The 57,671-nt window shown below is 40.7% G+C and carries 56 protein-coding genes and 1 pseudogene (1 of these 57 only partly in view); 29 read left to right on the top strand and 28 right to left on the bottom strand.

Going from position 1 to position 57,671, the window contains the following annotated elements; all coding sequences use genetic code 11:
• The first annotated feature begins 30 nt into the window (after positions 1 to 30).
• From H6G28_RS02170 to H6G28_RS02155, 4 genes are all read left to right on the top strand, one after another.
• Positions 31 to 282 carry a type II toxin-antitoxin system Phd/YefM family antitoxin gene (locus tag H6G28_RS02170; RefSeq protein WP_190668659.1) on the top strand — a complete coding sequence of 84 codons (252 nt, stop codon included), beginning with the start codon at positions 31 to 33 and terminating at the stop codon, positions 280 to 282.
• A 109-nt stretch (positions 283 to 391) separates the two neighbouring features.
• Positions 392 to 1,840, top strand: a complete 1,449-nt coding sequence (locus H6G28_RS02165) for a pentapeptide repeat-containing protein (RefSeq protein ID WP_190668657.1) — start codon at positions 392 to 394, stop codon at positions 1,838 to 1,840.
• Between the two features lie 155 nt (positions 1,841 to 1,995).
• Positions 1,996 to 2,247, top strand: a complete 252-nt coding sequence (locus H6G28_RS02160; protein WP_190668653.1) for a type II toxin-antitoxin system Phd/YefM family antitoxin — start codon at positions 1,996 to 1,998, stop codon at positions 2,245 to 2,247.
• A 151-nt stretch (positions 2,248 to 2,398) separates the two neighbouring features.
• Entirely contained in the window at positions 2,399 to 2,662 is a 264-nt protein-coding gene (locus H6G28_RS02155; protein ID WP_190668650.1) for a hypothetical protein, read from the top strand.
• Positions 2,663 to 2,702: 40 nt separating this feature from the next.
• Here H6G28_RS02155 and H6G28_RS02150 read toward each other — a convergent pair whose 3' ends face one another.
• Together H6G28_RS02150 and H6G28_RS02145 are read right to left on the bottom strand one after the other, a co-directional pair.
• The gene (locus H6G28_RS02150; RefSeq protein WP_190668647.1) at positions 2,703 to 2,927 is read right to left on the bottom strand and encodes a type II toxin-antitoxin system VapB family antitoxin; all 225 of its coding nucleotides are present in this window, start codon (positions 2,925 to 2,927) and stop codon (positions 2,703 to 2,705) included.
• Positions 2,928 to 2,964: 37 nt separating this feature from the next.
• Positions 2,965 to 3,948: an RsmB/NOP family class I SAM-dependent RNA methyltransferase gene (locus H6G28_RS02145; RefSeq protein ID WP_190668645.1), complete on the bottom strand. Its 984-nt coding sequence runs from the start codon at positions 3,946 to 3,948 to the stop codon at positions 2,965 to 2,967.
• Between the two features lie 347 nt (positions 3,949 to 4,295).
• Here H6G28_RS02145 and H6G28_RS02140 point away from each other — a divergent pair, with 347 nt between their 5' ends.
• On the top strand, positions 4,296 to 5,741 hold the full coding sequence (locus H6G28_RS02140; RefSeq protein ID WP_190668641.1) for a DUF2157 domain-containing protein: 1,446 nt from the start codon (positions 4,296 to 4,298) through the stop codon (positions 5,739 to 5,741).
• Between the two features lie 223 nt (positions 5,742 to 5,964).
• Complete coding sequence (locus H6G28_RS02135; protein WP_190588058.1) at positions 5,965 to 6,717, top strand: GDYXXLXY domain-containing protein; 753 nt, start codon at positions 5,965 to 5,967, stop codon at positions 6,715 to 6,717.
• Here the strand turns inward: H6G28_RS02135 and H6G28_RS02130 are convergent.
• Positions 6,714 to 6,953: a hypothetical protein gene (locus H6G28_RS02130; RefSeq protein WP_190588059.1), complete on the bottom strand. Its 240-nt coding sequence runs from the start codon at positions 6,951 to 6,953 to the stop codon at positions 6,714 to 6,716. The two genes, H6G28_RS02135 and H6G28_RS02130, sit on opposite strands and share 4 nt — an antisense overlap.
• A 164-nt stretch (positions 6,954 to 7,117) precedes the next feature.
• A complete protein-coding gene (locus tag H6G28_RS37740; RefSeq protein ID WP_199332756.1) occupies positions 7,118 to 7,336 on the bottom strand; it encodes a DUF4351 domain-containing protein in 219 nt (72 codons plus the stop codon).
• Between the two features lie 271 nt (positions 7,337 to 7,607).
• Between H6G28_RS37740 and H6G28_RS02120 the strand changes: the two genes are divergently transcribed.
• On the top strand, positions 7,608 to 8,378 hold the full coding sequence (locus H6G28_RS02120; protein WP_190668638.1) for an Rpn family recombination-promoting nuclease/putative transposase: 771 nt from the start codon (positions 7,608 to 7,610) through the stop codon (positions 8,376 to 8,378).
• Between the two features lie 63 nt (positions 8,379 to 8,441).
• On the opposite strand, the gene namA is transcribed toward H6G28_RS02120, so the two are convergent.
• A complete protein-coding gene (gene namA / locus H6G28_RS02115; protein WP_190668635.1) occupies positions 8,442 to 9,509 on the bottom strand; it encodes an NADPH dehydrogenase NamA in 1,068 nt (355 codons plus the stop codon).
• A gap of 390 nt (positions 9,510 to 9,899) precedes the next feature.
• Here namA and H6G28_RS02110 point away from each other — a divergent pair, with 390 nt between their 5' ends.
• The 9 genes from H6G28_RS02110 to H6G28_RS37250 all read left to right on the top strand — a co-directional run bounded on the left by H6G28_RS02110 (position 9,900) and on the right by H6G28_RS37250 (position 16,342).
• Positions 9,900 to 10,313, top strand: a complete 414-nt coding sequence (locus tag H6G28_RS02110; protein ID WP_190668884.1) for a secondary thiamine-phosphate synthase enzyme YjbQ — start codon at positions 9,900 to 9,902, stop codon at positions 10,311 to 10,313.
• 275 nt (positions 10,314 to 10,588) lie between these two features.
• Positions 10,589 to 11,338 (top strand): hypothetical protein, encoded by a 750-nt coding sequence (locus tag H6G28_RS02105; RefSeq protein WP_190668631.1) that lies wholly within the window; start codon positions 10,589 to 10,591, stop codon positions 11,336 to 11,338.
• Positions 11,339 to 11,433: 95 nt separating this feature from the next.
• Complete coding sequence (locus H6G28_RS02100) at positions 11,434 to 12,234, top strand: Nif3-like dinuclear metal center hexameric protein (RefSeq protein ID WP_190588063.1); 801 nt, start codon at positions 11,434 to 11,436, stop codon at positions 12,232 to 12,234.
• Between the two features lie 434 nt (positions 12,235 to 12,668).
• Positions 12,669 to 14,033 carry a tRNA (N6-isopentenyl adenosine(37)-C2)-methylthiotransferase MiaB gene (gene miaB / locus H6G28_RS02095; RefSeq protein ID WP_190668628.1) on the top strand — a complete coding sequence of 455 codons (1,365 nt, stop codon included), beginning with the start codon at positions 12,669 to 12,671 and terminating at the stop codon, positions 14,031 to 14,033.
• A 328-nt stretch (positions 14,034 to 14,361) separates the two neighbouring features.
• A complete protein-coding gene (locus H6G28_RS02090; RefSeq protein WP_199331340.1) occupies positions 14,362 to 15,201 on the top strand; it encodes a restriction endonuclease in 840 nt (279 codons plus the stop codon).
• A gap of 39 nt (positions 15,202 to 15,240) precedes the next feature.
• Complete coding sequence (locus H6G28_RS02085; protein ID WP_190668622.1) at positions 15,241 to 15,417, top strand: hypothetical protein; 177 nt, start codon at positions 15,241 to 15,243, stop codon at positions 15,415 to 15,417.
• Between the two features lie 15 nt (positions 15,418 to 15,432).
• Positions 15,433 to 15,780 carry a hypothetical protein gene (locus H6G28_RS02080; RefSeq protein ID WP_190668619.1) on the top strand — a complete coding sequence of 116 codons (348 nt, stop codon included), beginning with the start codon at positions 15,433 to 15,435 and terminating at the stop codon, positions 15,778 to 15,780.
• Positions 15,777 to 16,172, top strand: coding sequence for an HNH endonuclease (locus tag H6G28_RS02075; protein ID WP_190668616.1), 396 nt, complete (start codon positions 15,777 to 15,779; stop codon positions 16,170 to 16,172). The genes H6G28_RS02080 and H6G28_RS02075 overlap by 4 nt, the downstream gene beginning before the upstream one ends.
• Before the next feature lie 41 nt (positions 16,173 to 16,213).
• Entirely contained in the window at positions 16,214 to 16,342 is a 129-nt protein-coding gene (locus H6G28_RS37250; protein WP_277883215.1) for a hypothetical protein, read from the top strand.
• Between the two features lie 65 nt (positions 16,343 to 16,407).
• Here the strand turns inward: H6G28_RS37250 and H6G28_RS02070 are convergent, their stop codons facing one another.
• The 3 genes from H6G28_RS02070 to hbs form a co-directional block, all read right to left on the bottom strand.
• Positions 16,408 to 17,901, bottom strand: a complete 1,494-nt coding sequence (locus H6G28_RS02070) for a dihydrolipoyl dehydrogenase family protein (RefSeq protein ID WP_190668613.1) — start codon at positions 17,899 to 17,901, stop codon at positions 16,408 to 16,410.
• 237 nt (positions 17,902 to 18,138) lie between these two features.
• Positions 18,139 to 19,245, bottom strand: coding sequence for a threonine-phosphate decarboxylase CobD (gene cobD / locus H6G28_RS02065; protein WP_190588068.1), 1,107 nt, complete (start codon positions 19,243 to 19,245; stop codon positions 18,139 to 18,141).
• Between the two features lie 26 nt (positions 19,246 to 19,271).
• The gene (gene hbs, locus H6G28_RS02060; protein ID WP_015111786.1) at positions 19,272 to 19,556 is read right to left on the bottom strand and encodes a non-specific DNA-binding protein Hbs; all 285 of its coding nucleotides are present in this window, start codon (positions 19,554 to 19,556) and stop codon (positions 19,272 to 19,274) included.
• A 295-nt stretch (positions 19,557 to 19,851) separates the two neighbouring features.
• Between hbs and H6G28_RS02055 the strand changes: the two genes are divergently transcribed.
• Positions 19,852 to 20,082, top strand: coding sequence for a hypothetical protein (locus H6G28_RS02055; protein WP_190588069.1), 231 nt, complete (start codon positions 19,852 to 19,854; stop codon positions 20,080 to 20,082).
• Positions 20,083 to 20,102: 20 nt separating this feature from the next.
• On the opposite strand, the gene H6G28_RS02050 is transcribed toward H6G28_RS02055, so the two are convergent.
• A complete protein-coding gene (locus tag H6G28_RS02050) occupies positions 20,103 to 21,494 on the bottom strand; it encodes an amidase (RefSeq protein WP_190668610.1) in 1,392 nt (463 codons plus the stop codon).
• A gap of 351 nt (positions 21,495 to 21,845) precedes the next feature.
• Here H6G28_RS02050 and H6G28_RS02045 point away from each other — a divergent pair, with 351 nt between their 5' ends.
• Positions 21,846 to 23,318 carry a hypothetical protein gene (locus H6G28_RS02045; RefSeq protein ID WP_190668607.1) on the top strand — a complete coding sequence of 491 codons (1,473 nt, stop codon included), beginning with the start codon at positions 21,846 to 21,848 and terminating at the stop codon, positions 23,316 to 23,318.
• A gap of 156 nt (positions 23,319 to 23,474) precedes the next feature.
• On the opposite strand, the gene H6G28_RS02040 is transcribed toward H6G28_RS02045, so the two are convergent.
• Complete coding sequence (locus tag H6G28_RS02040) at positions 23,475 to 24,329, bottom strand: alpha/beta hydrolase (RefSeq protein ID WP_190588073.1); 855 nt, start codon at positions 24,327 to 24,329, stop codon at positions 23,475 to 23,477.
• Between the two features lie 408 nt (positions 24,330 to 24,737).
• On the opposite strand from H6G28_RS02040, the gene H6G28_RS02035 reads away from it, so the two are divergent.
• The gene (locus H6G28_RS02035) at positions 24,738 to 26,606 is read left to right on the top strand and encodes an iron uptake porin (RefSeq protein ID WP_190668604.1); all 1,869 of its coding nucleotides are present in this window, start codon (positions 24,738 to 24,740) and stop codon (positions 26,604 to 26,606) included.
• A gap of 209 nt (positions 26,607 to 26,815) precedes the next feature.
• On the opposite strand, the gene H6G28_RS02030 is transcribed toward H6G28_RS02035, so the two are convergent.
• On the bottom strand, positions 26,816 to 27,700 hold the full coding sequence (locus H6G28_RS02030; protein ID WP_190668601.1) for a pirin family protein: 885 nt from the start codon (positions 27,698 to 27,700) through the stop codon (positions 26,816 to 26,818).
• A gap of 329 nt (positions 27,701 to 28,029) precedes the next feature.
• On the opposite strand from H6G28_RS02030, the gene H6G28_RS02025 reads away from it, so the two are divergent.
• The 4 genes from H6G28_RS02025 to H6G28_RS02010 all read left to right on the top strand — a co-directional run bounded on the left by H6G28_RS02025 (position 28,030) and on the right by H6G28_RS02010 (position 33,362).
• A complete protein-coding gene (locus H6G28_RS02025; RefSeq protein ID WP_190668598.1) occupies positions 28,030 to 28,317 on the top strand; it encodes a Mo-dependent nitrogenase C-terminal domain-containing protein in 288 nt (95 codons plus the stop codon).
• A 231-nt stretch (positions 28,318 to 28,548) separates the two neighbouring features.
• Positions 28,549 to 29,115, top strand: coding sequence for a 3'-5' exonuclease (locus tag H6G28_RS02020; RefSeq protein WP_190668595.1), 567 nt, complete (start codon positions 28,549 to 28,551; stop codon positions 29,113 to 29,115).
• 857 nt (positions 29,116 to 29,972) lie between these two features.
• On the top strand, positions 29,973 to 31,685 hold the full coding sequence (locus H6G28_RS02015) for a putative bifunctional diguanylate cyclase/phosphodiesterase (RefSeq protein ID WP_190588078.1): 1,713 nt from the start codon (positions 29,973 to 29,975) through the stop codon (positions 31,683 to 31,685).
• A 138-nt stretch (positions 31,686 to 31,823) separates the two neighbouring features.
• Entirely contained in the window at positions 31,824 to 33,362 is a 1,539-nt protein-coding gene (locus H6G28_RS02010; protein WP_190668592.1) for a hypothetical protein, read from the top strand.
• A gap of 104 nt (positions 33,363 to 33,466) precedes the next feature.
• On the opposite strand, the gene H6G28_RS02005 is transcribed toward H6G28_RS02010, so the two are convergent.
• The 3 genes from H6G28_RS02005 to H6G28_RS01995 all read right to left on the bottom strand — a co-directional run bounded on the left by H6G28_RS02005 (position 33,467) and on the right by H6G28_RS01995 (position 36,087).
• Entirely contained in the window at positions 33,467 to 33,937 is a 471-nt protein-coding gene (locus H6G28_RS02005) for a CRR6 family NdhI maturation factor (protein ID WP_190588080.1), read from the bottom strand.
• 52 nt (positions 33,938 to 33,989) lie between these two features.
• Positions 33,990 to 34,574 (bottom strand): RdgB/HAM1 family non-canonical purine NTP pyrophosphatase, encoded by a 585-nt coding sequence (rdgB, locus tag H6G28_RS02000; RefSeq protein ID WP_190668589.1) that lies wholly within the window; start codon positions 34,572 to 34,574, stop codon positions 33,990 to 33,992.
• 76 nt (positions 34,575 to 34,650) lie between these two features.
• Entirely contained in the window at positions 34,651 to 36,087 is a 1,437-nt protein-coding gene (locus H6G28_RS01995) for a phosphoglucomutase/phosphomannomutase family protein (RefSeq protein ID WP_190588082.1), read from the bottom strand.
• Between the two features lie 179 nt (positions 36,088 to 36,266).
• Between H6G28_RS01995 and H6G28_RS01990 the strand changes: the two genes are divergently transcribed.
• Positions 36,267 to 37,370 (top strand): nucleotidyltransferase domain-containing protein, encoded by a 1,104-nt coding sequence (locus H6G28_RS01990; protein WP_190668586.1) that lies wholly within the window; start codon positions 36,267 to 36,269, stop codon positions 37,368 to 37,370.
• Positions 37,371 to 37,511: 141 nt separating this feature from the next.
• Here H6G28_RS01990 and H6G28_RS37245 read toward each other — a convergent pair whose 3' ends face one another.
• The 7 genes from H6G28_RS37245 to H6G28_RS01960 form a co-directional block, all read right to left on the bottom strand.
• A complete protein-coding gene (locus H6G28_RS37245; protein WP_277883214.1) occupies positions 37,512 to 37,640 on the bottom strand; it encodes a hypothetical protein in 129 nt (42 codons plus the stop codon).
• A 5-nt stretch (positions 37,641 to 37,645) separates the two neighbouring features.
• Positions 37,646 to 39,019: an AtzE family amidohydrolase gene (locus H6G28_RS01985; RefSeq protein ID WP_190668583.1), complete on the bottom strand. Its 1,374-nt coding sequence runs from the start codon at positions 39,017 to 39,019 to the stop codon at positions 37,646 to 37,648.
• A 3-nt stretch (positions 39,020 to 39,022) separates the two neighbouring features.
• Positions 39,023 to 39,646 (bottom strand): DUF4328 domain-containing protein, encoded by a 624-nt coding sequence (locus H6G28_RS01980; protein WP_190588085.1) that lies wholly within the window; start codon positions 39,644 to 39,646, stop codon positions 39,023 to 39,025.
• Positions 39,647 to 39,745: 99 nt separating this feature from the next.
• Positions 39,746 to 39,934 carry a DUF4089 domain-containing protein gene (locus tag H6G28_RS01975; protein ID WP_190588086.1) on the bottom strand — a complete coding sequence of 63 codons (189 nt, stop codon included), beginning with the start codon at positions 39,932 to 39,934 and terminating at the stop codon, positions 39,746 to 39,748.
• Between the two features lie 60 nt (positions 39,935 to 39,994).
• Complete coding sequence (locus H6G28_RS01970; RefSeq protein WP_190588087.1) at positions 39,995 to 41,137, bottom strand: RNA-guided endonuclease InsQ/TnpB family protein; 1,143 nt, start codon at positions 41,135 to 41,137, stop codon at positions 39,995 to 39,997.
• Positions 41,134 to 41,418, bottom strand: coding sequence for a hypothetical protein (locus tag H6G28_RS01965; RefSeq protein WP_190588088.1), 285 nt, complete (start codon positions 41,416 to 41,418; stop codon positions 41,134 to 41,136). The genes H6G28_RS01970 and H6G28_RS01965 overlap by 4 nt, the downstream gene beginning before the upstream one ends.
• A 1-nt stretch (position 41,419) precedes the next feature.
• A complete protein-coding gene (locus H6G28_RS01960) occupies positions 41,420 to 41,641 on the bottom strand; it encodes a hypothetical protein (RefSeq protein ID WP_190668581.1) in 222 nt (73 codons plus the stop codon).
• Positions 41,642 to 41,667: 26 nt separating this feature from the next.
• Here H6G28_RS01960 and H6G28_RS01955 point away from each other — a divergent pair, with 26 nt between their 5' ends.
• Positions 41,668 to 41,922, top strand: coding sequence for a hypothetical protein (locus H6G28_RS01955; protein WP_190668896.1), 255 nt, complete (start codon positions 41,668 to 41,670; stop codon positions 41,920 to 41,922).
• 130 nt (positions 41,923 to 42,052) lie between these two features.
• On the opposite strand, the pseudogene H6G28_RS01950 reads toward H6G28_RS01955, so the two are convergent.
• Positions 42,053 to 42,334 (bottom strand): annotated as a pseudogene (locus H6G28_RS01950) (metallophosphoesterase); the annotation flags it as partial.
• A 203-nt stretch (positions 42,335 to 42,537) separates the two neighbouring features.
• Entirely contained in the window at positions 42,538 to 43,527 is a 990-nt protein-coding gene (locus H6G28_RS01945; protein ID WP_190668578.1) for a YegS/Rv2252/BmrU family lipid kinase, read from the bottom strand.
• 375 nt (positions 43,528 to 43,902) lie between these two features.
• Here H6G28_RS01945 and H6G28_RS01940 point away from each other — a divergent pair, with 375 nt between their 5' ends.
• Positions 43,903 to 44,565, top strand: a complete 663-nt coding sequence (locus H6G28_RS01940) for a phytochelatin synthase family protein (RefSeq protein WP_190588091.1) — start codon at positions 43,903 to 43,905, stop codon at positions 44,563 to 44,565.
• A gap of 374 nt (positions 44,566 to 44,939) precedes the next feature.
• Here H6G28_RS01940 and H6G28_RS01935 read toward each other — a convergent pair whose 3' ends face one another.
• Complete coding sequence (locus H6G28_RS01935) at positions 44,940 to 48,467, bottom strand: WD40 domain-containing protein (RefSeq protein ID WP_190668574.1); 3,528 nt, start codon at positions 48,465 to 48,467, stop codon at positions 44,940 to 44,942.
• 922 nt (positions 48,468 to 49,389) lie between these two features.
• The gene (locus tag H6G28_RS01930; RefSeq protein WP_190588093.1) at positions 49,390 to 49,818 is read right to left on the bottom strand and encodes a hypothetical protein; all 429 of its coding nucleotides are present in this window, start codon (positions 49,816 to 49,818) and stop codon (positions 49,390 to 49,392) included.
• 792 nt (positions 49,819 to 50,610) lie between these two features.
• On the opposite strand from H6G28_RS01930, the gene H6G28_RS01925 reads away from it, so the two are divergent.
• On the top strand, positions 50,611 to 51,891 hold the full coding sequence (locus H6G28_RS01925; protein WP_190668571.1) for an RNA-guided endonuclease InsQ/TnpB family protein: 1,281 nt from the start codon (positions 50,611 to 50,613) through the stop codon (positions 51,889 to 51,891).
• 49 nt (positions 51,892 to 51,940) lie between these two features.
• Here H6G28_RS01925 and H6G28_RS01920 read toward each other — a convergent pair whose 3' ends face one another.
• From H6G28_RS01920 to H6G28_RS01910, 3 genes are all read right to left on the bottom strand, one after another.
• Positions 51,941 to 52,210 (bottom strand): YciI family protein, encoded by a 270-nt coding sequence (locus tag H6G28_RS01920; protein ID WP_190668568.1) that lies wholly within the window; start codon positions 52,208 to 52,210, stop codon positions 51,941 to 51,943.
• Positions 52,211 to 52,688: 478 nt separating this feature from the next.
• Complete coding sequence (gene pheT, locus H6G28_RS01915) at positions 52,689 to 55,124, bottom strand: phenylalanine--tRNA ligase subunit beta (protein WP_190668567.1); 2,436 nt, start codon at positions 55,122 to 55,124, stop codon at positions 52,689 to 52,691.
• 142 nt (positions 55,125 to 55,266) lie between these two features.
• On the bottom strand, positions 55,267 to 55,458 hold the full coding sequence (locus H6G28_RS01910; protein ID WP_190588096.1) for a hypothetical protein: 192 nt from the start codon (positions 55,456 to 55,458) through the stop codon (positions 55,267 to 55,269).
• 70 nt (positions 55,459 to 55,528) lie between these two features.
• Between H6G28_RS01910 and H6G28_RS01905 the strand changes: the two genes are divergently transcribed.
• Complete coding sequence (locus tag H6G28_RS01905) at positions 55,529 to 55,972, top strand: hypothetical protein (RefSeq protein ID WP_242048161.1); 444 nt, start codon at positions 55,529 to 55,531, stop codon at positions 55,970 to 55,972.
• A gap of 204 nt (positions 55,973 to 56,176) precedes the next feature.
• On the top strand, positions 56,177 to 57,671 hold the 5' portion of the coding sequence (gene fusA, locus H6G28_RS01900) for an elongation factor G (RefSeq protein WP_190668565.1). The gene runs 509 nt beyond the window's last position; 1,495 of the gene's 2,004 nt are visible here — the first part of the coding sequence; its start codon is at positions 56,177 to 56,179; its stop codon lies off the right edge, out of view.

The raw sequence follows: 57,671 nt of genomic DNA, 5'->3' as shown, positions 1-57,671 counted from the left end.
ATAAGATTTTCAGAGGGTTCTTTTTTAAAGATGCAAAAAGTTTCAATTGATGAATTCCGACAATATCCCTTAAAATACCTCAATCAAGTTGAGGCAGGTGAAAGTTTTATTATTATTCAGGCAGATAAAGAAATTGCTGAACTCAAACCTATTCAAAGTCATAACAAGCAGCTACGACCTTTTGGTTTGTGTGCAGGAGAGTTTACTGTACCTAATGATTTTGATGAACCTTTGCTAGATGAGCTTCTGAACACATTTGAAGACAGATTTAAACTTTATTAAATATTCATAGATTTTATAGTTTGTTAGTATTTTTTTGTAAATTCAACACCTATGATTAGCTTGTACCCATCTTTTAAAAAAGTATTGTCCTTAGCCTTATTTTGCTAATATGGCCAATAAAATTCATCTTGATAAACTTGCAGAAGGAGTTATAGCTTGGAATCAATGGCGAGCAGCAAATCCAAATATAAGTGTGGATCTTAGTAAAGTTTATCTCGTTCATGAAATATCTACAAGAAATAAAAAAATGGCTTTGAGATTTCTTGGAGCTTTAATATCTTTGTTAGTTACTCTTTTTTTACAACAAACCAAGCTGACAGAATATATTATATATTTTCTTGAGCATAATCAATTATTTATAATTGCTTTCTCTCCAATCGCAAATCTAATTTTATATACGATAATTCGCATATTCCTTATTTTTATTATTGTGTATATTGTGTTTTCAGGATTAGTATTAATGCTAAACAACTCTCCGGGAAAAATAAATTTAATTAATATTAATATGAAAGATGTAAATTTATATGGTACAGATTTAGAAGGAGTTGACTTAAGATATGGTGATTTAAGCTATGCAGATTTAAGGAATGCTAATTTGAGCTATCTAGAAGCAATTGGTACAGATTTTAGTAACGCTGATTTGACAGGAGCATGTATAGCAAATTGGAACATTGATAGCTCTACTAATTTAAATTATGTAAAGTGTGATTATATTTATTACCAGTTTAATTATGAAACAGGCAAGTTTGATCAACGTCGTCCTATAGACATAAATAGTATTTTTGCACCTAATGAATTTACAGAACGTGTTAAAATTGCAGAAAAAGCATTAGAAACTATAGATTTAACTTTTACTGAAGGTATAGATTGGAAAGCATTCTTTCAGTCATTTAATGAATTACGCCAACAATACCCTGAGCAGAGTATTGATATTCAAGGGCTTGAGCGTAAAAATAATACTTTCATTGTTCGACTAGAAGTAAATATTGAATCAAAGGTTAACTCAGATTTAATTAAAGGTACTATTGAAACTGGCTTTAAAGAATTTTATGAGACTAATGTCAAATTATTAGAAGCTCAATATCGCAAAGAACTTCAAGCAAAAGCTGAGGAAATTATATTTTATCGCCACCAAAGTACAAACTTATTAGAGATTATTAAGCAACAAGTAACAAGACCTATTAATGTGGAGCATATTATGTCAGAAATTTATAATAACGACTTTAAAGGAGCAAATATTGGTAATTTTGCTAATAAAAATGAAGATAATGCACGTCAGCAAGCGAATCAACACATTTATGTATCTGAGCAAAGGCAAACTCTTGCTGAAGCTGCTACCGAAATTCAAAGTCTTCTCAAACAGCTAGAAAAAAATAACCCTACTGCAACTGAAGCTGAAATAATTGCTTATGTAAATGATGAAACTACTCAGAGCTTTAAGCGTCGTGTTATTAGTGCTTTACAAGCAGGTAGTGAAACTGCAATAGAAGAGTTTTTGGATAACTCTTATGTCAACATTTTTAAAGCAATTATTAAAGCCTGGATTAAACCAGACTAAAGAGTGATTGATAGGTAGAGTGACAGCACAAAGCAGAAATAACATAATTAAATGTTTGTTTTTTCATATTTCGACCAACAATCAGCAGTCCATACTCACATTGCAATTGAGTCAGGATATTCTCTATCCCTATACAACTAAGCCGAAATACTTAGATGCAGAAAATCACAGTTGATGAAATCCAACAAAACTCCTTAAAATATCTCAATCAAGTTGAGACCGGTGAAAGTTTTATTATTATCCAAGCAGGTAAAGAAATTGCTGAATTAAAGCCTATTCAAAATACTAACAAGCAGCGACGACCATTTGATTTGTGTACAGGAGAGTTTACTGTACCTGATGATTTTGACGCACCTTTACCAGAAGATATATTAAACGCATTTGAGGGCGGACAGCACCCAATCTAGGTCTTGAGAATGTTGGGTTACGTTCCTCCACCCAACCTACACCAGCCTGAGTTTTTAGCCTTAACTGAACTGTATTGTCATATAATGTTAGTTAATAATCAGCAAAAAATGGTAATCAACAGCTAGTCTTAGTAATATAGTACAGAAATTTATGAACATTCAGCTTGTTGAATCTTTAGCTAATGCCATCAAAGCTTTATCTACGGAAGAACGAGAATTATTAAACCAGAAATTAACCTATCAATCTCATTGGCAAAATCTCCGCCCAAAAATTTTAGCTAATGCTCAAGCTATCCAACAAAGGCATAATGGTCAACATTTTGACCCAGATATTGACCAAATTATTTATCAAGTACGAGAAGAAAGGGATCAACAATTGCTCCCAGATTTTTTTTCCAGCAAAGAACATTTATGATCGGACAATTTAGCGGAATATGCTGATCCAAACAGATGTATCAATTAGCAGCATAACGAGTTTCTCGCAGGGCTTTGTAGTCGAAGTCTGGAGCAAACTGAATTTGTCCAGCAAGGTCTAGTAGGTTCTTTTTGCGGTGTGATTCACTGCGCGATCGCACGAGTTCTTGCAAAGCAAAATTCACCAGTTCTTCTTGAGTGGTAAGGTTAGTCAATTGCAAGGCTTCATTGAGCAGTGATTCATCTAAGTTCAGGGTAATTTTCATAAACACTAAGTCTGGTTTAAATTATTATCCTCACATTTTAACTCGATGCAAGCGTGCTATTTTCTAATCTATTTTGACTATTCATCCACACCGCAGATAAAGCACTTACATCTAACTCTTGACTTTCACCATCGGCTGTATTTTGAAACAACACAGCAAATGCACCAGCACCTAATCTACTCTGTGGAAAGATGCGGTAACAAGGAATATTTGTGAGGTGCGATTGATACACTTGTAAATGGTTCACCTTGACTGGTTGAAACTGGGGAAAGCGGGATAAAAACCATTCACAAACCTGCTCATTTTCTTCTGGAGAATAGGTGCAGGTCATATAAGCAAGATATCCTTGAGGCGCGACTATTTGAGCAGAGTTTGCAATAATTCTTTTTTGGCGATTGGCACTTTTATTAATTGCTGTGGGGTGAAAACATCCAGGGGCTTTTTCACCTTTGGCTAGTAATGATTGTCCTGTACAAGGTGCATCAACAACTACTAAATTACTAGATGCGGGGATACTTTCAGCAAAAATACTTGAATCTCGATTCACTACAATTGCGGGTTGAATTTGGCAACGTTTTAAGTTAGAAATTAACATACCTAAACGTTTACCAATGACTTCGTTACTAATCAATAATTTTGGTTGCAAAGCTTTCCACGCAAACACGCTTTTACCGCCGGGAGCAGCACACATATCAAAAACTGTAGGGATTGGCTGCGTAATTGCTAACAAAATTGAAGCTGAAAATACAGAAGAAAAATCTAAGCAATAGAAATATCCTTGATTATGTAGGGGATGTTGACCGGGTTTTTCTCCTAAAGCTAACCTGTCTATAAATTGTGGTTGCCAAGTTAAAGGTGTTTCTACTGCAAAGGGCGATGTTTCTGGTTTTGGCTGACACCAAAGAATAGACGGTGCAAAAGCGTGGGGATTAACTAAGGCTGCGATAAATTTTTCCTGTTCTTCTAGACTTTCAAATAAACGCCGTGCGAGTTTGAGTAATAAGTTGGAAGGCTTTTCCATTATTTATGTGAATGATTATACGTATTTTTAATCCTAGTAAAACTGTTACACAAGAACAATGCTATGCAATGCCTTGGCTGCATACTGAAAATACAATAACCGCTATGCTGACCCATTAACCTTTGTTGGTCGGGAGTTAGGCAAAAATCGCTCTTTAGCTTAATTTATCGTAGACGCAAAGTGGCTGGCTTTCCGAAGAGGACTGGGCTTCGGGTAAGAATGCTAATACATCACAGAATCTGCGTAAATCCTGATACTATCTGCCCTCTGCTGTCTTTTTGGGGTGAATAGAACATCCAAAATCTAGAGTTTGACCGTGAAACTACCTCGTTGCTTTGGAGATGGTCATGATATTGGATAATTTTCAGAGGAAGTTACGCCGAGAATCGCAATTATGGCGAGATGAAGGACTGATTAGTGCTTCGCAATACCAACAACTAGCAGACCGTTATCAATTTAATAATTTAGAAGCTGCGGCACGCGATCGCTCGATGATGACTGCGGTCATGACTGGTAGTATCCTACTAACATTGGGGATTATCACTTTTGTGGCGGCTAACTGGCTGGGATGGTCGCGGGATGTCAAATTCATCATCATGATGAGTTTGTTTATGGCTACTACCATCACTGGTTTTTACACTTGGCGACAAGCCGCTATTGGTATCCCGGAAGGCAAAAAACCAAAACGTAGTCAACGCCTCTTGGGTGAAGGGTTGCTGATTTTAGCAGCGATGGTGTTTGGTGCAACTATCGCCTTGATGGCTGATGTGTTCAATATTAACGGTTCAACGCCTGAACTATTCTTCGCCTGGGGTTTTGGCGTTTTGGTGATGGCTTACAGCCTGTCGTTAAATTCCCTGGGAATTTTGGGAATTGTCCTCATCCAAATTGGGTATTGGACGGGTATTGGAGACTTGCGTTATTCGGCAAATGATTGGAATTGGGCAACACTGGTTATCAGACACATGCCTTTGCTGTCGTGGGTGTTGTTTGTCCCCTTAGCTTATTTTTGCCGTTCGCGGTGGATTTTTGCGATCGCTGCTTTTATTTTTGCCAGTTCTTTACAATTGAATCTCGACCCCTTACCACTGTCAAATCTGTCGGATGCTGCGCCTTGGGTCGCCTCTTTTGCGTTTACACTACCACCGGCATTATTCTGGAGCTATGATGACCTGCTATTCCCCACAATTAATTACAGACTATTTCAATCTTTAGCCCGTGATTTAGCGTTAATTGCTTTTGGTCTAGCTTTTTATATCCTGTCGTTTCGTTGGCTGTGGCAAACTTCCGGCTACAATTTCTCTTCGTCAACGAATAACATGAATATATTCATGAATCGCCCAATCATTGACTTGGGAATCCTCAGTGGCTTGGCGGTACTGCAATGGTTGTTTTTAGTCCGCCAGCGCAACAACCCCATTCGTCGGGAAGCAGTCTTCAATCTACCTTTGATTGTGACTTTTTTAGGCTTCACCGCTATTGTACCTTTCTGGCATCAAGCGATTAACCCTATCGATGATTTGGGGGTTTTTGCTTTTAATGTGTTGTTCACAGTTTTGGCTTGGGGACTAATTCGGGAAGGCTTGAAGTTTAACGACAGGCGATCGTTTTGGGGCGGTATGCTGTTGTTAACTCTGCTAGTGATTAGTCGTGTGCTGGAGTATGACACGGAACTACTACTCAAGTCACTGGTGTTTGTCATGTGTGGTTCAGCGTTGATTAGTGCTGGACTGTGGTTTGAACGCCGTGTAGGTTCTAACTCTAAGTCTTCCGGTAATGCCAAATCTTCCTAATTTTTTCTCTGCGTGAACAAAAATTAACCGCAGATGGACGCAGCGAAAGTAGGTTGGGTGTAGCGATAGCGTAACCCAACAAAGTATGCGTGAATGTTGGGTTCCGTTACTCCACCCAACCTACACCTAGCTTTTGCCTTTTTCCTTTTGCCTTGTTGTACCAACCCCTTGTTTCTCTGCGTAACTCCTAATATTCTCTCTCCCTAATAGTAGGACTACGCCAATGAAAAATGAATCTTCGGAATCTACTAAAAAGTCAGAATCTAGTAAGTCGGAATCTACTAAGAATAAATCATGGTCGCCCGAAGCGGAATTTTCTGAGAAACTGACGTTTCGTGATTATTTGTTAGCTACAGACCAAAAAGCCAATAAGCCTTTACCTGTAGGAAGGTTGGTGCTTCCTTTGGCTATTCAAGCTGCAATTATTTTCGCAGTGCCTTTTTTATCGATGTACACTACTCTCACAGGTAGAGAGGTAATTTTACAAACTGTACCTGTGAATTCACGAAATGTCTTACAAGGTAATTCTTTAGAGCTAGACTACAATATCTCGCGGATTTCTACACTCAGAAGGCTATCTGGTTGGCAAGAATTACTGCGACGAAATCGCGGCCGGGATGGAGAATTACTAGAAGGAACTAACTTGTATGTCATTTTACAGGAACAGCCTTTCTTTAGTCAGGGTGTACCGAGGGCTTGGCGACCAGTGCGGGTAACAACTAATCCACCTAGATCCTTACCTAGTAATCAAGCAGCCCTCAAGGGTGTGTATCAAGATGGTTATGTGCAGTATGGTGTGGAAAACTATAATGTGCAGGATGAAGAACGACAACAGCTAAATCGGGATGTTACCCAAGCTGTACGGCAAACCAGAGATGGACAATCACGTTCTATCGTTGTGAAAGTCAAAGTAGACCCACAGGGTAACGCTGTACCTGTGAGTCTTTGGGTACGCGATCGCAACTATCAATTTTAGTCTTCGTGCTTGATATTCCATGCTACACCGAAAGCTGCCCCAGCCCCGGCGATTAGACCTGTACTCATTCCTTGTATAGTTCTTTCAACGGGGTTTTGGGTCAAGCATTCACTCGTAACTTGACTAGCGCGTAAACAAAAATGACTCTCTGCCCAGCTGCTAGTACCACCTAAAATGACACCAGCAATACTACAGGAAGCTACAAGCAGCAGCAGACGTTTTGTTTTTCTATCCATAGATGGATGCTTGAAAGTTGGGAAAGTAAATAGTCCTCAACTACTTTACACATCCATGTTGTTATTGTCAGCTCCTTTTTAAAGTGCTGAGTGCTGAGTTATGAGTGCTGAGTATTGAATATTCTCCAATTATCAGCAGCAGGCACACTTTTTCCTCGTTCAAGTCAATTTTGGGCTAACCAATTGTTTAAATCAAGCAGACTGGAAAAGTCTAACAAAGCTTCTCCTAAAGATTCCAGTTGAGTTAGGGATAAAACATCGATTTGCGATCGCACTTCCTGGGGCAATTCTCCCAGTACGATCGCCTGATCTTGTAGGTTGGGTGGAACGAAGTGGAACCCAACAATTGCTGTGAAGAAAACTGCCAAATTTTCAACTACCAAAATATTTCAATTCCAACAGTAAAATTCACACTGTGATTATTAGACCTGTTAAAATATTCTCTGATCATTGCGTTGGGTTACGGCGCGATCTAGATTTACCGTTTTGTTGCCAATATCTCTTGTGCGCCTGCACCCAACCTACAAGGAATTGCGATTCCACTGTCAGTTGGGCGATAGCGAAGCGCCGATCGCACCGTAACAGTCAGTTATCAAAATTTATATCCTCTCAGCACTAAACCGATCGTCCAGGACGTAGAATCTTACTATTTTTATGTATGACGATACCTGTCGATTCCTGGCTGAACACTTCTCCACTGACTTCGCCAGTTGGCTCTTGGGAGAACCTGTGGAAATGACAGAACTCAAACCCTCGGAACTCTCTCTTGACCCAATTCGCACTGATGCTCTAATTCTGCTGCAATCTACTGGTTATTTTTTACACTTAGAGTTCCAAACATTGCCCAAGGATAACGTTCCATTCCGAATGTTGGACTACCGTGTGCGTGGGTATCGTAAAGACCCGACCAAACCGATGCGACAAGTTGTGATTTACTTGAAACAAACTGCTTCAGAGCGGGTATATCAGACCTGTTTTGAGATGGAAAACACGCGCCACGAGTTTGAAGTCGTGAGAATTTGGGAGCAACCTGCATCTGTGTTTCTACAATATCCAGGACTGATCCCCTTTGCGGCTCTCAGTCGAAGTGCTGATGCAGAGGAAACATTGCGTCAAGCAGCACAACAGATCGATCAGATCGCAGACTCCGAAGCGCAAGCGAATCTGATAGCAGCGTCAGGAATTTTAGCTGGGTTAAGATTAGAAAATGAGGTAATTTATCGCATTCTACGGAGAGACATTATGCAGGAATCCACCGTTTATCGCTCAATCTGGAAAGAGGCTGAAGACGAAAAGACACGAGCGATCGCACTCAATCTTCTGCGAGAAGGTGTATCGATTGAAACTATCGTTCGTAGCACCGGTTTATCGGTGGAGGAAGTGCAACAACTTCAGCAACAACTCAACGGCTCCGCACAAAGCTGAAGAACGCTAATGGCTTTCATCAAATTGTCTCGAAATAGGCGATCATGTTCCGGAATTGTAATATTATGTCCAGGCGCGATCGTATTGTACTGGCCAGAGTTTCTCATATCCTAGTTTTTTGGCTGCTAGATGTGGCCAGTAAGGATTGCGGAGTAATTCGCGCCCCAATAAAACTAAGTCTGCTACTTCGGTGCGAATAATTTGGTCGGCTTGTTCGGGAGAGGTAATCAAGCCGACTGCGCCTGTCGGGATTTTGGCTTCCTGGCGGATGCGTTCAGCAAATTGAGTTTGATAACCAGGTTTGACGGGAATATTGATGCCAGGGATAATTCCCCCAGAGGAACAGTCTATTAAATCTACGCCCAAAGATTTGAGTTTATCGCTTAAGGTAACGCTTTGTTCTATGTTCCATCCTTTATCTATCCAATCGGTGGCGGAGATTCGCACCAATAAAGGATAGGTTTCTGGTAAGATTTGGCGCACAGATGTGACTACTTCTAATAATAAGCGTGTGCGATTTTCAAAACTGCCGCCATATTCATCTTGACGCTGATTTGCTAAGGGTGAGAGAAATTGATGGAGTAGGTAGCCGTGGGCTGCGTGAATTTCGATGACTTTGAAGCCGGCTTGTAGGGAACGTTGAGTTGCGGTGACAAAGGCTTGAATAATTTGTTGAATCCCTTCAATACTCAAGGCTTCGGGAACTGGACTATCTTTACTAAAGGCGATCGCACTACTGGAAACTACAGGCCGCCAACCTTCTTGGGATTCATCTAAGGCTTTACCGCCGCGACTGGGTTTGGCTGTGCTGGCTTTTCTCCCTGCATGGGCGAGTTGAATTCCTGCTATGGAACCAAAGTTATGAATTAATTCGACAACTTTGGCTAAACCTTCTATGTGTTCATCTGACCATATACCCAAGTCTTGTGGACTAATTCGCCCACGGGGTTCGATTGCTGCTGCTTCTGTGAATACTAAACCTGCACCACCAACGGCGCGAGAGGCTAAATGTACTAAGTGCCAATCATTTGCAAACCCATCTGTACTAGAGTATTGACACATGGGTGAAACGACAATACGGTTACGAAAGGTGATTTCCCGAATCTTAAAGGCCTCAAACAAATGTGCCATTGGAATGATTTCCTTTACTTGCTAAGGTAGAAAAACTGCTGCTGTCAATTCCAAAAAGTTCAGTCTCTAGATAATGCCCGAAAGCACCAAGGCGGCTATAATTCTTGTGTAAGTTTCACCAAAAATATTGTAAATTTATATAAATGAAATATTGATAATTTATCATAATAGACATTGAAAATTTACTCACATTCTTGATTTTGAACTGCCTACTCGATAAAACTCAACTCTCTAAATTTTGGGTGAGCGATCGCCCCCAAGCACTCACTAACAAAATATGCTTATTGCTCATGAGCATTCATTCAATAATATAGCTAAATTGTGGCTGAACTTAGCAGCTAATTGCCTAAGAAAGTCTATATTATTAATGAATAGTCAATGAATTTACAAATGGTTCACTACCAAAAGCTACTGAGAGTTTCTACTACTGGTAAATCTTTTCACAATATTACCACCAAAATCGAATCTATAGTTGCTGAGTCGGGCGTGGAAACTGGACTCTGCACTTTATTTTTACGCCACACTTCCGCTAGTTTAGTCATCCAAGAAAACGCTGATCCTGATGTGTTGGTAGATTTAGCTAACTTTATGTCCAAGCTAGTCCCAGAATCGGGGGGATACATTCACGATGCGGAAGGGCCTGATGATATGCCAGCACATATCCGTTCTGCATTGACTCACACTTCGGAACATATACCTATTAATCGTGGTCATTTAGTATTAGGGACTTGGCAGGGAATTTATGTTTGGGAACACCGTCATCGTAGTCATACACGCGAGTTAGTAGTACACATTTCTGGCTAATTAAAGTACTGCTGATGAGTGTTTATTCCTATTTTTAAACTGGGTTGAGAGTCGCAGCACATATAGTCATCTTATTTGATTGATAAACTACTCTTAACCGCAGAGAGTATATGTGTTTTCTCAAAAAACATCTTAAAATAGTCCGCTAAAATGCGGCTTTTTTTGTATTAATACAAATGTTAACGTTTGTTTATATTTGATTAATGATTATAGGTATTTTGATACAGAAGCTCATAAAATTAAATATATCACTTGCTGAGGCTAGTTAAATCTGTATGAAGCAAGACTTACCTTTTACTTATGACTTTCAAATTATTGATGAATTTCTGCGGCAAAATTCGGTTAATCTTTTATCACTCAATCCCCAAAAACAGCTTATTACTTGCTTTACGGAATTAGAAAGTTTAATTGAGGAAGAAACTACAGATATTAGACTGATATCGAATTTGCAAAATACCTTGGAATGTATTTTAGAAGCTCAATTAGAAAACTTTCCCGGTAATATTTTTTGGGATTGTGATTTTATGGTAAGTAGTATTTTGCGGCAAGCTTTAGCAGTGGCAGATGAGGCTATTGGTTTTTTAAAGATGTTTACTGATAAAATGGTTGCTCTTAGCAAGTTATTTGGTATTCATCAAGAAATTCGCTTTTGTTATGTTCACGATTTTATGTATGGTTTTGACTGGGCAAGATGGGTACAAAAAGACCCGCAAAATCGCGCCCATATAGAACCTTTTAGTTTATTTTTTTTAGATTATTTGCTGACTAAAGGTCAAGAATTAATTCATCGGATTAATCACGATCAACCGACATATTATCAGTTGTGTGCTACTGGTTTTCGGAATCCTTTTCCGTTTTCTCGCACGCCAGAAGATGAATATCGATTGTTAACTTATCTTGCTAGTGAAGGCTTTATCCCTGTTACAGCTTGGAATTGGCATAGTCAGCCTGTTTGGAATCAACCTTTTCAGGAAATACGTCAGCAGTTAGCATTACAGTTGAATATTCAACCACAAAGGCGATGAGTGGAAAAGTGCTGAGTGCTGTACACTGAGCGCACTTGTACTGAGCGCAGCCGAAGTAGTCGAAGTGTGAGTGCTGAGGAAACTAAAAGTAAGTTATGAAAATTGTTGATTTAATTAGTTGGTTTGAAGAATGGGCGAATCCGGCTTGGTGTGAAAGTTGGGATAATTGTGGTTGGCAAGTTGAGCCTGGGGTTTTGCAAGAGTCGGCGCGGGTGTTAGTGTGTTTAACTCCGACTTTGGCAGTGATGGAGGAAGCGATCGCCCATCGTGCTAATCTGATTTTTGCCCATCATCCGTTAATTTTCACCCCTCCCAAATCTTTTCGGCGTGGTGAGGCAATATCCGAAATGGTACGATTAGCCTTCATTCACAATATTGGGATATATACTGCCCATACGAATTTTGACCAAGTACCAGACGGAACGGCCGATGTCTTGGCTCAAATTTTAGAACTTCAGCAAGTCTCGCCTATAGTACCGGCTGTCTCTGGGTTCGGTTACGGAAGAGTTGGTGAACTGGAAAAATCACTCACATTCCAAGAGTTACTCGCCATTATTCAACAGCGTCTTTCTCCCCCTGATTTAATTTTTTCCCCCACGGCTGATTTACAACAAAAAATTTCACGGGTGGCTGTTTTGGGTGGTTCCGGCGCGAGTTTCATTTCGGCGGTGGTAAAAACTGGGGCGCAGGTTTATTTAACTTCTGACTGCAAATTTCATCAGTTTCAAGAAAGCCGCGATCGCGGTTTAATCTTAGTTGATGCAGGTCATTACGCCACAGAACGTCCAGCTTGCGATCGCTTGTCACAAAAATTTATCTCTTTAAACCTTGACTGGGTGCAGTTAAGTCAACAAGATGAGGATTTCCGAGAGTTTTTTACTAGAGCATCAATTTAGCAGACATCTGGGACTAAGGGCGGTAAACCGATACTATAGAAAACTCCCACATTAGCAGCTACAATAAATCTTTTGGAACTTATGGGATGATACCAACAAGTGTATAAAACTTTCCTGATCCCAGGGAAAGTTATCCACAGGGGTGTTGTCTTCAATAACAATGTGGCTGATGTCCGATGCTTCTTGAACCATATAAAGCGATCGCCTCCTCCATCAGTTAGTCTTTTCTATACTTTAATAGAATAGAGATAACGCCGTGTGCAACTTTCTCTCAAACCTAACCCCCAACCCCTTCCCTACAAGGGAAGGGGAGCAATATTCAAAGCCTCTCTCCTTGCAGGGGAGAGGTTTGGAGAGGGGTTTCAAGAATAAGTTGTACATCGCGTGAGATACAAACCAAGCATATTTAATCACGCTAATTAAGCACAATTCCCATGACCACTTCTAAACGCCACTATCACATTACTACCTTCGGTTGCCAAATGAATAAAGCCGACTCAGAGCGCATGGCTGGCATTTTAGAAGACATGGGCTTTGAGTTTTCCGAAGATCCCAATAATGCAGATGTAATTCTCTACAACACCTGCACCATTCGAGACAACGCTGAACAGAAAGTATACTCTTACCTCGGCAGACAAGCCAAGCGTAAGCACGAACAACCAGATTTAACCTTAGTCGTTGCTGGTTGCGTCGCTCAACAAGAAGGCGAAGCACTGCTACGCCGCGTCCCAGAATTAGATTTAGTGATGGGGCCACAACACGCCAACCGCCTGAAAGATTTGCTGGAATCAGTGTTTGGCGGTAATCAAGTTGTCGCCACTGAACCAGTGCATATTATGGAAGATATCACCCAGCCGCGCCGGGACAGCAAAGTTACCGCCTGGGTGAATGTGATTTACGGTTGTAATGAACGCTGTACTTATTGCGTAGTTCCCAACGTGCGTGGTGTAGAACAGTCCCGCACCCCCGAAGCCATCCGCGCCGAAATGGAAGAATTAGGCAGACAAGGTTACAAGGAAGTAACTTTGCTTGGTCAAAATATTGACGCTTACGGTCGAGATTTACCCGGCTCAACATCAGAAGGACGACATCTGCACACCTTCACAGATTTACTTTATTACGTCCATGATGTGCCGGGAGTAGAACGGTTAAGATTTGCTACCAGTCACCCCCGTTATTTTACGGAAAGATTAATCAAAGCTTGTGCAGAGTTACCCAAGGTGTGCGAACACTTCCATATTCCGTTTCAGTCTGGGGATAACGATGTCTTAAAAGCGATGTCACGGGGTTACACTCACGAAAAATATCGCCGCATCATTGATACAATTCGCAAGTATATGCCGGATGCGTCAATTAGTGCGGATGCAATTGTTGGTTTCCCTGGTGAGACAGAGGCACAGTTTGAGAATACTTTGAAATTGGTGGAAGATATTGGGTTTGACCAATTAAATACAGCCGCCTATTCACCGCGCCCCGGAACACCTGCGGCATTGTGGGAAAATCAACTGAGTGAAGAAGTAAAAAGCGATCGCCTACAAAGATTAAATCATTTAGTGGCAATTAAAGCAGCCGAGCGATCGCAGCGTTATTTTGGTCGCATCGAAGAAGTATTAGTCGAAGACCAAAACCCCAAAGATAAAACTCAAGTCATGGGACGCACAGGTGGTAATCGTCTGACATTTTTTACAGGCGATATTAATGAGCTAAAAGGGCAATTAGTGAAAGTTAAAATCACCGAAGTTCGTGCTTTTAGCTTGACTGGTGAACCAATAGAAGTGCGGCAAGCTTTGACAGTTTAAGTGAATGTACACCACACTGAAAATAATTGTTTGTGGAGTCTTAATTAATTGCCAGATTTATTGCAAAGAATCACAATTAATCCCAAACAGTGTGGTGTCCTTATGTGTATACGTGGTATGAGAATTAGCTATATAAATTTAACCGCCGATTGAAGAGGATGAACGCAGATGAACGCAGATAAATTTGTGCTTAACATGATAAGGAAACGCTATATTTTTACTTATTTGATTTCATATTTCATAGTAATTAGTTGATTTTTGCATAACTACACAAAAGTAAATTTTAGAGTAACTCAGTACTTCCTAAATGAAGCGTTCCTCCTCATCAATGCCTACATTTGATATAATGCTTTTGCCTGCTATTAAAGCTCTAAAAATTCTAGGTGGCTCTGGTACAACTGAAGAGATATACGACCAAGTTGTTCAAATTTTGAACTTGCCTGATAAAGTTCTTGAAATACCTCATGGCAGTACTTCACAAAGTGAAGTTGAGTATAGACTAGCTTGGAGCCGTACTTACTTAAAGAAATATGGACTCATAGAAAACTCAGCACGGGGAATATGGTCATTAGTATCAACGTCTATAAATATAGATGAGTTGGATGCTAAAGAAATTGTAAAAGCTGTTCGTGAAGCCGAAAAAATCAAGCAGACACCAACAGAATCCACCGATGAATCACTTGTGCCTACAACACCCTTAGAAGAAGTTGCATGGCATGAACAACTTCATAAAACATTGTTGTCTTTGTCTCCTAATGCGTTTGAACGCTTAGTACAGCGATTATTACGTGAATCAGGATTTATACAAGTGCAAGTTACGGGTAAATCTGGTGACGGTGGTATTGATGGTGTAGGTATTGCCCGTCTTAGTGGTTTTTTGAGCTTTCATGTTCTCTTCCAGTGTAAGCGTTATCAAGGCTCAGTTACAGCAAGTCAAATTAGAGATTTTCGAGGAGCAATGCAAGGCCGTACTGATAAAGGATTATTTATTACAACTGGAACATTTACTAGAGATGCTATTAAAGAAGCTACGCGAGATGGCGCACCCCCAATTGATTTGATAGATGGTGAACAATTAGTTCAAAGATTGAAAGAATTAGGGCTTGGTGTAAAGATAATAATGATTGAGTCTGTTGAAGTTGATACAGATTGGTTTGCGAATATTTGAAGTTCAAGCCACGATACAGTATGTCAAATTCGACAAATTATGAGTAAAAAAACTGTTGGAGAATCAGGAAACTATAATGATGAACTTTTGGCTGAGTACAAATTTGATTACCAAAAAGCCAAACCAAATCGTTTTGTAAAAGAAACTACTTCATCTCAAGCATGGGTTAGTAATTTGATTGCTAACATTAATTTTAAAGATTCTAGTCCAAACTAATCAGCCAACTGCTATATGCCAAAAATTACCCTAGAAGTATCAGAAGAATTATCTCAACAGCTAGCACAAGTTGGCGATCGCTTACCGGAGCTACTGGCTTTAAGTTTGCAACAACCAGTAATCCCCGCAGAAATTTATCGATATATTCTGGACTTTCTAGCCAGCAATCCCACACCCGAACAAATTGCCCAATTTCAACCGACACCACAAATGCGAGAGCGATTACGTACTTTGGTAACACGTTCTAAGGCTGGGGAACTCACACCTGTGGAATTAAAAGAACTAGATGAGTACGAGAAGATTGAGCATTTGATGATCATGATTAAAACGGGTAATTTAGCTTATTTAGACAGTCAATCGTGAGTTTAAGTTATATTCCAGTTGCGCTGCGTCGTTTAGTCGAAGAACGAGCTAATCACAAGTGTGAGTATTGCTTGCTACCGACTAAAGTAGTGTTCTTCCCCCATGAAATCGATCATATTATTGCTGAAAAGCATGGTGGTAAAACAGATGCAGACAACTTAGCACTTACTTGCTGGCGTTGTAATCGTCACAAAGGTACTGATTTAGGCTCTTTTGATCCACAAACAGGTGCTTTCAGTTTTTTATTTAATCCTCGTACTCAACAGTGGTCTGAACATTTCAGTTTTTCAGAACTAACTATTGTGGGATTGACGGATGTAGGACGTACTACTGTTCATTTATTGCAAATGAATAACGAAGAAAGAATTGCAGAAAGACAGAGATTACCATAATTAGCTGATGTTATAAAGCGATCGCAAGTAATTCCCCCATCATGAATCAACGCTTCATTTATTCCAGTATTTCACAAGCGATCGCTCGACACTCATCAAATCACCCAGGCGCACCAACACACCAACCAACAGCGTTTGCACCACTCGCGGAATACCGACAAGAAATATAGGAATCTGATTTTTAGTTTTTTAATTTTGACTTCTCCAGCTTTGCCTGAGTGCCTCCTGCCTCTTATTACAAATTCCAATTGCGGCGGAAATGGAAGAAGCCTTCCAATCTATCTTGCACATCTGGATGGTTATTTAATCTTTGCTGATATTCTTGGGCAGTTTGGGTGAGAATTTCGGAAAAATTGGGATAAATAGGTGCTAAGTCAGCTAAATTTTTGACTTTAATTTTTTGGTTGATAGCTAATGTAATTAAATTCATTAACTCTCCGGCATTTTGACCTAAGATAGTTGCACCTAAAATTTCGCCATTACGTAGGACAATTAATTGACAAATACCTGTAATTTCGCTGTTAATTTGGGCTGCTGCTAAAGATTTAAAATATTGTCGTAAAACTAAAAATTTATCGGGGCGAAATTGCCTGATAGCTTGGGTTTGATTTAAACCAACTTGCGCTAACATTGGCTGGGTAAATATTCCCCAAGGTATGTGTTGATAATTCACCTCTAATCTAGGGAAAAATAGGGCATTATTCAGGGCGATTCTGGCTTCATAATTAGCAACGTTGATAAAGTCATAACCACCAATGACATCACCACAAGCATAAATCCGGTTGTTGGTGGTTTGCAGTTTATTGTTGACTAATAAACGATGCTGATACCATTTCACGCCAACGGCTGCTAAATTGAAAGATGCAAAATTTGGTTGTTGTGCTGTGGCTACTAAAATTTCATCAGTTTCAATTGCTTTATCTCCAGCTTGTACCCATTTTTTATCATCAATTTGTCTGACTTGGGTGACGACTGTTTGCGTTAAAATATGTACACCATCAACTTCTAATTGTGCCTGTATCAGTTGGGCAATTTCTGGGTCAATATTTGGCAGAATATAAGGATGTTTAATGACTAATGTCACAGTACAACCCAACCGGGCTAAAGTTTGGGCAATTTCAATACTTTGAGGTACGCCACCCAGAATTACCCAATTTTGGGGCAATGTTCTTTTTTTGAGAGATTGCCAAATATTATTTAAGGTAATGTAACCAGTGTTTTGTAAACCTTCAATATTGGGAATTCTGGGACGAGAACCACTGGCTAATAAATAGGTGCGTCCCCTTAACAGGCGGAGAATTTGTTGAGGTGCAGACTGAGTTAATTTTTCATCATTTTGATAAACAGCAAATGCCAAATGCGGCGAAGGTTGAAATTCACCTTTGCCAAAAATTACATCAACGCCTTGTGCGGCTAATGTGGCTGGAGAATTGAGTTCTTGGATGTTGGCGGCAACTGTGTCAGCATATAGCATTGCCTCTTGCCACGCGAGGGATATGTGGCATTTTTCGGCGATGTCCGCATGATTGGTACGAATACCAAAACCATCAGCTTGATTGAGAGACTGTAAGCGGTTGGCAATTTCGCTGAGGGTGTGATGATAAATAAATCCGTAATTTATTTGTGGTTCTACTAGGGCAACTTTAGCGTGCCATTTGGTTGCAGCTAAAGCCGCATAGCGTCCGGCGAGGCTACCGCCAATAATCACGACATCATAATCAATGGTCATTAGTTGTTAGTCAATGGTCATTTGTCATTTGTCATTAGTTAATTGTAGAGACGCTAATCATTTCGTCTCTACAATTGTTAGGTGACGAATTACTTAAAGCGATGTGCGACTTATTCTTGAAACCCCTCTCCAAACCTCTCCCCGAAGCGGAGAGAGGCTTTGAATCTTGCTCCCCTTCCCTTGTAGGGAAGGGGTTGGGGGTTAGGTTTGAAAGAAAGTTGCACACGGCGTTACCTACTAATTGTTCAGTAATGCTTGCAGGGCTGTTAATAAACGTTGGTTATCGGACACAGAACGCACAGCGACACGGAAGAAGCGATCGCCTAATTCTTTAAAACTCAGGCAATCTCGAATTAAAATCTGATGATGTTGGAGTAATTGTTGCTGTAACTGCAAACTCGATGTTTGTGATGTCACTAGTAAAAAGTTGGCAGCACTGGTGTGAGGTTGCAGTCCTTGGATGGCGGCTAAACCTTGAAACAGTTGGTTTCGGGTAGGTGGTAGCCATTGCCAAGTTTGCTGTTGAAAATTTTGGTCGCTGATGACAGCAATGGCGGCGGCCGCAGCGAGATTGTTGACAGGCCAGGGATCGCGCCACGTCTGCCACCGTGACAAACGATCCGGGTGGGCGATCGCATATCCCAGTCTTAGCCCCGGCAGACTGTAAAATTTGGTTAGCGATCGCAACACGACTAAATTCTTATGTTCCTGCACCACGGAAATCAGGCTTTGTTCTGTTTCTGGTGGCACAAAATCCATAAACGCTTCATCCACTACCACTAAGGCAAACTCTTCTAACAGTGGTAAAATCTCCTGCCGCGAAAACATTTTGCCTGTGGGGTTGTGGGGATTGTTTAACAATAACCCATGTTGTTTGGTGAGTGAGCGAGGGGGCAGGGGTTGAGGGGTGTGGGGAAGAAAAACTTCATTTTGTCTCCTTGTCTCCTTGTCTCCCTGTCCCAAATTGATCGGGAACTCCAGAACTTTAGCGTTGTAAGCCGTCAAGGTGCGGTAGTAATCACCAAAGGCTGGAGTCAACAAGATTGTTGCAGATAGTTCTGCTAATTCTCTACCTACCAAAGTTAATAATTCGGCGGAACCGTTACCCGGCAAAATCCACTCTGGCGGTAATTGATGGAAGTGACTGAGAGCAAGTCTCAGTTCACTATATTCTGGTTCGGGATAGTGCCTCAGACTACCAATTTGAGATTGAATCGCAGCGATCGCACTATCCGGTGGCCCTAATGGACTGATGCTCGCAGAAAAATCAAGAATAGCATCACGGGGACAGCCAGCCAGTGCTGCTGCCCAGGCTAAATTTCCCCCGTGTGCTGGTTGCTGCATCAAAATCAAAATTCCCCAAACTAAACCTAAGATTTTGGGGGTGCAACTCTTTCTCTAAAGAGTTTACCAGCAGAGAAAGCAGGCACTTTAGTTGCCGGAATTTCCATTTTTTCGTTTGTTTTGGGGTTACGACCTTCACGGGCTTTACGTTCCCGTGATTCAAAGGAACCAAAACCTACCAGTGTCACCTTATCACCAGAAGAAACCGCTTCAATAATGGTTTCTAAAGCAGCAGTCAAAACTGCATCTGCTTGTTTTTTGGTAACGCTGGCTTTTTCTGCGACTGCATCAACCAATTCGCCTTTGTTCATATAAACTCCTTCAGGTTTAGTTGAGATTTCTTTTAGATGTACTGTGTAGCATCTTTACTGAAACCTCTGTTTGCGGAACTACAAAAGTCGTGTTTCGGGAGTACTTTTACTCAAAATCGCTACACATCCCTTCTGCTCGACTTTTCAATGAATCATTCTAAGGTGTAGTAGCCAGAAGTGGATATATGAAACCGTTAATTTATATGGATTTCAGGATTTTTTGGGTTTTTTGGGGGTGTGTTGCACTCAAAACCACCCTGAAAGTAGGAATAAATACTTAGTAAAAACCCCTGTTGTGAGCGCAACAATTAAATTATTGGGCGAGAGAAAAACCCCTGTTGATGTTTCTTTGCTGCCTGATTTCGCCAATTTTCCCAGGTATGATTTCCCTAGTAGCGATCGCGCTTCATTTCTCTGGATTCAGCACATTCAGACGATTCCGCCCATTCGCAATCAGCCAATTTTTAGCTTTGGCATCAGTTATTTACGCCCTTGGACAGTGATTTTAAGACTCCGTGCCGTGTAATTGTAAAATAACTTAACGTTTTACAAGGCTGGACGATGCTGAATCCAAGGTTTTGCGGCTTCAATTTGGGCGGCGAGACTAATTAAAGTTGCTTCCGCCGCAGGTTTACCCACCAGTTGCACACTGATAGGTAGACCATGACTATCAAAACCCACAGGTAAGGCGATCGCAGGTTGTCCAGTGGCGTTGGCAGGGGGACAAGGGGCAACCCAGCGCATAATATTCTGAAATGTCTCTTCGGGACTCAACGCCGCCCATTCCCCGACGCGCATGGGTGAATGTAAATACACTGGCAACACCAACACATCAAAATTCTCAAAAAATGCCACAATTTGCCGGGAGACGATTTGCAATTGGGATAAAGCCCGGAGATATTCAGCCACAGAACCAGTACGCGCCAATAACCAACGATTCACAGGCTGCAAAGCCTCCACAGGTAGTCCCGATGCGGCAACTCCCGCTTGCCAAACAATTTGGAATGGTTCGACTAAGCCGCTAAAATCTGGACAGCTTTCGGTCACAGTATTACCCAATTGTTCTAATAACTGGACTGTTTGCAATACACCTTGCTGACAGTTCGCGTCAGCCGTTCCCAAAGGTAGGATTTTTGTTGAGAAGGCAATACGTAAGCCCGAAACTTTGGCTTGGGTAGCAGCCAGAAAAGAAGGTTCAGGATCAGGTAGCCAGTAGGGATCACCAATGAAGTAACCAGAAATAGCATCTAACATCGCGGCTGCATCAGCCACAGTCCGGGCGATGGGGCCGTTGACAGCAATTCCCCCCAAGCGATCGCCGACAGGGGCTTTGGTGACTCTACCCCGTGATGGTTTAATCCCCACCAAACCACAACAAGCCGCCGGGCCACGAATGGAACCACCACCATCAGAACCTTGCGCGATCGCACATAATCCGGCGGCGACGGCGGCGGCGGCACCACCACTAGAACCGCCGGAAGTATATTCTAAATTCCAAGGATTTCTAGACGGGGGAAAACTTGTGGGTTCGGTGTAAGGAAAGGAACCGATTTCGGAGGTGGCAGTTTTACCAAGAATAATAAAACCTGCTTGTTTAATTCGCGTTACCACCCCATCATCATAATTAGGAATATTGTTTAATAACGCCGGATTGCCGTAGGTACAAGGCACACCAGCCACGGTGTTGAGGTCTTTAATCGAAATTGGCACACCAAAAAAAGGCGGCAGTTCGGCGGCTGTGGCCAGCATTTCGGTTTTTGCTTGGGCATCAGCGATCGCGAGTTCTGCCGTTACCGTAAAATAACTTCCCAATTGGGGATTCAATCGCTCAATTCTTTGTAAATATATTTCCACCAACTCCAGTGGCGACACCTCCTGATGGCGGATTAATTGCGCCAACTCCACTGCTGAAGTAAACGCTAAATCAGTTTCATTCATTTTTGACCCTCCGAACTTGAGATTTTAAATTTTAGATTGAGCCTCTATCCCCCAGTAAAGAAGCTTTGTCGGCAAATCTGGCGACTTGAGAGGTGTGGCGTAGTCAATCTCAAATCTAAAATTGATTGACTTTAATTAGAACATGTGCATTTATCGAAAATTTTTCAATTGAGTTTGTTACTTTCGCAGTAGTTTCGGGAAGTATGAATCAATAGCGCCTCAGATTTGCTATCTATCAGGACGCTGAATCTACCACCAACTAAGACGAAGCTTGTTTTCAAGCTACCACCTTGCTGCATAGTCATTTTAATTGTTTCACATCAACTTTCGGCAAATCCCCAAGGGATATTTATGGCTGATTTAGAAACGCTGGTAAATGAATTACCAAAAATTGTTCATGGTCTGAGGCTCAATATTGGACATGCTCATGACATCATGCAACAAATTGTCATGATTAATCATGGTCAAGAGCAACTCCGCAATATTCAAGAGAAAATCAAGTCTAGCCAGTTAGAGAAAACACCGATAACGACAGGCGCTTATTTAGATGTAGCACTAAAGCCAGTTATAGATGAAGATTACACAGTCTACATTTATAAATATGATTATCCTGGATTACTGACAGCCAAATTTGGACAATTACCAGTAGATATTTCCCTCAAGCAAATTCAGTCCAAAATCGAAGTTTGGGTTGATTGGGGTGATTTAATCCAAGCGATCGCTGCTGATATTCTAAGTGATATCAAATTAGTCCAACAACTCAACCTTGATGCTAGTCATGACAGTATTCCTGCCACATTTCAAGCTGTCGAAGAAGTTTTAAAAATCCAACTCGATTTGAATAAGCCAAAAATCTTACAACAGCAAATTCAGCAGATTATTCAAGCTCAAGAAGATGCTTTTAAAATTAAGGAAAGATTAGAATTTATTTTTGACAATATTAAGCAGAGTCATAACTTATTGAGTATTTTATTGGGAGTCTCCGCCTTTTGTGGGAAATCTGGCTTTGCTCTAGAGTGGTTAGATGATGATCAAGAATTAATTATATCTGGTGATGGTAGATTACAAGAATTAACAGATATTATCAATGATTGTGAATTTTATCAAAGTAAAATCGATGCTTTAATTTTGCAGATTAGTACTTTGAGAGTGAAATCAGAAAAAAAAATACCTAAACCCAAAACTGAACAATGGAAATTATTTGAGTTTAACCCGCCAAAAAAGTTTAAACAGCAACACCTAACGCATTATGGCGGAATATTTGTGGTGAGTTTATTAGCTTTAGGTTTTGGGGGGTGGATAATTAAAGCAGAACTACCCAAACTCCAACAACTCCGCTCTAAATTTAATCAAGAAGAAACTGCGATCGCTAATTTAAAATCCGCCCAAAATTTGGGTTTAGAAGCCTCTGGTTTAGTACAATCGCCACCCCATCCTTTAGTAGTTTGGCAACAAGCTGAATCGAAATGGCAAGAAGCAATCAAATTACTAGAAAATATACCGAAAAAAACATCAGTTTTTATTAAAGCGAAAGATAAATTAGTTCTTTATCGCTTAAATCACCAAGCAATCAGTCAAAAAGTAATTGTAGAGAAACAAGCTCTCAATAATTTAGCAACAGCCCATAAATTAGCCATAGAAGCCAACTTTTTGATCCAAAGCTCACCTCGTTCTCGCTCAGTCCGCCGACAAGCAAAATCTAAATGGCAACAGGCGATTAAAATTTTAAAAACAATTCCTGCAAATACATTTGTGTCGCAACAAGCGAAAGAAACACTAGTAAATTATCAAGCCAATTACCGAGAAATTAGTAAAAATATCTAAATAATATAGGAATCATCTTGGACTTTTAAAAATACGTATAAATGTAGGATGTGTTAGCGACAGAGTAACGCATCTCTCAAAGCTTTCGGTGCGTTACGGCTTACGCCTAACACACCCTACTGGCTATCTCCCTTGTGTCCCTTTTAAACCATATTCTCAATTAGATAACAAATGTCCTGCTAACCAACTTTCTAAATCAGCTAAAACTTCTTGATAATTGAGGTCATCTTGTAGTTCATGATAAGCCTCTGGATAGATAATTCTTGTCTTATCTTGACAAGCAGTTAGTTGCTCATAAAAAATCTGACTGCCTTCTGGTAATGTGATTCTGTCTGCGCCACCGTGGAGAATTAATAATGGTAATTGCCATTCATTAGTATGGTTATTAATCCAATTAACAGTATTCAAAAATTCTGTTGCTAAACGAGCCGTTCCTAAAGTGTGTCGTAAAGTATCTTGAGCATAGATAGCTAAAACCTTCTCATCTCTTGCACCAGCAGATAAATCAAGACCAGTATTTAAAGTAAACCTTGGCCATATTCGTGATAGCAATTGTCCTAGTAATAGCTTAATCTGTGACACACCAACTTTTCCTAAACTTGGTGCAAGAAGAATCACACCTTTCAGGACAGCCGCAGCTTGGGGATAACGCAAAACATAATCTAAAACAACTATTGAACCTAAACTATGACCTAACAGAAAAATTGGTAATTTTGGTTGTTGAGCTTGAATTAATTCTAAAAAAATTCGCAAATCTTCGCGGAATTCTGCCCAAGCATTAATATATCCTCTTTGCCCTGGAGAACGTCCATGACCACGCAAATCAAAGCTATAAACAGCATATTGTTTAGGGATAAAATGCTGAACTATGTTATTGTATTTGCTACTATGACCGCCCAAACCATGCACAATCACTAATACAGCTTTGACATTACCTGTTGGTTGCCAGCTTTGGTAATAAAGGTCTATTTCCCCAATACCCCGAAATGTACTTTCGTTGTGGTCAATCATAAAGTTAATTTTGCAGTTTATATCTACCCTTTATAAGGGAATTTTTTCGTTTTTTACCAATAATTAAAATATCTAAGAATTACAAAGTTAAATATTTTTTTATTTCTAAATTTTGCTAAATTCATATCCCCGACTTATTTAAGAAATTGAGGATTTCTGCTGCTTAGGATTATCTATGATTACTATAGATTTTTTCAAATGATTAAAATAAGTTTATCAAAAGAATTAAAATTATAAATCACGATTAATGAGATTTTTTTATCTAAATAGTATTTACTAGATTTTATGATCTACGGTAATTACTGATGAGAAGCAAGATGGTTTAGGATATTCCATTTGGCAATACTTCATAACTGTCAAATATCGTAGATAAATTTTTTTAATATTCTATATCTGTGAGGAGTGGTCATGGCTAAGTATCTCCTAGCTTCTGCTAGTGGAGCTAGTTTTTTATGTTTAATTAATGGATTGTTACCCATACAAGCCCTAGCTAACTCCGTACCAATAGATAATAATTCATTGGTAAATGTTCCGCAAAAATCAGCAATTATCAACAGCCAAGTTGCTGCTACTGAAACTAAGTTGATTCTTGCCGATGGTAGCCAACCACAAGCACCGGCTATCAAAAGTGAGGCAGAAATACAAGATTCCTCAGCGTCTCATGAGTTGCAGACATCAGACAATAACGATAACCCTCAAGTAACATCTGTATCACAATTGTCTGATGTGCAACCAACTGATTGGGCTTTTCAAGCCTTACAATCTTTGGTGGAACGCTATGGTTGTATTGCTGGTTATCCCAATGGTAGTTATCGTGGCAATCGTGCTATGACTCGTTATGAGTTTGCAGCAGGCTTAAATGCTTGTTTAGAACGAGTTAACGAACTCATCGCCACAGCCACTTCTGATTTAGTTAAAAAAGAAGATTTAGCAACCTTACAAAAATTACAAGAAGATTTTGCAGCAGAACTCGCAACTCTCCGGGGACGAGTGGATGCACTAGAAGGACGCACCGCCGAACTAGAAGCCAATCAATTTTCTACTACTACTAAACTCAATGGCGAGGTAATTATTGCCGGGATTGGTGCTACAGGTGGCGCACCTAATCAGGGTGATCCTAATATTATTTTGGTGAACAGAGTTCGGTTAAATCTCAGCACTAGTTTTACCGGGAAAGATTTATTAATTACTGGTTTGCAAGCTTATAACTTTTTGGGTGATGTAAATGGTAGTGGAAGCTTACAAAATAGTTTAGGGTTAGCTTCTGATTTATTGGTTTCTAGTAGTGCGAGGACAAGTTTTGAACCGCTTTTTCCTGGTTTTGATGTGAAAACTTTATCCGCGCAGTCAGCGAACAGCGTACAACTATATAAATTACTGTATGTTTTTCCAGTCGCGGATAAGTTAACGTTGTTTGCGGGAACTGCGGCGGAAGCAACAGACGCTTTTCCTGCTATTACACCTTTTTATGGTGAAGGAAATGAGTCGATTTCGCGGTTTGCAGGTTTAAATCCTGTGGCGCGAGTTTCTGGTGGGACTTCGGGAACTGGTTTAGCATCGGCGGCGGGATTTATTTTTAGTATTTCTCCCCAGTTAGATTTCAGAGCTTTGTATGGTAGTGTTAACGCTAACATACCGCAGGAAGCAGGTGATATTGTTCCTGGGGTTTCTAACACGCCTTTGGGTGCGGGTGTGTTTGGTGGTAGTAATGTAATCAGCACTCAATTAACTTTTAAACCTACTAATTCGATAGATGTAGGTTTAAACTATGCCCACAGTTATCACGAAATTAACATCTTAGGTACAGGATTAGTTCGTGATGATATTGGCGCGTTAGCTGGTGTTGAGTTAGGGACACCTGTCACACTTAATTCCGTTGGTGGTACGTTAACTTGGCGCTTTTCGCCGAAGGTAGCTTTGTCTGGTTATGGTGCTGCGATGTTTGTGGATGCTTCTTCTAGTGGTGCTGTTAATGCTTCCACTACATTTACTAGCTGGATGGTAGGGCTGCACTTTAATGATTTATTTAAATCAGGCAATAATGCAGGGATTATTTTTGGACAACCGTTGTTTCGTTCTGATGCTAGTGGTTCGGCACAACTGGCTCCAGATGGGGTAAATCGTGCTACTCCTTATCATTTAGAGGCGTATTATCGCTTTAAGCTGACAGATAATATCAGCATTACTCCTGGTGCTTTTGTGTTGTTTAACCCTGAAGGTGACAGCAGAAATGAAACTACTACTGTCGGTGTTTTGCGGAGTACATTTACTTTTTAGCAGGACTTACGCACCAAGATTGTCTGTGAAGATTGGGTGTAAGGGTGTGTGGTGTAAGGGTTTTAGATACATACACACGCCACTTGGCTCAAGTCGGGAAACCCGCTCATGCCAGTGGCTCCCCTATACCCCTGCACCCTTGCCAAAGAGAGTCGGGGATTTGGGGAGCAAAGGATAATACTTTTACACCTACTGTTTTTCTTAGAAGACTACAAAGGATTAGCCTCTGTCACCACTTCTGGTAGGGGAATAAACTCTGTTTCATTCGGCACACTGGCAAAACGGTTGTCGCGCCAATCGGCTTTTGCTTGTTCTATTCGTTCTGGTCGGCTAGAAACAAAATTCCACCATTTGTAACGTTGACCCAACGGCTCACCACCAATCACAATACATCGAGCCGCAGTATTAGCAGAAACTTTGACTTCATGATCTGGCTCTAGAATAGCGAGGCGATACGGTTCTAGCGGTTCATTATTAATACTCAGCCCTTCAGTAACGCTGTATACTGCTCTTTCAGAATAACCAGCCGGGACATTAAAGTTAGTATTGGCAGAAAGTACCACGTCTAAATAAAGGATAGGAGAAAACACCTTTACAGGTGAGGTATAACCAGAAGCTTCTCCAGCAATTAGTTTGATAACAGCGCCATTTTCTGACCAACTAGGGAGAGTTTCAGCCTTATAGTGAACAAACCAAGGGTCAATTTCTTCGTACTCAACAGGTAAAGCAATCCAAGTTTGAATACCATGAATTGTAACTTCATTGAAGCGGTCAAAGTCAGGCGATCGCTCTGAATGCACAATTCCCTTTCCCGCCGTCATCCAGTTAACTGCACCCGGTTGAATTTCTTGCACCACACCTAAACTATCACGGTGCATAATTGCACCATCAAATAAGTAAGTCAGCGTTGCCAAATTAATATGAGGATGTGGACGGACATCAATACCTTTGTTAGCTGGCAAAACAGAGGGGCCAAGATGATCAAAAAAAATAAACGGCCCGACCATTTGACGCTGAGGATATGGCAAACTACGGCGGGCAATAAACCCACCCAAATCTTTCACTTCTGGTTCAATTATTTGAAGTATTGCCATTTGTAATGGGGGGTAATTGGTAAATGCTGAAATTATTATATTTGATATGTGAACATCAGAGATGAGGGAGATAAGGGAGACAAGGAAGACAAGGGAGAGATGCTAATCAATAATTTAGGATTTTTATTGTATATATGTATATATACTGACTGCTATTTCCCACGGTTTTGCGCTTTAACTCACTTCCTTGATTACCTCCTCAGCAATTTTACGAGATTAATAGTCAAATTTTATAAATCCACAAAATAATCTAGTAGTTATACTATGTTCTTCTCAAAATATCGTTGTAACTTTAGAGGGGTGACAATGGACTAAAGGAAATTTCCGCTATGGGTTTATCCAATCAATTTCAACAGAAGAACGGCTTCTTAACCCAGCTACGTCATCAGCTTGATGTTTTAGAAATCCGTAATGATCAACTTGCTAGAATTTTGTGTAAACTTATTCCTGCTCATTGTCCCTTTGAAAGAACTGTATCAGTTTTAGGGCGGAAACTGTTTCACATTCCACCTTTGTGCAAGTTAAATCCGTTTTATGAACAAGTAGTTAGTCTGCGTTTCAAATGTTTGATGTATCTGGCAGATGAATGTGGTGAAGATGTGACCAAATACTGTTAGATATGTAGTAACACCAAATTGATCTGAAAAAATATAGCATTCCTATTTGATATGGGAACAGAAGAGACAAGGTAGACAAGGTAGACAAGGAGTCCCGATGAAACAAGCTTCATCGCCAAGTATGAAAGTGGGACTAGCATTGTTACTCAGCACTCAGCACTCAGCACTTTCAAGTCAGAGATATTTGCAAATCATTTACGACTGCTATATTATTTCAAAGTTTGCGGTGTGATGATGAACTTGAATCAGTATGATTACTTATTAGTACTTGATTTAGAAGCAACTTGTTGTGATCAAGGAACTATCAAACGGCATGAGATGGAAATCATCGAAATTGGAGCCGTGATGGTTGAGGCGCAGACTTTAAAAGTTATCGATGAGTTTCAAACTTTTATCAAGCCAGTGCGTTATCCCAAACTGACTGAATTTTGTAAATCATTAACATCGATTACTCAGACACAGGTTGCACAAGCGCCAGAATATCCCGAAGCGATCGCTATACTGCAAAAATGGTTATCTAATTACCCCAATGCTGTGTTTGGTTCTTGGGGAGATTACGATCGCAACCAGTTTAAACAAGATAGCAAGTTTCACAATCTTCCTTTTCCGATTGCTTATCCTCACGTCAATCTCAAACAACAGTTTAGTGACAGCCAAGGCTTATCCAAGCGATATGGTATGGCAGAAGCATTGCAACTCGTCAATATAGAATTACAAGGAACTCATCATCGTGGTATTGATGATGCAAAAAATATTGCTAAACTCTTACCTTGGATTTTGAATCGACAAAACTTGTAGTCAGTTAGCTCGTTGTTTTTAGCATATCTGATTATCCACAAAAACTATCTTCAGATAGATGCTTTTTAAAATTTCCTAGAATGTCTAATTCAATCAAAACTAAACAGTGATTAAAAACAGCTTGTGTATCTAGGTTACAGGCTGTTTTTTGATTTTTTTTGCTGAAGTTTTAAGTAAATATGTTTTATTCACCATTCGGATGACTGCAAAATTGATAGTTAATGATTTGGTTAAGAAAAAAGCATTTTTTATTTGCGCTCATTCACTTAATACTTAGGTGGTCTAGTATAATAACGACGTTAATTGCCAATCAAAGCATAGAATTAGACTGTTGGATTTAAACTTTTCTTAAATTATTTTGTTCTGTAAATCAATACACTTTTCTCAAATAAGATTCATTGCATTTATCACTAGCCTCATATATCTATTAAATATAATTTGTGATTTTCATTCATCAACCGTTAGATAAAATTTGGTTGTCATATTTTTATCGTTGGTAATAATCCTTGATTTTAGAGGTTTATAGGCATCATTTCAGAATCACATTAAATGCTCTGGCTAATATTTGAAGATTAGGTTAAATATCTAAAATACTACTGCCATACCACTCAATTAACTCAATCCTAAAAATTCATCAAGTGTTTATATATTAAACAGTAATTTTACTAATCATTTTTTAGTACGGAAATAGGTTATGGATTTACCTTTACAAAAACTATAGAGAGCATTTTATAAACTGAATAGATGAATTTGAATCACTGCATTTTTCTGGAAATTAAGGTAATAAATCCCTACAATTTTTCTGCCAGAAAATCTTAGTAATTAATTTGCCAACTATCTACCCTCAAATAGCATCTATGAAACTGAATCACCAACTTTACCTATACTCATCTCTAGCTAAATTTCGCTGGGTGAAAAATAGCTATACAGCAAAAATTATGCTGGTAGCTTTTTTAGGGACTCATGTACCATTGCTGACTTTACTATTCTGGTTTGTGACATCTAACTCCTATTCTTGGGAGATAGCAGTAAAAGTATTGTTAATTGCTTTATTCTCTACACTTGCAGGTACAGCCGCAACACTATATGCACTTCGATATCTTCTGGCTCCGGTTATTTTAACTTCGGCGGCACTACAAGATTATTTTCATACTAAAAAATTACCGGAACTGCCTACAGAATATGTAGATGAGGCAGGTACATTAATGGCAGATACTACCCAAACTCTGCACAAGTTAGATGAGTTAATTCATCAAATTACTAATTATGATAATTTAACTGGATTACCCAATCGGGATTTATTCTGCGATCGCCTGTATCAAAACATATCACAATCGCACAATCAGCAGCAGCTTGCAGCATTGCTGGTGCTGGGTATTGACGATTTCGCAGGTATGAGTTACGGGTTGGAGCATGAAAAATCCAACTTGCTGTTAAGAGCAGTTGCCCAACGTTTAACTAATTGTATAAGTCAAACGGATATCCTATCCCATTTGAGCCAAGATGAATTTGCGATCGCCCACACTGATATACTCTCCTTTGAGAATGTCATTAAACTCTCGCAGTTACTTTTAAATACAGTCTCCAAACCTTTCTTAATCGAAGGGCAGCAAATTCACATTACCGCCAGCGTTGGCATCACAATCAATAGTGTAGGCGATCGTAATTCTGTAGATCAATTATTACAACAGGCTCACATCGCCCTTTACCAAGCAAAACAGCAAGGGCGCAGTCAATATCGCTTCTATTCCCCAGAAATTAACGCTCAGTTGCAAGAGCGATTAACACTAGAAAATGAATTACGGGGAGCATTAGAACGTAGAGAAATGGTAGTTTACTATCAACCCCTAATTGATTTGCATACTAGACAAGTAACCGCACTAGAAGCACTTGTACGTTGGCAACATCCCATACATGGTTTGATTTCTCCCGCCAAATTTATCCCCATTGCCGAAAACAACGGTTTAATTATCTCAATTGGAGAATGGGTATTACGTACCGCCTGCGCTCAAAATCGGGCTTGGCAATTAGCTGGAATGGAACCTATTCGGATGTCAGTCAACCTTTCAGCCAGACAGTTTGAAGAACCAAACTTAGTAGAGGTTGTCAAACAAATCCTGCAAGAAACAGAGTTACCACCATCCTACTTAGAATTAGAAGTCACCGAAAGCTCTTTAATGGGTGACATTCAACGTTCTGTAAAAACCCTCAAACAATTACGAGAACTGGGCGTATGGTTAGCCTTAGATGACTTCGGTACTGGTTATTCTTCTTTAAACTACTTGAACCGTTTCCCTGTAAATATGATCAAAATTGATCGTTCATTTGTACAAGATGTCATATCTAACCCGGAGAGTGCAGCTATCACCGATGCCATTATTGCCTTAGCCAAAAGTCTCCAGTTAAACATCACCGCAGAAGGAGTAGAAACCCAAGAACAGCTAGAGTATTTACAAAAATGTGGCTGTCAAGAAGGTCAAGGATATTACTTTGGTATCCCTGCACCTGCTGAGAAAATTACTCAACTGTTTCAGCAAAATTTACACCCGCTAGAAGAAATAGCTGCATAAAACTCATAAGTAGTATTGTAATAGTAGCCAGTTATTGTAGAGACGTTGTATACAACGTCTCTACAATATTTATAGAGTGCAGTGTCTTATAGAACCTGTATAAACATCTACATAAATTGAAAAAATAATTTCCAAGCAATGTTAGCTAAAACAGCCATTAATCGGATTTCAACTCTATTTTCTCTCTATCCTTGGTTGAGCGTAGTTATTTTTTCAATACTGGGTCTTATAGGTATTCTCAATCATGCAATGTGGCGTGATGAACTCAACCCTTGGTTGATTGTGAGAGATAGTGAATCTTTCACAGATTTAATTGCCAATATTAAATATGAAGGGCATCCAGTCTTGTGGTATTTTTCTCTAGCATTTTTGAGAAGAATTGCCGACAATCCCTTAATTATGCAATTATTTCACTTATCTATTACAATTACTGCGGTTCTTATATTTTACTTATATAGTCCCTTTAAAAATAAACATAAATTACTATTTATTTTTGGTTATTTTCCTTTTTATGAATATTTTCTAATTTCCCGTAACTATGCTTTTAGTCTCCTATTTATTTTTGCTTTTTGTGCTGTCTTTCCATCTCGAAAAAAAACTTATTTGTATTTATCTAGTTTAATAGGCTTATTAGCAAATAGTAGTGCTTATGGATTACTCGTTTCATTGGCTTTATCATTAACACTGCTATTTGAATTTTGTTTTGATAGTGAGCAGAGGAGAAAATATTTTGAAACCAGTAAAAAATATGATTTGATTTTAAGTTTTTTAATAGTTATATTTTCTTTAATATTATCAGTTTATATTATTACTCCGCCTGCCAATAGTTATTTACATGGCGGATTAAACAACGGATGGTCAACACATTTAGATATATTCAATTTGTTAAAGAGTATCAACAGATTGTTGGCTAGTTATTTGTTAATTATCCCCAAAAAAAGATTGCTAGATTTAAGTATCTGTGCTTTTATCAGTATTTTGATATTCACTTTATATTTAATAAAATTTTCTAAAAAACCAGTTGTGCTGTTTATGTATGCAGTAGGTAATTGCATCCTACTGGCATTTACTTATTTACGCTTTGCCGGACATCATCGTCACTTTGGACATTTTTATTTAGTTTTTATCGCAGCCTTATGGCTAGAGAGTTATTTTCAAAATTCTCTGGTGTTGGAAAATAAATTGTCTCCCACACCAAGATTATTTAATTTAGCGCAAAAATGGCATTACATTGTTTTTACATTAATTCTGTCTGCTCAATTATTTGGAGGTGTTTACGGCTTTGCTAGAGACTTAGTTATCCCATTTTCTGCCAGCAGAGAAACTGCTCATTACATCCAACAAAATAAGTTAAATGATGAATTTATTGTAGCCAGTCGAGATGCAAATATGGCTGCATTATCAGGTTATCTAAATAGGCAATTATACTATCCTGAACGGCAAATGATGGGAAGTTTCACTTTATTTAAACAAGGTCGTCAAGATGTTGACCAGCCGGAGATATTGAGACAAATTCATGCTTTATTTCAGAGTCAAGCCGTTGAGAGCAGAATTTTATTGATTTTAAATAAAGAACTTAATATCAATCAAGATGATTTAAATATTGTCCCTATCAAGAGTTTTAAAAGAGCTTGGATAGATAGTGAACGATTTTATCTTTATCGGGTAGATAAGTAGGTAGACACAATTATTTAGAAGACGCATTTCGACTACGCTCAATGCTCATAAATTTAATTTTAATGTTTACAAGCGAACATCAAATTTCGCCTGTAAACTATGATTTAAAACATCTCAAAAAATCCGTCATCTAATTCATAACCCAGCATCTGCGCCATCGATTTTAGCCGGGATGAACTGGGAATTGCTTGTTGTTTTAACCAGTCATTTAAAACAAAGATTTTGTGCATTAAAAATATTTCTAATGCTTCAGGATTATATTGAATGCCTTCTTTATTACTGAATTGATGTGGTACAAGCATAGCTGCATAACGAGCTAATTCTCCTGATTTCCAATCTAATAAAAAAGGTATCCAAGGATATTTTGCATCTAAACGAATAAACCACAGGCGTAACTCTGGAACCTCGGAAAGTTCGCGGGGGTCGCCGGGATCTAGAGGGTAGTCGATGTTAAAGCTTAATTGCTGTTCATAAGCAGCAATTCCCTCTTGCAGCAGTGGTTCAATTACCGTTAAAGCGGGGGATAAATCTAAGGTATTAATTGAGTCTGTATGGAGTGCGATCGCTATAGCCATAGTAATTTGTAAATGGTAATTGCTAAGTCGATAAAAATAGAAAGTCGAAACTTTACTCAGCACTCAGTATTGTACTCAGTTGTGGGATTAACACCGCAAACGCTTGACCACGATGACTAACTGATTTTTTCTCCTCTGGTGACATTTGGGCAAAGGTTAACTGTTTTTCGGGAACATAAAATACAGGATCATAGCCAAAACCACCCTCCCCACGGGGTGCATGAAGTATTTCACCACGACAAATACCTTCGCATTGTACAGCTATCTCACCATCTGGACGGGCGATCGCTACTACACAGACAAATTGTGCTTGTCTGTTACTTTCATCACCTAATTCTGTTAATAACCGCGAGATTCTCTCTGCGTCGGTTTTGCCATAACGCGCCGAATATACTCCCGGTACACCATTCAAAGCATCTACCTGCAAACCAGAATCATCAGCGATCGCCCATTGTCCTGTAGCTTTGGCCACTTCGGAGGCTTTTAAACAAGCGTTAGCCGCAAATGTATCACCTGTTTCTTCAACTTCTAATTCTTCTGGCTTCAGCGTTAATTCCCAACCAGAATCTATCAGGTAAGCTTGCATTTCCTTTAACTTACCTGGATTGCTTGTAGCAACTACGAGTAATTTGGTCATATTTTCAGCGAACAGTTAACAGTTAACAGTTAACAATTAAACGTGATAACTGACAACTGATAACTGTTCACTGATATTATTCTGCCCACTGTCTCGCCCAATCAAGGGTTTTATGTACTTCCTCGATGGTTGAGGCTTCGCAGTAGAGGCGCAAAACTGGTTCGGTTCCGCTAAAGCGAATCATTAACCAACTGTGGTCAGCGAGGCGAAATTTGTAACCGTCGATTGTTTGACAATCAATGACTGCTTTTCCAGCAATTTCTGTTAAGGGTTGGGTTTGGAGTTGTTGCAAAAGACGCGATCGCACTTCCATACTAGCTAAGGGCAAATCGATGCGATCGTAAGCCGAATTAAACCCTGTTTGTTGTTGCAAGTCAGAATAATATTCACTCAAATCGCGCCCAGATTCGACAATTGCTTCTAGGACATACAATGCTGAAAGTAGCGCGTCTCGTTCGGGAATGTGGCTACCATAACCAATCCCACCAGATTCTTCCCCACCTAAGAGTACTTGTGAAACTAACATTCTGTCGGCGATGTATTTGTAACCGACTGGTGTTTCAAACAATGACAGATTGTGCAGTGCTGCGACACGGGGAATCAAGTCAGAACCACTGACAGTTTTGATAATTTCCCCGGTGAAACCACGTCGCCGCGTTAAGTGGTCAATTAATATCGGGATTAAAATTTGCGAACTTAAGAAATTAGCTTCTTGGTCTACCGCCGCAATGCGATCGCAATCTCCATCAAATACTAAACCAACTGTTAAACCAGATTGATTTGTTTCGTGGTGAGTTTTGATGACTTCAAATAACTGAGAAAGATATTTCGGTAATGGTTCCGGCGCACCACCACCAAATAACGGGTCACGGTTGCTATTGAGTTCTTTGACCTGATCACCCAATAATCTTGCCAGTCCGCCAGCAGCTGCACCGTGCATCACATCTGCAAACACCGTCAGTTTACCAGAGGCGATCGCTTCTCGAATTTTGGCAATCTCAACTTTACCTTCTAGCCCTGTGGTGTAACTAGGCCAGGGGTCAAACTTCCCTAATTTTCCCGGAGTAGTCGCCTTGGGGACTCCCTGAGTTAACAATGCTTCTATATCTTTTGTAACTTCTGGTGAGACCGAACCACCAAAATATCCTTTGACTTTTAACCCTAAATATGCACCAGGATTATGACTAGCTGTAATCACTAACGCTCCCAAAGCATTGAGTTCTTTAGCAGCCCAGCTAAAAGCCGGTGTTGGGGCAAATGATTCACTCAGCAAAACATCAAATCCGACGGCGGTAACAGCATCAGCAACAGCACGGGCGAAGTCTTCCGCCATAAAACGGCGATCGTAACCGACGATAATAGTTCGGCTACCGACTGTCGAGTAATAAGTATCATATAAGACTTTCGCGGCTACTGGCGCTACCAAGGCAAGGCGTTCAAAGGTGAACTCTTCACCAATCACACCCCGCCAGCCATCTGTACCAAATTTGATTGCGTTAGCTACAACTGGCATTGGGATATCCTAACTGTCCATCTGAGGATTTTAGCACTTGTTCAGTAAATCGGGTAAAAAAAGTAGCTTTCTAAAGCTGTGTAGGGAATTTGGGGTTTCGGTTCTTAAAGCAAATAACAATTAACGCTGTAACCTGTCGCCTACTAGATGAGTTACGATCGCTATTTTAATCATCTGGTATGAAAAGAATAGAAGTCGAACAAAGAACCATTTTGATTGGTTTAGCTGGTAGTCACGGTTATGGGTTAAATCGTCCTGACTCAGATTTGGATTTTCGGGGCGTGTTTATTGCGCCTAAAAGATATTATTTGGGATTTGACAGTATCGAACAAAAAGATACTGGTTGGGATGAACCAGGGATATTTCCGTTTATTGATGGCAATAAAGATACAGTTATTTATGAATTAAGAAAAATCCTACAATTATTAGCAGGGGCAAATCCCAATGTTTTGGAATTGCTGTGGTTACATAAATATCCGGTGTTAACTGAAGTTGGTCAATATTTAATTAAACATAGAAATTTATTTTTAACGAAGAAAGTTAGGCATACTTATACAGGTTATGCTTTTGCTCAAATCAAAAAGATGGAAACCCATCGCAAATGGTTATTAAATCCACCACAAAAGCAACCGTTACCTGCTGATTATGGGATAGAAAATGAAGAGCCACTCAGTAAAGATGAGCTAAACGCTTTTTTGGAGTATCTTTACTTATTAATTAGAGGGCGAATTGAATTTTTAGAAGAAGCCGAGCAATTATATAAATTATTAACAGCAGATATTGATTTTAAAGGTGTACTCAAACAATATGCTTTACCTAATGAAGCTTTAGAATATACCGAACATTTAACTTATGGTCGGAAAGACTTTATTAGACTGCTGCAAAAAAGCCAAAGCTATCAAATTGCTGTGCGAGAATGGAAAGCATATTTATCTTGGCAAAAAAATCGCAATCCAGCGAGAGCCGAAATGGAAAGACAGTCTGGATTTGACTTGAAACATGGAATGCACTGCATTAGATTACTTCGCAGTGGCTTAGAAATATTGCAGCGAGGAGAAGTAATTGTTGATAGAAGAATGGCTGAAGATATTGATGATTTAAAAGCTATTCTCAAAGGTGAATATAGTTATGAACAGGTGATGCAAATGGCAGAAGATTTAGTAGCACAAATGGAAGATGTGTATGAAAAATCAACTTTACCTGCGAAACCTGATTTGGAACAAATTAATGAACTATGTATAGAATTGGTGGAAATGCAAGGATGGAATCATACCAATTCTTAATTCATAATGACAGTAGATTCGATGTTTATAAGGCAATACAGTTCAGTGAAGGCAACAACTTAGACTGGTGGAGGAACGGAACCCAACATTCACGCATACTTTGTTGGGTTACGCGATCGCTACACCCAACCTACTATTCTCTTAACTTCCCAAACTTCCCAAACTTCCCACACTCCCCACACTCCCCACACTCCCCACACTTCCCACACTCCCCACACTCCCCACACTTCCTACACCCCCCACACTCCCCACACTCCCCACACTTCCCACACTCCCTACCCATGCGTGAGAAATTCGGGTAAGGCGGCGGCGACTTGCAAGATTAATGCTTCATTGTAGGGGGCGGCGATCATCTGCACACCTAAAGGTAAAGCATTAGGATGGTGAATTGGCACTGATAAAACAGGTAAGCCAATAAAAGATAAGGGTTGGGTAAATAATCCTAAATGTGGGCGCACTAAAATTTCCTCACCATTTAAAATCATGGTTTGCTGACCGATAAATGGTGCGGAAATTGGTGTGGTGGGGGCGAGAATAATATCGACATTTTGAAAGACGGCGCGGACTTGATCTCTATACCAACGGCGAAATCGTTGGGCTTGTATGTACCAACTACTAGGAATTAACGCCCCAGCCAAAAAGCGATCGCGGGTTGCAGGGTCAAAATCTTGGGGGCGCGATCGCAATTGATCTAAATGCAGATTTGCGCCTTCACTGGCGGTAATCACAAAAGCTGCTGCACGGGCGCGTTTAGCTTCGGGTATGGTGACAGATTGAGTTACTCCCAAAGCCTCTGCAACTTTGTGAACTGCGGCTAATGCTTCTGGGGTGGCACCTTGAATAAAATAATCATCGGCTAAGGCAATTCGCAGATGAGAAATATCTTGATGGAGTTGGGGTAAACATAACTCTGGCGGACGTTGACTAGAAATCGGATCACGTTCATCTTTTCCTTGCAACACATCAAAAATCGCCGCCGTATCCCTTACCGAACGGGCAAAACTGCCAATATGGTCAAAACTACTCGAAAATAAAGCTACACCAGCCCGTGATAACCGTCCATAAGTTGGCTTAAAACCAAACACCCCACATAAAGCCGCAGGTACACGAATAGAACCATTAGTATCAGAACCGAGGGTGAAGGGAACTAAGCCAGCCGCCGCCGCCGCCGCCGAACCACCAGAAGAACCACCTGCAATGCGTTGTAAATCATGAGGGTTATGAGTAGCGCCATAATGAAAGTTTTCCGTAACAAATCCATAGGCGTACTCATCCATATTTAAAGCACCAACCAGCACAGCACCAGCTTGTTTCAACTTGGCGACTGCGGTTGCATCTTGGGTAGCTGGGGGATTTTCGGCGTTAATTTCTGCACCAGCTAGAGTTGTGATACCAGCAATATCAAACAGATTTTTCACCGCAAAAGGTACACCAGCTAGTAGACCTGGATGATTACCTTGGGCGATTTCTTGATCAATTTTGGCTGCATCTGCTAAGGCTGTTTCTGTGGTGACAGTGGTAAAACTGTTAATTTTGTGGTCTATAGTGGCAATTTTTGTGAGTGCAGCTTGAGTAACTGCAACTGCACTCACTTGACCACTGCATACAGCCGCCGCTATTGATAAGGCATCAGCAAAATCTAAATTCATCAGTTAGGCAACAGTGCGTTTAGCTTTTTGAGTCACAGCAGTTCGCATAGTTTTGATGAGTTGCAATAAAACAACGGTAAAACCTAAATCTAAGAAGCAAGATAACAATAGCCACACAGGCAGAAATTTATCTTCAGGATGTTTATAAGCGTCAAAAACAATGCGATTGACTGCCCTTGAGCCTATCATAAAACCATAAAGGGGCGCTATTAACGATCGCACTTGTTCACCAGCACTGGTTAAATCGCCACCTTCTGGTTTAAATTTGTCCGCAAAGGTGGATAAAGTGTTATTTATACCCCAAAGACTGTAGATAGGAATTAGAAATCTAGCGATCGCACCCCCTGGGCTAATCGGATATTCTTGAAAGAGATTTTTTAAATCTGTATGGATACGATGTAGCCAAATCAAAAAAATAATAATTGAAGCGATACTCGTCAGCAACGCAACTATTGATACTACTCCATCTAAACTCGCCACTACTTGATAAACTGGCTGCGCGATGACAGCTAACAACGAGAACAACGTCGAAACAATCCCAACTCCCACCACTACCCACAGCACCCGCACCAAAAATTTGCCGATAGCCGCAGATTTCAAAGAACTAGCAGCATTGAAATTTGTCATAGCCTTTTTCCAATGGCATTATCGGCTAATATCTTAGTCTTGCTAGTTATTAGCAAAACTCAGTGCATTTACGTGAGACATCAAAGAGAGGATGATTCACTATGGTTCAAATACTGGTGCAGCTTCAATTTCTGGGGGTAGAGGAAATGAATTGACTAGTTGAGCGATCGCTTGAACTCTAGCAAAATTTGCTACCACCCCCTCATAATATTCATCCTTGATTGGCAAATCTAATAATAAAGCAGCTTGCTCAACATACTTATTGACATCTAATTCTTGATTTTGCATATTTTCTATTACTGCTCCGAAATCTTTTTTACTTTTGATTTATCATATTTGCGTAACCCGTCAAACGCCCCACCCACAAGGGGATGGGGCTTGTAACTGACCGAAAGAATCGGTCGAAACATCCGGCATATTGACTGATGCCTGCTCCTCTGTCCCTTGGGTAGAGGAGAGAATATAGTCATCCCTGACATTCTTAGCAGCATTCAGATCCGCGTGTGTCCGATGCCCACAGTTTTTGCAATGGAATTTGGACTTGTGGCGGTTTGTCCTGCGAATGTGCTTACAAATATTGCACTTCTGAGATGTGTAACGAGGATCTTGGTGAACTACTCGTTTACCCAATGCTTCTGCTTTGTAAGTCAGAAATTGTTCTTGTTGGTAAAAAGTCCAACTGCCCAACCATTTATTCATTTTCTTGCCCCGTCGCTGTGTGCGAATACTGGACAAGTCCTCTAGTACAAAAACCGCTATTCCTGGTTGATTGGCTAACTTTTTACTCACACAATGATTCGTATCCCGCATGAACCGCTTCTCACGTCCAGACATCGCTTTTAAACGACGTTTGGCACTACGAGTGCCTTTTTGCTGGAGTTGACGACGATTGTATAAGTAACGTCTTTGTACTTTTCTAATCTTAGAAGAACTGAAGAATTGACCATCGCTGGTAACAGCTTGGTGATACAAACCTCGGTCAATTCCTTGAATTTGTCCTTCTATATGTTGCGGATCTTCTATCTCAAAAACCAATCTCACCCAGAATTGCTTAGTGTTCTTGGTGTAAGTGACAGTTGCTCCACAAAAATCCCAAGTTTCAAACACTTCTTGAAAATATTTAGGAACATCAAGAATTAAAGCGACTCGCTTGCCAATACAACTAAGAGTTAATTGCTTCCCTCTTAGTGTCATTGTGCGCTTATCGTACCTTAGCCCTGATGTTGGTTTTTTCTTGGGAATGCTTTTAAATTTTGTGGCTTTGATTGCCTCAAGTGCGCTGTCTCGAACTGTTTGTAACAACGCAGAAGGCACACTTGGAAACTGAACCCTTAACAGGTGATACAGTTCCTTGTGTGCCTTATTTTTGTTATAGGTACTGTTAGCAAGAGCATAGTCAATATGTGCATTAAATATTTCTGCACACTGATTCATTAAAGGTAAAAACCTTTCTGACGGTAAATCAACTGGGATGCTAACAGTGCGTTTCATGCAGATTCTACTGGCTTGTAGTAAGCGATAATTACAGCTTCGTAAAGAGAGTTTTCTTGTTGATAAATTTCGGTATCAACCAACTCCCAATCAGCAATTTCTGAATTTAATGAACGAGTTTTTTGATGATGCTCCTTAAGGAATTTCAAACTATGCTCTGGCGAGTTCATCATCGGCATAGTTGGCAAAATATTTTCATCAGAAAATCCTGGTAAAGCTTGCAAAATACAAAGAGTTCTAGGTTTGTTTTCCGCGTAAAAATCTTTTAGAAACTGGTTCATTTTAGTCCACCTTGTTTGTACAATACCAACGACCTTTCTTTTGAAAGACTTTGAACTTTTGTCCATAGAGATGCCAAGCACATTCTCTTTGTGCCGCTTGCCAACTTTTCGCATTCAACGCAATTACTATTTCTTCTGGTTGCTCCTCTGGATCTCCTAAATAGTCTGAGTTAAAGTCGTTTTTGGGGTTCTGGGATGTGGAGTGATGGCACGTTTTACTCATCTGTTGATGGAGTCTCGGAAGAAGCAGTGAAGCGGTACATCGAAACTCAAAAACAGCGAGGTGATGCGTCTACCCAGAAGCATAATTTGTTTATTACATTGCGTTATGAATATGATAACATAAATATGTTCGCGTTGTGTACACAAATGCCAAAAAAAGATTTACACGTTAGATTAAGCGACCGCAGGTTAAACAAAGTCAGGCAGTATGCTGCAAATAAAGATAAAACGGTAACTCAGGTTATTGAAGAATTAATTGATACATTACCTGACCCGAAATAAAATATTTTGCTCGTTTCCTCCATGTTCTCCTTCCTCGCTGTCGCATTGGTCGGAGAACTGTCGTCAACTCACTCGCAATTCATCTCAACACCTCCCTCCGGGTAGGTGTGAGGCTTCTTGCTGTTCTAGCTAAATAAATCACATCCCCCGTATGCAGCATAAAGCGACAGTCATCAAGATGAGGTAATGTGAGTTCCGCTACTCGCCTTTGGGGGTTTTGTCCACCATGTCTCCCTGAACCGCTATCTCCGACTACCAAAAACGAAAATTCAGGATTATCGGCTTGACCATCTTCTAGCATTAACTGAGTTTGGTCAATACCGCGCCGTTGAATTAACGCATCTTGCCAGCGAACACGCTGGTTCATCTTCTGAATTTTTTTGGCGATCGCTGGATCAGAAACAAGCTTCAAAACATTTTACTCCTACAAGACTGACGCACAAAGGATATTCGTTGAGATTGGGTGTAAGGGTGTCGAATTTGGGGAGTGTGGGGAGTGGGGAGTGTAGAGAGTGGGGAGTGTGGGGGGAAAGATTTCTTCACCATCCTCCCACACCTCCCACACCTCCCACCCTTCCCACACCCCTGGATTTCTCACAAGAGAGAAATCCAGGTTTAACTTCCCGTTTCTTCTTCGCTGGGTGGGGGATTTTTCAACTCAATGACTAAATTTGGCAGTCCCTCAAGTTTTTCCGCAGGTTCAACTGCTTCTACTGTGGGGACAAACACCCGCAAACCTGCTGGAACACATTTGACTTCTATGGGTGTTGTACCAACTATCTCCCCATCTATGACAACTTTTTGTGGTGGTTCTGTGGTGATTTTAAATTGTTTGGCGCGGAGATAGCCAATATCATCTCGTTCGACTGCATTCCCCGAAGAAGCACTTTGAAATAAATGATATGTGGCTGCGATCGCCCCGGCTTTATTGACGGGAGCTACAATTGTGACATCGAGTAATCCATCATCATAAATAATTCCACCAGGCCCTTGTGCCAAAACTGATGTCGGCGGCGCAGCATTAGCTACTGTTACGGCTGCGGCTGTGGTTTTAATGATTTTTTCGTCGGTTTCAATTTCAACATCAAAACTCTGCAATTCCCGTAACTGCTGGAGTCCCGCCAAGATGTAAGCAATAATTCCAAAGCGGTTTTTTGCTTCTCTATTAGCTTTTTCTACCGTTTCCGCCTCAAAGCCCACACCAGCGAGTAAGATTAATGGGCGATCGTTGCAATAAGCTACATCTACATTGCGAGTTGCCCCTTGTAAAATTGTTTGACAAGCTGCATCAATGGTGTCGGGAATACCTAAAGCATTGGCAAAGGCGTTGGCGGTTCCCCGTGAAATAATGCCAAAGGGAATATTCGTATTAATGACTGCGGCTGCTGCTGCTGAAAGTGTACCATCACCACCAGAGGCGATAATTTCATCCACTCCGCGCTGAACTGCGTTATAAGCCAATTGATCAGCGTTGACTTCTTCAGTTGTGAAATGAATATCTAAATCAATAGTTGGTTCTAATAATGCGCGAATCTCAATCAGTTCTTGTTCTGGGTTGCCTTGACCCGCTACTGGATTGAAAATGAGGCAGGCGGAACGATTCATAAAAGTTAAATTTTAAGCAGCGATCGCTAACATACCAAAATATTCCTATCATTCCCAGATAATCTTGACTTCTCTCTGACGACAGGTTGACGAGATACCCGACTTCTTCAAGAAGTCGGGTATCTGACCACTTAATAATGCCATTATTCAGTATTTTGCTGAACTAGCTGATACATTAGTCACACTTAATTTTTCTTAAATGTCTTAACTGTCTCAATTTAATTTCTTAAATGTCTTAAATTTCCTTGAATGTTTTCGCAAATACATAGAGAATATATCAACGTAAAAACTAAAATTATCAAGCATAAAAACCCTAAATTAAATATAAATTAAAAATAAAATTTTCCATAAATATATTTATAAGGAGTCCGAAAAATGGATATCGATAATATAGGTCAGATTTCTAAAAGAGACTTAGAGATAATTCAACTGCATCAATTTCAACAACCTATTTATTGTTGTAATGTAACTGCGATCGCATACGCTTTGACGGCATTAGGATATTTAACAACTGTCGATGAAATTTTCTACGCCACCCAACTGCCTATCGCCTCAGTTTTAGATGATGGCATGACTTTAGCCGAAACTTACGACACCTGCAAAATCTATATAGAAAGAAAAGGATTACCTTTATCAATTCAGATGGATCATTTTGATAAGCCGAGTTTGACACTCGAAGCATTCATCCGCGAAGTTGAAACTGCTGTTTGTAATGAAAATGATGTCCATATTCTCAACTTTAATACTCGGATTGCTCATGAAAATCCCAGTTTAGAAGGTGGTCACTTCTCTTTACTAGCAGATTATGACCCCCAAACTCAAGAAGTCACCATTGCAGATACCAATCCCAAGCGATATACAAGATTTTGGAAATGTCCAATTCAACGGATGTACACTGCTTGCGTAGATAAAGATTCCTCGTCAAATCGCTCTCGTGGAATGATTGTACTCCGCAGATTAGAACCAGCTAAAACAGGTAACGGCGCACTTCATCCAGCAGAACTAGCTTTAAATGCTCTCCACGCAGAAAATAGCTAATACCAATTCGCAATTCGCAAGCGGTTCTCGGTTGGATGAGGTACATTTCAACCCCACCCCCAACCCCTCCCCCGAAGTTTGCTCAACGGGGGGAACCCCCGCACGCAACTTCTCTCCGCAAGCGGGGAGGGGAGCGTTTGCGTCAGCAAATGCGGGGTGGGGTTCCAACTGTATTACAAGCAAGTAAGAACCGCTATATCTCCAGTAAGACTTTCCTGATTTCCATTTGTCGCATTCTTTTTTCAAATTGGTATAAGTTTTGTTAGTCAAGTCTCCTGAAAGTATCACCGAAACAGCACTTTAACTCCTTCATTTGTCTTGTGAAGGAGTTATTTTCTATCCATAGCAGGTGACAGGTTACAGATTCCAACTCCCTAACTTTGACACAAAGAGCGATCGCTCGATTCTAATTTTGTGTTAGTTTGCAAATAATCCTGCACCAGCGAGCAACCATAACTTAAGGCATTTAATTGGAGAATGCGCGGTAAATCCCATAAAATTAGCGTATTATCATCACCACCAGAAGCTAAAAAACTGCCATCGCGGCTAATGGCGATTTTGCGAATACCTGCGGTATGTCCTCTCAAAGTTGTGATTTCTGTACCATCCAATTGCCAAAGTTTAATTGTGGCATCAATACTCCCCGACGCTAAGATTTTGCTATCGGGAGTAAAGGCAACTCCCCAAATTGCTGCTGTGTGACCTGTGAATGTTTGCAGTAACTTACCGTCAACTGTCCACAATTTCACAGTATTATCACCACTACCAGTTGCCACCATTTTACCGTCGGGACTAAAAGCAGCGTGCCAAACTGAGGCTGTATGTCCGACTAAGGTTGTGCGTAATTTGCCATCTAATGTCCATAATTTAGCAGTACCATCACCACTAACAGACACCACCATTTTACCGTCGGGACTAAAGGCGACTTGCCAAACTTCTGCTTGATGTCCTTTGAGAATCTGCGGTTGAGGCTGATTACGATGCCATATTTGGGCTATTTTATCAACATTCGACATAGCGATCGCTTGACCGTCGGGACTCAACATAGCTGATAAAAGTTTACCGAGAGGGTCTTGATAAGTGGCAATTAACTTGCCGTCTTGTTGTTGGAGTTTGATTTTATCGCTATATGTACGCAGAGCTATTAACTTACCATCACGACTAAAGGAAATATCAAAAATTGCCCCTCTAGACTCGGTAAAAGTTTGCAGCAATTTACCTTGGCGACTCCACAGTTTAGCGGTGTTTTCGTGACCAGTCGTCCCAATGAGGGTACTATCTGAAGTGATATTTAATGACCAAATTCCCGATTTATGGGCAATAACTGACTTTTGAAAAGGGTTTTCACTCTGCCAAAGTCTGACAACATTTTCTGCACCCGCCGAAGCAATAAAACTACCATCAGGACTAAAACTTACTCCCCAAACAGAAGCGATGTGACCTTTAAGGGTACGGAGTTCTGTACCATCAATACTCCAAAGTTTCATTGTTTTGTCGAGACTAGCTGAAGCAATAGTCTGGCCATCAGGACTAAATGCTACTCCCCAAACACCTGCACTATGACCTTGCAGCGTTTTATCCAAACGATAGGTATGATCTTCAGGGTTGCGTCGCCACAGTTTGACTGTTTTATCTTCACTAGCAGAAGCAATCATTTGACTGTCAGGACTGAAAGCTACAGCAATTACCCAAGTACTATGACCTTTGAGAGTTTGCAACAGTTTGGCGTTTTGCCAGTCTGCACCTTCTCGTTTCCAAATTTTGACTATCCCATCTATACTGCTGGCTGCGACAAGTTGACCATCGGGACTAAAGGCGACTCCCCAAAACCCGACTCGTTCACCAGAAAAAGTTTTGAGTAAGGTACCATCTCGCTTCCAGAGTTTCATGGTTCTGTCAAAACTAGCAGAAGCAATAATCTGACCATCGGGACTAAAGGCGACTCCCCAAATGGAAGCATTATGACCTTTGAGTGTTTTTAATAAAATGCCTGCTGTTGTCCACAGTTTGACAGTACCATCTTCACTCGCCGAGGCCAGTATCTGACCATCAGGACTAAATTTGACGCATCTCACTGTGGCTGTGTGTCCTGTGAGGGTGGCGACTGCTTGACCATCACGCCGCCAAAGTTTAACGGTTTTATCGACGCTGGCTGAGGCGATGAAAGAACTATTAGGACTGACATCGACGGCTAAAACTGCTGCTGTATGACCCCAAAAACGATTGTATTCATCCGCACCATACACCGCTTGTTCTAATACAGCGTCAACTTGTTGCCCAATGTTGGGGTTGTTGGAACTGAGTTTACCTAATTTTTGTTTGGCTTTGATGGCTGCTATCAGTGCATCCAAGCGGCGATTTGAGGCAAACATTCCCTCGGAAGCCGAGATTAAAGCTTGCAGTTCGCTATTTTTGGCTTGCATTTCACTTTGTTTAGCCTGACGGTACAAAATAAAAGTGCCTATACCCAAGCTAGTAGAGACAAATAAACCAATACAGACTGCAATTAGTAAGTATCTCTGTAATAAAGCTGTTTTCTTTTCCTGCACCAACCTTGCTTCTATTTCCTTCACCCGTGCCGCTTCTAAGGCGGTTTGTACCTCACGCCGTTCACATTCTTGACTGGCTACGAAAAATTGATAGTCCAAATCGCTCAAACTTTTGCCTTGCGCCCAATTTTGCGCGTCTTTTAGTGCTTGTCCCCGCAATAACCGCGATTCATCTTGATAACCCGATAGCACCCAAGCATTAAAAATTTGCGAGTAAGGCCGCAAATTATCTAACTGTCGCGTTACCCATTGCTGATTAAACACAGCGTGATAAATCGGGTTTTTAATTTTGAGATGGCCATCTTGTCGTTTGACTAAACCAGATAGTAATAATTCTGTTTGTTCGCGGCTATCATTCAACGCTACTGGAGAGTTAACTTGTTCTTCGGCTTGCAATACTTGTTGATAAAGACCTAACAACCGTGCGGCTTTTTGTTCATCAAACAACAGGCGATCGCGGATTGTGCGAAGATGTTCTGGTTCGTCTTTTGATTCCCAATGTTGAATAATCTGCTTTTGAACGAGTTGTTCTACCCAATACCCTTCTGTACCTTGAGGTAAGTCAATTTTGCCATTGGCAGTTTCCGAGGCAATTTGCACCACTAACTGACAGAGTTTTTGAGTTAAAAACGGTTGTCCACTCGTCCATTCCAGAATTTTTTGTAAAACCATTGACGGTTGACTAACTACACCTTCTAATCCTGGCAATAACGGTGTAGCTTCTTTGAAGGTAAAACCATCTAATTCAATGGCTTGCCCGATATTAAACGGTGTCCGGCGCTTATCGGTAATTAAGTCCGCCGGACTAGCCACCCCAAACAACGCAAAACCTAAACGTTGATATTTGCGATCGTGCGATCGTTGATTATAACAATGACGAATCCAAGCAAAAAAATCATTTACTGAAAAACTTAAACTTAATAAACTATCAATTTCATCAATAAAAATCAAAATCGATTGATTTTCTGGAGTAGATAGTAATACTTCCTCGATGAATTGATGCAGCTTTTTAACTGGTGAAAGACCACTTTGTGTTTCCCACCAAGTTTTAAAATTCAATCTATCTTGGTAATTTAAGTTATAAAAAAGACTTAGAACAATTCCTTTATACCATTGTGCTGCTGTTGTATCTTCACTGCCCAAGCGCGTTACATCCAAGTAAACACAACTGTAACCTTCTTGTGTAAGATGATAACTTGTACGATGTAATAAAGATGATTTTCCCATTTGGCGGGAATTTAACACATAACAGAAGTTACCAGCTTTTAAGCTGCTATAAAGCTGTTCATCTGCTTTCCGAATCACATAGCTTGGATCATCACTAGGGAGACTACCACCAACTTGGTATTTCATATTACAGCAAGCATCTTCACCCGAAGACCGAGATTGACTTTAATAATTAAATTAATATCTGTAATAATAATTCTTTGATTGAATATATATTACTATAATTTGGTATTTTTTTGTGCAGAATTGAGTTATATTTACAATTTTAATATTCTTTAATTCCCTTAACTGTCTTAAATGTCTTAACTGTCTAATATGCTTTTAATTGATGTTCTTAAATGTCTTAACTGTCCTGAAATACTGTTACTAAAAATAAACTCAAAGACAGGATATTTTTCCCAAATCAAATATTAATCATACATAACTTACAGCACCGTTGAAGTAAGTGAGGTACACCATGAGTAATAAGTAGTGAGTAATGAGTAATGAGTAAGTGTAAAGGCGTAAAAAAAACTGAAGAGAATAGTAGGTTGGGTGTAGCGATAGCGTAACCCAACAAAGTATGCGTGAATGTTGGCTTCTGTTACTCCACCAGTCTAAGTTTTTGCCTTAACTGAACTGTATTGCCTCATAAACATCAAATTTGCTGTAATACGATTCAGTTAAGTATTTCTCTCCTCTCTTTGCGCTTTCTGTTTTTGGATTTGTTCGTTAATAAAATAATATTCTCGCCCTAAGTGATACTATTTCACTTTAAAAATGATACAGATATGCAAGCAGCACCTCGACTTCTCCTGACGGAGACGCTGCGCGAACGCTCGGCGAACAGAAGCATAGATACAAAGGAAGTAATTTGTATCAGTAATTTCGTGAATTGGTATGAATCATGTTGCCACATAACAAAAAATAGAAAGCACTTGAGAATAAATTAGGGGTGCTAACAACTGCACCCCTACCAATCAACTATTTATTTTTGTAACTGACATGGGCATAATCCACAATGGATAATCCGTGTTGAATGATGAAATTACGAATTATCCATCATAAATTATCTTCTTCTGACCTTAGCAGGTCTGCGGTCTAGCAAATGCACAGCTGCACCAGCTGCTGCACCATTAAGGCCATTTTTCAACGTATTTCGACAACCACCAGTAACGGCACCAGCTACTACACCAGCGCCTGCGCCTACACCAACATCTCGAACGATGTTACGTCCGTTAACTCTTCTGTCACTTCTGGTTCTCAGACCGTTGGCACCATTAACAGCTGCACCAGCCGCAGCACCTGTCAAGGCATTATTTAAGAAAGAACCACAACCTGTTAAGGCTCCGGTTACGGCACTTGCACCAGCACCAATTGCAGCATTATTTAAGACTCTATCATCAGCACTAGCAGATTGAGTGGGAATTAAACTCACACTGGTTAAACTAACCGCCATCAAACTAGGTAAGAATGCACGTTTTAGGATGTTTTGCATGGGTAGTACCCTCTTAAAAAATCAAACGATTGGCGAACAACTAAATATTAAGTGCGATCGCTAACCCTTTTTTATTCTAGACAACAGCCATATTATCTTTGTTCAAGACATTATTGATAATCACATACACACAAATATCATGACATCTACTAAAAGTTAGGAATTGCAACTCTCAAATCAGACAGCCAAATAGTGTCACGCAGGCGCGATTTGGGTTTACACAGTTCGGTTTTCACAACTGTTTTACTTGGGGAAAAATCGGTTGTCTGGCGGTAGTGGACAATAAATAAACTGCCACATTGACAGCAAGAAATGAATATGTATGGCAAATTTTCTGACTAAATTTCCGGGATTTCTAATTAAAAAATATCCCATGATTTAGGGACAAGGGAGACAAGTAGGTGGACACAAAACGCATTTCGACTCCGCTCAATGCTCAATAAGTTGACTAGAAGAGGGTTGAGTTTCGACTTCGCTCAACTCCCACGAAGCGATGCACTGAGCCTGTCGAAGTGTGGATACTGAGCGCAGTCGAAGTATCGAAACCTGGTAATCTCAAGCTAGGTTTAATTTAGCTTGAATAGCAAGAAGCCTCACACTTACCGCGATAGCGGAAGTGTTGAGATGAATTGCGCGTGAGTTGACGAAAGTTTCCCGACGGCAGTTGCTACAAGTCGGCAAAGCCGCCCAACGCACTGCCTCACCAATGCCGACAGGCAAGGGAGGGAAACATGGAGGAAACGAACAAATCTTATGTTATACTCTTTTAGAGCAAACGTCGTTCACTCTAATATGTTAAGAGTCGTCAAAGTCAGGTTATATCCAGATGTCCAACAACAGCAGTCACTAGCGCAAGCTTTTGGCAGTTGTCGCTGGCTTTGGAATTATTGTCTTAACTTGATGAACCAAACATATAAGGAGACTGGTAAGGGGTTGTCTGGATATGAAGTTAAAAAGATAATTCCCCAATTAAAGAAAGAGTATGATTGGTTGTCACTAACTTACTCACAATGTTTGCAGCAAGTTTGTTTGAACTTGGGTGTAGCATTTAACAACTTCTTTGAGAAAAGAGCTAAATACCCTAGATTCAAATCTAAACATGGTAAGCAGTCAATACAATATCCTCAAAATGTTAAAGTTGCTGATAATTGTGTAACTCTCCCAAAAATAGGAGATGTAACAGCAATTATCCATAGACCCATTGAGGGGAAAGTTAAGACTGTAACTATATCTAAAAACTGTTCTAATCAATACTTTGCGGCTATTCTTTTTGATGATGGCAAAGGAAAACTAGAATCAAATACAGAAGGTAAAGCAATAGGCATTGACCTGGGATTGACCCACTTTGCTATTACTAGTGATGGGTCTAAGTTTGATAATCCTAGAATACTCAGCAAACATGAGAAGAATTTAAAACTTAAACAGCAGCAGTTATCTAGAAAGCAAAAGGGTTCTAATAACCGTATTAAAGCTCGAAAGAAAGTTGCTAGAGTTCACAGAAAAATAACTAACTGCCGTGAGGATTTTCTGCACAAGCTATCTCGTAGGATAGTCAACGAAAACCAAGTTATTGTTGTGGAAAATCTAAATGTTAAAGGCATGATGCAGAATCATAAACTAGCCAAGTCTATACACCAAGTTGGATGGGGAATGTTCTGTACCATGTTGAAATATAAGGCAGAAATGGAAGGGAAGATTTATCTTGAAGTTGATAGATTTTTTCCCAGTTCAAAAACCTGTCATGTTTGTCTTAATCAAGTTGGTAGTTTGCCACTTGATGTAAGATTTTGGACTTGTGACAATTGCCAAACCAGGCACGACAGGGATGTGAACGCAAGCATTAACCTCAGAGATGAGGGTCTACGAATACTTCGACTACGCTCAGTACAAGTTTTGACCTCTGGAACGGGGGATAAAGCGATGAAGTGTGGTCTTGGGGGTTTCCCCCATGAACAACTTCATCAAGAAGCCTGTCGCCCAGATGTAAGTCGTAGTAAGGGAGGACGCAAGAAATCCACTACTGCGTTTTCTGTTGGACAGGAAGCCTACACGCTCTCCGCCAGGTCAGTGTAGGTAGTTCACTTCTTCCGTTAATAGTTCAATTTATTTGTCAACGATCTAATTAAATAGCTTGAATCCATTCTTGGATAGAGTATTCTGTCCAAATACCGTTTTGCCAATAAGGGTCATTTTCAATTAATTGGCGGACAGTGGCTTCGTCTTCAGCTTCATAAATGCCAAAAACCTTGGTGATATCTTTGGTGGGGCCGATGGTAATTAACACACCAGATTCTTTTTGCTTGGCTAAACCATCTAAATGTGCTTGACGGTAAGGAGCGCGTTTTTCTAAAACGTCGTCGCAGTAAGTTCCCCAGAGTACATATTTGGGCATAGTTAATCAATTAAAAATCCAAATTTCACAATGAATATTAAGCTAAAACGGGTCAAAATTACAGGACTTACGCACAAAGATTATCTGTAGAGATTGGGTGAAAGGGTGAAAGGGTTTGGGGTGTAATGATTTTGAATCAGTACACCCTTATACCCCTGAACCCTCGCCAAAACCCAAATACTTGTCAAGGTTGTCATTGGTCATTGGTCATTTGTATTGATAAAGGACGAATGACCTAAATGAGTGATGAGTCAATTTATGACTATTGGTGTCAACTTAAGCTAGAAAGCTTAATGGTTGGCTTCGTCACCCGCCTCGAACTCAAGTTCAAGGCTAATAGCTCAAGTCTACTCAAGTAGACTACAAAATTTTGGGTATATTTTAGTCATCTTTAGATGACTTTTGCTATGAGCAAGGAACTTTAGTTCCTTGCGGGATATGAATTCTGTTGTTTACTTGACTCATCACTACTAAATTATTAGCTTCTGAGGTTAACGCCGAATTTTTCTACCAAGGCTTCCCGAACTTTGTTGTGTACAGGTTCGACTTCGGCATCGGTGAGGGTACGATCGCTTGCCCGGTATACTAGACGAAATGCTAAACTGCGTTGTCCTTGGGGGACGTTTTCGCCGCGATATTCATCGAAGATTTCCACAGATTCTAGTAAACCTTTACCAGCTTTGTTAATCGCTTTTTCTAGTTCTCCTACGGAAATTTTCACCGGGGCGAAAAAGGCGATGTCGCGATCGCTGGCTGGGTATGTAGAATAAGACTTGAATGTGGGAATCAAAATCTCATCTTGATCTAAGGCATCCAACAGCACATCTAAATCTAACTGAAATAGATATACAGAATCGGGTAAATCTTTTTCTCGCCGCAGTTGGGGATGCAGTTGACCAAATACACCCAGGCGGTTTCCACCTATCCACAAAGAAGCGGTGCGTCCGGGATGTAAACGCTCATCACGACAATCTGGTTGATATTCTACTTGGATACCCAATTGTTGAAAGACGCTTTCGAGAATGCCTTTGGCTTCAAACCAAGTTATTGGCTGTTCGCGTCCACCTTTTGACCATTTGCCGAGGCTGCTGTCTCCTCCTAAGATACCAGCGATCGCATCAGCTTCGTGCAGACCGTCTTCTTCTTGTTGGAAAATTCGCCCAATTTCAAAACCGTTGAGAGAACCGTTACCTTGTTCTAAATTGTATTGAAAAGCATCAATCAATCCAGCCATTAAATCAGTACGTAACGCCGAATATTCGGTAAACAAGGGGTTACTTAAGACTATCTGGCGGTCTTCCCCTGGTTTAACCAAAGAATACTGCACTAATTCCGTCAACCCTTCCGCCCGTAAAGTCGCCCGCAATTTCCGCAACAACTCCTGGTCTATGGGTAAATAGCCAGCTTGGGCTTTTTCCGGCAAGGTGTCGCAGAAATTATCATAGCCGTAGAGCCGAGCAATTTCTTCAATTAAATCAATTTCCCGTTCTAAGTCGCGGTAACGATAAGGCGGAACCGCCACATTCCAACTACGTTCATCTGTTGGTGTCAGCTGACATCCCAGGGCGGTTAAAATCCTGACAACATCGCTTGCTTGTAATTCCCCTGTGTCTTCGCCTAAATCTGTAGGGCCTAGTATTTCATTCACCCTATCTAAACGCAGAGCAATTGAACGACTCCAGGTCGCAGGGTCGGGACGAGTATCAACAACTTCTTGATGTACAATGACACCGCCAGCCAATTCACTAATTAAAGCCAAAGCACGACGACAGGCGACTTCCAATTCTGCCCGGTTCACACCCCGTTCGTATCTCCCAGATGCTTCACTGCGTAACCCCACCCCACGAGAGGAACGGCGAATAGCCACGGAGTCAAACAAAGCCGCTTCTAAAACTAAATTTTGCGAACCTTCATCAACTTCCGTTTCTTCTCCCCCCATCACTCCCGCTAAAGCCACAGGTTTATCGTTAGCGGTGATTAACAAATTTTGGGTTGCGAGGTTGCGAGTTTGCCCATCCAAGGTTTTCAGCGATTCTCCTTGATTGGCAAAACGTACACCAATAGTTAAATTGCCATTACCAGCAACAGCTTGTAAACGGTCTTGGTCAAAGGCGTGGAGTGGTTGTCCCCATTCCAACAACACATAGTTAGTAATATCAACGACATTACTAATGGGACGCACACCCGCAGCCCGCAAGCGTTGTTGCAACCAGTCCGGCGACGGGGCAATTTTTACTTGTTCAATGACTGTACCAATGTAAGCTGGGCAAGCTTGGGTATCAGCAATTTTTAAACCTAACTTGCCTGGATTTTGAGTGATTTTGACTTCCCCAGGTTCAGGAATACTCAGTTTACCACCAGTTAAAGCAGCAACTTCTCGCGCTATGCCTACCATACTTAAAGCATCAGCGCGGTTAGCCGTAGCCGTCACATCTAAAATTACATCATCTAAACCCAGCAACGGCCGGACATCACTACCCACCGAGAGATTTTCCCCAGTGAAAATGTGAATCCCATCAACATCACTCGGCAAACCCAGTTCTTTTAAAGAACAAATCATACCGTGAGATGGAACACCACGCAGTTTTGCAGGTTTAATTTTTAAATCGATGTTTGGTAAATAAGTGCCAACGGTGGCGACTGGGACATAAATATCAGCCCGGACATTGGCTGCACCGCAAACAATATTTAAAGTTTCAGCCGCACCCACATCTACTTGACAAACACTTAATTTATCAGCGTTGGGGTGGGGTTGACGTTCCAGCACTTTCCCCAAAACCACACCATCTGCCCAAGTGCGGCGGTCTTCAATATCTTCTACCTCAAACCCAGCCATTGTCAGGGTATGAGCTAATTCTTCTGGGCTTAATTTAATTTCTACTAGTTCCCGCAGCCAGTTTAAAGAGATTCGCATAAATGACGTAAAATCAACAATTTCAGCCTATTTTTACTTAAAAATGCTCACCTAATGCTCAAAAGCATAAGTTTCGGTGTTTGAGCGCATACTTTGAGCATTACTTTAAACTCAGTGGAGATGCTCGATTAATGCTCATTCTTCATTCTAATTGTTTCTGTTTATCTAATTTTTCCTGGATTGCGTCTCTGCAAAATTGTGCGGGGTCGTCTTGTGCCTTCACCGCTTCCTTCATCAACTCAGTACATCTAAAACTAATAGATGTGGTCATCGGTTCTTCACCCTTGGGTTGTGATGGTTGTAAGTTTTCGGGTGTTCCTCTAGGGTTCGGCATTGTTGAGAAGTGTAAATTAAGCTTGAATCAGACGTACACGTCTGACTAGACTGTTGAAATCAGTGGTTACATGAGCCTGAGAAACTTGTTAACCACTGATACCACTCGTAAAAATGGCAATATCTATTTTATGTTGTTTACTCGCACAGAATTAGAAGTTCTCACAGTTCAGCAACTCAAAACTTTATGCTGGCGATATGGTCTCAGACCTCTAGCCAGTGGAGCATACAAAGACAATTACATTAGTGCTTTAATGGCATTTCCGTTATTAGCGATACAACAAATGGACGATAGCGAAGGCTTAAAGCTACCTACATTTGAAATGTTGCAACATCTCGGCACTATCCTAGACCAAATGGGACAACCCTCAGACCACCAAGCCGCACTCATTAAGGCTTCGCTGGAGGGTAAGTATATGAATCCTCCGCAAAGGTGGTATCAGGAAAAGTTACTCAATCGATATCATGCAAAACACAACATTGAGCAAGCAATTACCCTACTAAGCATTCAGTAGCGATAATTCAAATCTTTTACACCAGAGTACTCTGATTGCTCAGATCCCCGACTTCTTTCAGAAGTCGGGGATCTCGTATCCCGCACAAAAGAATATCAATTTCTGTATCGTGAGGCTTGTCATCACAATATATTACAATTATAATACAAAATATAATACCACTTTCATAGTGACTATTTGTCGCTTGCACAAAAAGGAAATGTTATGATTCCCCGAACACGCGTCCGCAATATTGGTATCTCTGCTCACATCGACTCTGGTAAAACTACTCTGTCAGAGCGAATTCTCTTCTATACGGGCAGAATCCATGCTATTGAGGAGGTGAAGGGAGGCGGCAAGGGTGCAACAATGGATTTTATGCCGGAGGAAAAGCTGCATGGAATTACCATTACCTCCGCGGCCACAACTTGTCAGTGGCGTGATACCCAAATTAATTTAATTGATACTCCAGGGCATGTGGATTTCACGATTGAAGTAGAGCGTGCCTTGCGGGTGCTGGATGGGGCGGTGATGGTGTTGTGTGCCGTGGCGGGTGTGCAGTCCCAGTCCATCACAGTGGATCGGCAGATGAAACGCTACCGTGTGCCGCGTCTAGCATTCATTAATAAAATGGATCGAATGGGTGCAGATCCGTTTCGTGTAGTCCAGGCTATCCGCGATCGCTTGCAATTAAATGCGGTGTTGCTGCAATATCCCATCGGTAGCGAAGATAACTTCCAAGGTGTGATTGACCTAGTGTCGATGCAAGCACATTACTTTGAAGGCGAAAACGGCGAACATTGGGTCAAACAAGCAATTCCTGAAAGTCTTGTAGCAGCAGCACAACAGGCGCGGGAAAAATTGCTAGATAGCTTGTCCTTGTTCTCAGAAGAAATGACTGAGATGCTATTGGCAGATCAAGAAATTCCCCAAGAACTGATTTGGCAAGTTATCCGCCAAGCAACCTTGAGGCTGGAATTCACACCTGTACTGCTGGGTTCTGCATTCAAAAACAAAGGCGTGCAGAATCTCTTAGATGCGATCGCCCTTTATTTACCATCTCCCATCGATAGGGAAGTAGTCAAAACCGCAGAATCAGTCAGTGTTTACCCTGAGCCTGATTCTGACTTGGTAGCTTTGGCATTCAAACTCACTCTTGAATCTTTCGGTCAGCTAACCTACACCCGCATTTACTCCGGCACATTAAAACCGGGTGATCTTGTGTATAACTCCCGGACTGAAAAACGAGTGCAAATTGGTCGCTTGGTGCGAATGCACGCCAACAAGCGCGAAGAGTTGCCAGTGGCTGTGGCTGGAGATATTGTGGCTTTGTTGGGTGTTGATTGTGCTTCGGGCGATACATTATACACGGGAGACACACCAGTGTTTCTCGAAAGAATGTTTGTCCCGGAACCAGTGATTACACTGGCAGTTACACCGAAAAAACAAGAAGATAGCGATCGCCTAGCCAAAGCCCTCAACCGCTTTCAACGAGAAGACCCGACATTTCGGCTCAGTATCGACCCAGAATCAAAAGCAACTTTGATTTCTGGTATGGGTGAACTGCATCTGGAAATTTACTTAGAACGGATTCAACGGGAATATAATGCTGAGGTTTATGTCGGTACTCCCGCAGTGGCGTATCGGGAAACCATTAGCCAAAAAACTCAATTTGATTACCGACTCAAGAAACAATCTGGTGGTACTGGTTTATACGCCC

This window comes from Nostoc sp. FACHB-190, assembly GCF_014696905.1.
Classification (GTDB): domain Bacteria; phylum Cyanobacteriota; class Cyanobacteriia; order Cyanobacteriales; family Nostocaceae; genus Nostoc_B.
This window is presented reverse-complemented; position numbering and strand designations above follow the sequence as displayed.

Coding starts and splice junctions, on each gene's coding strand:
- H6G28_RS02170 (WP_190668659.1), top strand. CDS start 31: ATGCAAAAAGTTTCAATTGATGAATTCCGACAATATCCCTTAAAATAC.
- H6G28_RS02165 (WP_190668657.1), top strand. CDS start 392: ATGGCCAATAAAATTCATCTTGATAAACTTGCAGAAGGAGTTATAGCT.
- H6G28_RS02160 (WP_190668653.1), top strand. CDS start 1,996: ATGCAGAAAATCACAGTTGATGAAATCCAACAAAACTCCTTAAAATAT.
- H6G28_RS02155 (WP_190668650.1), top strand. CDS start 2,399: ATGAACATTCAGCTTGTTGAATCTTTAGCTAATGCCATCAAAGCTTTA.
- H6G28_RS02150 (WP_190668647.1), bottom strand. CDS start 2,927: ATGAAAATTACCCTGAACTTAGATGAATCACTGCTCAATGAAGCCTTG.
- H6G28_RS02145 (WP_190668645.1), bottom strand. CDS start 3,948: ATGGAAAAGCCTTCCAACTTATTACTCAAACTCGCACGGCGTTTATTT.
- H6G28_RS02140 (WP_190668641.1), top strand. CDS start 4,296: ATGATATTGGATAATTTTCAGAGGAAGTTACGCCGAGAATCGCAATTA.
- H6G28_RS02135 (WP_190588058.1), top strand. CDS start 5,965: ATGAAAAATGAATCTTCGGAATCTACTAAAAAGTCAGAATCTAGTAAG.
- H6G28_RS02130 (WP_190588059.1), bottom strand. CDS start 6,953: ATGGATAGAAAAACAAAACGTCTGCTGCTGCTTGTAGCTTCCTGTAGT.
- H6G28_RS02120 (WP_190668638.1), top strand. CDS start 7,608: ATGTATGACGATACCTGTCGATTCCTGGCTGAACACTTCTCCACTGAC.
- namA (WP_190668635.1), bottom strand. CDS start 9,509: ATGGCACATTTGTTTGAGGCCTTTAAGATTCGGGAAATCACCTTTCGT.
- H6G28_RS02110 (WP_190668884.1), top strand. CDS start 9,900: ATGGTTCACTACCAAAAGCTACTGAGAGTTTCTACTACTGGTAAATCT.
- H6G28_RS02105 (WP_190668631.1), top strand. CDS start 10,589: ATGAAGCAAGACTTACCTTTTACTTATGACTTTCAAATTATTGATGAA.
- H6G28_RS02100 (WP_190588063.1), top strand. CDS start 11,434: ATGAAAATTGTTGATTTAATTAGTTGGTTTGAAGAATGGGCGAATCCG.
- miaB (WP_190668628.1), top strand. CDS start 12,669: ATGACCACTTCTAAACGCCACTATCACATTACTACCTTCGGTTGCCAA.
- H6G28_RS02090 (WP_199331340.1), top strand. CDS start 14,362: ATGCCTACATTTGATATAATGCTTTTGCCTGCTATTAAAGCTCTAAAA.
- H6G28_RS02085 (WP_190668622.1), top strand. CDS start 15,241: ATGAGTAAAAAAACTGTTGGAGAATCAGGAAACTATAATGATGAACTT.
- H6G28_RS02080 (WP_190668619.1), top strand. CDS start 15,433: ATGCCAAAAATTACCCTAGAAGTATCAGAAGAATTATCTCAACAGCTA.
- H6G28_RS37250 (WP_277883215.1), top strand. CDS start 16,214: ATGAATCAACGCTTCATTTATTCCAGTATTTCACAAGCGATCGCTCGA.
- H6G28_RS02070 (WP_190668613.1), bottom strand. CDS start 17,901: ATGACCATTGATTATGATGTCGTGATTATTGGCGGTAGCCTCGCCGGA.
- cobD (WP_190588068.1), bottom strand. CDS start 19,245: ATGCAGCAACCAGCACACGGGGGAAATTTAGCCTGGGCAGCAGCACTG.
- hbs (WP_015111786.1), bottom strand. CDS start 19,556: ATGAACAAAGGCGAATTGGTTGATGCAGTCGCAGAAAAAGCCAGCGTT.
- H6G28_RS02050 (WP_190668610.1), bottom strand. CDS start 21,494: ATGAATGAAACTGATTTAGCGTTTACTTCAGCAGTGGAGTTGGCGCAA.
- H6G28_RS02045 (WP_190668607.1), top strand. CDS start 21,846: ATGGCTGATTTAGAAACGCTGGTAAATGAATTACCAAAAATTGTTCAT.
- H6G28_RS02040 (WP_190588073.1), bottom strand. CDS start 24,329: ATGATTGACCACAACGAAAGTACATTTCGGGGTATTGGGGAAATAGAC.
- H6G28_RS02035 (WP_190668604.1), top strand. CDS start 24,738: ATGGCTAAGTATCTCCTAGCTTCTGCTAGTGGAGCTAGTTTTTTATGT.
- H6G28_RS02030 (WP_190668601.1), bottom strand. CDS start 27,700: ATGGCAATACTTCAAATAATTGAACCAGAAGTGAAAGATTTGGGTGGG.
- H6G28_RS02025 (WP_190668598.1), top strand. CDS start 28,030: ATGGGTTTATCCAATCAATTTCAACAGAAGAACGGCTTCTTAACCCAG.
- H6G28_RS02020 (WP_190668595.1), top strand. CDS start 28,549: ATGATGAACTTGAATCAGTATGATTACTTATTAGTACTTGATTTAGAA.
- H6G28_RS02015 (WP_190588078.1), top strand. CDS start 29,973: ATGAAACTGAATCACCAACTTTACCTATACTCATCTCTAGCTAAATTT.
- H6G28_RS02010 (WP_190668592.1), top strand. CDS start 31,824: ATGTTAGCTAAAACAGCCATTAATCGGATTTCAACTCTATTTTCTCTC.
- H6G28_RS02005 (WP_190588080.1), bottom strand. CDS start 33,937: ATGGCTATAGCGATCGCACTCCATACAGACTCAATTAATACCTTAGAT.
- rdgB (WP_190668589.1), bottom strand. CDS start 34,574: ATGACCAAATTACTCGTAGTTGCTACAAGCAATCCAGGTAAGTTAAAG.
- H6G28_RS01995 (WP_190588082.1), bottom strand. CDS start 36,087: ATGCCAGTTGTAGCTAACGCAATCAAATTTGGTACAGATGGCTGGCGG.
- H6G28_RS01990 (WP_190668586.1), top strand. CDS start 36,267: ATGAAAAGAATAGAAGTCGAACAAAGAACCATTTTGATTGGTTTAGCT.
- H6G28_RS01985 (WP_190668583.1), bottom strand. CDS start 39,019: ATGAATTTAGATTTTGCTGATGCCTTATCAATAGCGGCGGCTGTATGC.
- H6G28_RS01980 (WP_190588085.1), bottom strand. CDS start 39,646: ATGACAAATTTCAATGCTGCTAGTTCTTTGAAATCTGCGGCTATCGGC.
- H6G28_RS01975 (WP_190588086.1), bottom strand. CDS start 39,934: ATGCAAAATCAAGAATTAGATGTCAATAAGTATGTTGAGCAAGCTGCT.
- H6G28_RS01970 (WP_190588087.1), bottom strand. CDS start 41,137: ATGAAACGCACTGTTAGCATCCCAGTTGATTTACCGTCAGAAAGGTTT.
- H6G28_RS01965 (WP_190588088.1), bottom strand. CDS start 41,418: ATGAACCAGTTTCTAAAAGATTTTTACGCGGAAAACAAACCTAGAACT.
- H6G28_RS01960 (WP_190668581.1), bottom strand. CDS start 41,641: ATGAGTAAAACGTGCCATCACTCCACATCCCAGAACCCCAAAAACGAC.
- H6G28_RS01945 (WP_190668578.1), bottom strand. CDS start 43,527: ATGAATCGTTCCGCCTGCCTCATTTTCAATCCAGTAGCGGGTCAAGGC.
- H6G28_RS01940 (WP_190588091.1), top strand. CDS start 43,903: ATGGATATCGATAATATAGGTCAGATTTCTAAAAGAGACTTAGAGATA.
- H6G28_RS01935 (WP_190668574.1), bottom strand. CDS start 48,467: ATGAAATACCAAGTTGGTGGTAGTCTCCCTAGTGATGATCCAAGCTAT.
- H6G28_RS01930 (WP_190588093.1), bottom strand. CDS start 49,818: ATGCAAAACATCCTAAAACGTGCATTCTTACCTAGTTTGATGGCGGTT.
- H6G28_RS01925 (WP_190668571.1), top strand. CDS start 50,611: ATGTTAAGAGTCGTCAAAGTCAGGTTATATCCAGATGTCCAACAACAG.
- H6G28_RS01920 (WP_190668568.1), bottom strand. CDS start 52,210: ATGCCCAAATATGTACTCTGGGGAACTTACTGCGACGACGTTTTAGAA.
- pheT (WP_190668567.1), bottom strand. CDS start 55,124: ATGCGAATCTCTTTAAACTGGCTGCGGGAACTAGTAGAAATTAAATTA.
- H6G28_RS01910 (WP_190588096.1), bottom strand. CDS start 55,458: ATGCCGAACCCTAGAGGAACACCCGAAAACTTACAACCATCACAACCC.
- H6G28_RS01905 (WP_242048161.1), top strand. CDS start 55,529: ATGAGCCTGAGAAACTTGTTAACCACTGATACCACTCGTAAAAATGGC.